Origin of the sequence: Chitinimonas prasina (assembly GCF_030160395.1) — a bacterium.
GTDB lineage: Bacteria > Pseudomonadota > Gammaproteobacteria > Burkholderiales > Chitinimonadaceae > Chitinimonas > Chitinimonas prasina.
The window spans coordinates 221,394-276,929 of sequence record NZ_BSOG01000001.1 but is presented as its reverse complement, the minus strand read 5'-3'; the positions used below and the strand labels follow the sequence as shown (position 1 = coordinate 276,929).

Below are 55,536 nucleotides of genomic sequence, written 5' to 3'. Positions count from 1 at the left end.
TGGACGTCAGCAGCTTTCTGCTGCGTACGCCGGTAGAAATCGGTTTCGTGCTTCGTTCGCTGGCGCAAAAGGGTGATCTGGTCTCGGTGTACTTCGATCACGGCCAGTTCTCCTTCTTGTCCGCCATCCTGGAGTGCGACACCAAGCAGCAGCGCTTTTGGTTCGACATCTGCGGGGTAGAGGCCATCAACCGCTCGCTGCTGCGTGCCGATCACATTGTATTTGCCGCAGCGCCCGAGGGCGTTCGCATCCAGTTTGTGCTCGATGGCGGCATCTCGCTGGTTGATTACGACGAGCGCCCGGCTTTTGAAGCCAGCTTCCCCAATGATCTGATCAAGCTGCAGCGGCGCGAGTATTTCCGGCTCGATACCCCCATAGGCAAGCCGCTGCTGTGCAAGCTGCGCCACCCCAATGGCCGAGTGCTGGATCTCCCACTGCACGATATCTCCATCGGCGGCATGGGGCTGTGGATGCAAGGTCAGGTCGAAGTGGAGCAGCTGGATGTGTTCCCCGGCTGCCGCGTCGACCTTGGCACCTTTGGCATGGTGGAACTGACCATAGAGATACGCAGCAAGCGCCAGGTCACCAAACGGGACGGCACCGTGCAGACCATGTTGGGCACTCGCTTTGTCGATCTGCCCCGGCAGACCGAAAACCTGCTCCAGCGCTATATTGCGCAACTGGAGCGCGAGCGCCATCAGCTGCTGCGCAACTGATTACTCGGCCGCCTGATCGCCCAGCCGGTTGAGCAGGGTTTGCGGCGTAGGGTAGGCCAGCCGCAATCGTAATTCCTTGCGCAGCCGTTGGTTGCTCAGCTGGCGTGATTCCCGCATGAACGACCACAACGCCGGCGAAACCTGCTGTTCTGCCTCGGCACGCGATAGCCGAGGTGGTCGGGGCAGACTATAGGTATCGGCTACCTTGTCAAACCACTCCCCCATCTTCCAGCGGCTATCGTCGCAAGCGTGGTAGACGCGGCCCTGGCGGCCACGGAACAAGGCCAGGCAGGCGGCGTGGGCCAGATCATCGGCATGGATATGGTTGCTGTAGCCATCGTCTTCCGGCCGCAGTGCGGCAGTGCCCTTTTGCAGGCGTTCCAGCGGTAGCCGGTCTGCCGCATAGATGCCAGGGGCGCGCAGTATGCTTACCCGGCAAGCACTGCGCCGGCCATAGCGCCGGAGCAAGGTCTCCGCCGCAACCCGGCGCCAGGCACGGGCGGATTCGGGCCGGCAGGGCTGGCTTTCGCTTAACAGTGCGCCGCCACAATCGCCATATACCCCGCTGGTACTGATGTAGCACAGCCCCCGTGGTAGAATCGCGCCTTGCGCGAGCATTGCGGCCAATCGCATGCTGCGCGGGTCGTTGTTGCCGGTATTGGGTGGCGGGGCACTATGCAGCACATACTCGGCCAGCCCAGCCAGGCGTTGCAGGCTGTGGCGCTGGTCCAGGTCACCGTGCACCGGCACCACGCCCTGACTGCGCAGCCGCAGGGCCTGCTCGGTACCACGGCACAAGGCATAGACACGGAAACGTGCTGTCAGCCAGGGCAAGGCCCGCTGCATCACGTCGCCGCAACCCACGATCAATAGTCTTCTTTTACGCATGGTGCGATTGTAGCCGTACCGTGTGCGCCAGCAGGAATCAACATGTCGCATCAGCTCACCATCGAACCGAGCAAGCAGCAAATTACCGTAGAAGAAGGCGAAACCCTGCTGGATGCCGCCATGCGCGTCGGCTTCAATATGCCTTACGGCTGCCGCAACGGCGCCTGCGGCGCCTGCAAGGGCCGCGTGTTGCAGGGTGAGATCAGCCATCGCGAGCACTCCGGCTCGGCACTCAACAAGACCGAAGAAGCCCAAGGCCTGGCTCTGTTCTGCTGTGCAGAACCGCAAGGCGACGTGGTGATCGAATGCCGCGAAATCCAGGCCACCAAGGATATCCAGATCCGTACCCTGCCGTGCCGGGTAGAGAAGATAGACCGGGTATCGCACGATGTGGCCGTGCTCTCGCTCAAGCTGCCTACCAATGAGCGCCTGCAGTTCCTGGCCGGCCAGTACATCGACATCCATACCAAGGACGGCAAGAAGCGCAGCTTCTCGCTGGCCAACCCACCCCACACCGAAGACTACCTGCAACTGCATGTGCGGCTGGTGCCCGGTGGCGAATTCTCCGAGTACGTCCACAACTCGATGCGCGAGCGCGAGATATTGCGTTTCACCGGCCCACTGGGTTCCTTCTTCCTGCGTGAAGAGTCGGACAAGCCCATCATCTTCCTGGCCAGCGGCACCGGCTTCGCGCCCATCAAGAGCATCGTCGAATACGCCATCAAGAAGAACATCCAGCGCGAGATGATCCTCTACTGGGGCGCCCGCACGCTGGACGACCTCTACATGCCCGAGCTGGCAGGCCAGTGGCAGGCCGAGATGCCCAACTTCACCTTTATCCCGGTGCTGTCCGAGCCCAAGCCTGAAGATGCCTGGCATGGCCGTACCGGCTTTGTGCACGAGGCCGTGCTGCACGACTTTGCCGACCTGGCGGGCTACCAGGTCTACGCCTGCGGCGCTCCAGTGATGGTGGAAGCCGCCCACGGCAGCTTCACCGGCCGTGGCCTGCCGGCCGACGAGTTCTTCTCGGATGCATTTTTTCTGTCGAAAGATCTTCGCAAAAGCTGATAGATCGGTATAATTCGCCCCCTGTGCCGACATAGCTCAGTTGGTAGAGCAGCTGCCTTGTAATCAGCAGGTCACCAGTTCGATTCCGGTTGTCGGCACCAGAAACTCAAGGGGTTACGTGAAAACGTAGCCCCTTTCTGCTTTGTGGCGTTGCGTACGGGCTGGCAAGCGGGTTTCAGCGTTGATGGACTGATTGGGACCGATAGTCATCCCGGTAGACTCGGGATAGCAAAGGCCCGCATGGTGTTTTGCTGCGCGAGCATTCTTGTTTGGAACAGCAAGCCCAACCGCTGCTTGAGCTTGCTCGGCACCCATTAAGCCAAAGAGTCAGATAGCTCATCCCAATTAGAGATAGTTTCCGCCCAAGCAGGGATGAATGCGTTCGCATGCGTAATCATGGTATTGCAAAGACCCGTGCAGTATATATTTACCGATCCCTTATATCGCCGCCCTGGCTTAGCTTCGGTGTTAATGAGATTCTTGGTAACGCTATAAAGCAACTTACCTTGTCTGCATATTGGACATTTCTTTCCTTTCAATAGGTCCAAGTTTCCAAAAAAGATGGCCCTTTCCAGGTAATCGATTTTTTCTGCAAGCATTCCGTGTGGTTGCATTTGGTCGTCCTTTCGAAGTAAGTGGAAGGTGTGCTCAATTGCATAGGATTTTGCCCTTGACCCCACAACATAATCCAAATTTGATTAAAGGCTGGTTCTCTTGTTGCAGGAAGCAGGCCAATTGTTTTCGAGTTGCAAAACTTCTCAAGGCGCAGAGTTGTAGAGACACTGTCTGGGGCTACAGGTTACTCATCCTCAGAGTATGTGAAACTCCCGATAAAAATGGGGTCTACAGCAACCGGCCTACAAACTAGAGAAGGATCATATTCGAAGTTGTATTGCGCTGTCACCCATTTGGCTTCACTCAATCCCTTCTTACTTGCAGCCTCAACCGCATGCGCAAGAAACGACCTTGAATAAGATAAATCGCCTAGCAATCTATCAATCCCAGTCGTTTCAAAATCGAAGCTATTAATTTCTTGATCATCAAGGCGGTAATGGCCGACACCACACAAGTCCTGTAAGACATCTGAGCCCGTGTCTATTTCATCACCGAGTAAACCGATCCAGATTGATACAACACCTTCACGCTCAAAACCTTGGGTGTAGTACTCATCTTCATCAGAGTAGTCTTTCCTGGCCATAATCATCCTCTCATTTATTCATGAAATCCAGATTGTAATGCTTTATGGACTATCATAAATCCACTTTTCAGGCCGCGGCTGCATATTTGTTTTAAAGTCACTCAAGGAACTTGAGGGATCACGGGGCAGGTCTCAAGTCTGTTCGATTAGATTGGTTTCAACGGATGCTGCCGTGGATGAATCAACTTGAGCTCAAACATGGCTGCAGTGCAATCCAGCCTCTGTCGTCGTGGATAGCGATTATCGCGATAGCAATCTAACCGAATAGTATTGAGGCTAGGCCACATACTCATATTTGCTGCCTCTTGAGTTGAAATTTTTGACAGGTGAGCCATGTGTTTCAGCAAGGAAGTTCACGGGCCTGAAGAACGGTTTTTTTGTGCGGCAAGGAAATGACCTATGTATTGGGGTCGGACCATCGAATAAACTCATTAAGTGATTCGCTGGTGTTTAATTTTCCAATCCAATCTATTTCGCTTTGTGTCTCTCCTCCTCTGACGGTGAAAACCACAGCAATGGGGTCGTTGCCAGTGTAAAAGTACCCCTGAATTTTCATGTTTTCCAATGCAAGCACGCAGGCTTCATAAATTTCCTCCTTAAGTCTCTTGCGTGCTTCAGTTGAATGACTGCAACGTGCTTCTTCCTGCAATATTCTACATATATCTTGGAAGTGTTCGGCACCCTCGAACTCGTGATCCCACTCGCCAGGGCTCCATCTGTAATAGACTGCATCTCCTGGGTCGCCGGCAACGAGTTTCTCTAGGTTTTCAAGAGAATTTACCGCAGGGCAAATTGTGATGGCATCCGGGTCGGAATACAGAGCGTAACCGCAGAATTTTTGGTCGGGGTAACGCAAGCGAACACCATCGAAGGCTTGTTTGGCTGCATTTTCTATCATTAATTGCAGAAGGTGAAAATCCATTGCTTTCAAGTCGCATTGATAATTAGCAAAAACAGTACGCACATAGCCAGAGCAGCCCCCAGTTATGCCAGCGGGCAATGCCCGGCGCCCGCCCAGCCATCACCGCTGCAAATGCCGATTCACCACCATTCAGTAAAAGCCGGCCTGCTTGGCCACATCGCTGATACCGTCGAAATCGACCGGCTTTACCACATAGCTGCTGGCCCCCAAGTCGTAACTGCGCAGGATATCCGACTTTGCGCGTGAGGAAGTCATGACCACCACGGGGATACGGCGGGTGCGGCTGTCGGCCTTGGCCTGTAGTTGCACTTCGGCGCCGCTTACCCTGGGCATCTTCAGGTCCAGCAATATCAAGCCGGGCATGGCTGCGTCCAGATGCTGGTGTTCGCCCTCGCGGAACAGGTAGCCCAGGACTTCCTGCCCATAATGGTATTGGCGCTGGTGCTGCGCAGCCCGTACATGGTCAGCTTGGCGTCCGGCTGGTTGTCCTCTGCCAGCAGTATGTGTATTTGCTCATCCTCTTCCATGCTGCTGCTCCTGCAAGATATTCAATGGCTGCGCGGTAGGGTGAAATAGAGCCTGGCGCCCTCACCCTGGGTGCTGTCCGCCCACATTGTGCCGTTGTGGCAATTGATGATGCGTTGTGCCAAGGCTAATCCTACGCCTGTGCCGGGGTAGTCAGCGGCGCCAGCTGCGTGGCCTGCCGCCCCAATTGGGAGAAGGCCAGCAGATCGTCTATCAGGTAGCCCATGCGGCTGGCTTAGCTGCGCACTATGCCGAGCAGGCGCTGGCGCTCTGTGTTGAGCAGGGCAGCAAAGGCGCCAATGGCCCTCACTGGGGCGCGAAAATCGTTGAAGACCGAATAGCTGAAGCTAACCAGATCCTTGGTGACGTCATGTTGGCAGATCAGCATATGCCGACGTTGAACGGCACCGAATTCCTTAACCGGGTCAACGAGTTGTATCCCGCTACCGTGCGCACTCTCCTGTCAGGCGACACTGGCCAGAGGCCAGTTACCGAGTCGATGCATCATGGTGCGATCTACAAGTCCCTGACCAAGCCTTGGAGCGATGGGCAGGTGCTGGTTGTGGTTGCTTAAGCCACCAGCGAAAACGCGTTGACCATGGTTAGTCACTGATGCGATCGAGCACTCACCGACGGGGCTGGTCACATTAGCGATGTCTGCTTCGGACATGCCTACCAAGCAAAGCAGTTTCGGGTTATAGCTGAGCTTGCGACAACGCTGCCCAGGGCGTAGACAACGCGCTGAGCATCGCCCACAGCAGTATCAAGCACAAGGCAACGGCGGGCGATGACTACGGCAGCCGGCCAGAAATCCATCCAGCGACACCTCGGACAGATCATATACCGTAGCGAAGCAGGGCACGGTACGACTATCCCCATCATATTGTCTATCCATCCAGAGCCGATGGCGGGCGACTAGCGCCGTGTGGCTTCCCTGTGGGCAAGGGGCACGATGGTAAGGCCAGAGAAGTCCTTAACGGGGTAATTGATAGGCCGGCGCGGCCTGAGCCATCAGCTGGGCTGCCTGCAGAAAGCAGGTTTCGTCCCCCAGGCTGATATCGTCGTACTGGACGCGCGAGGTGCCTAAGCTGCCGTCTTCGGATTCTTCGCCAGGGGTGACACCCCAGCGTATCAGCTGGCCGCTATGGTGAAGTGCCATGCTCTGGTAGTCAGTCGTAGCGATTTCACGGTAACCGTGGCCCATGGGCGTGGGCAGTGCCTGCTTGGCATCCACGGTATGGCCCAATTGGCCCTGGCCGTTGTGGCCCCAGGCCCAGAGCGTGCCATCGTGCTTCAGCAGCAAGGAGTGCAAGGCGCCAGCGGCAATGGCCATGCAGCCACGGGCTATCTGTACCGGCCGAGCCTGGTCGACCAAGCTACCATCACCCAACTGACCGTCGCCATTGTAGCCCCAAGCCCAAAGGCTACCGTCGCGCTTCAGACCCAAGCTATGGAAGCGCCCCGCCGCAATGGCGCAGAAGTTGCGCCCCACCAGCACCGGCCGGCGCTGATCCTGGCGGCTACCATCGCCAAGCTGGCCATAGCGGTTATCGCCCGACGCCCACAGCGTGCCATCACGGCGTAGTTGCAGCTGATGCCACAAGCCATGCGCCATCATGCTGGCCACTTGTGCCGAAGGGGTATCGCCCATCAGGCGATGCGGCAGGGTGGCTTGGGTGCTGAGATGCTGAAGGCTATCGAATTTCATGCGGTCTGGTCCTGGCGGGATAAAGCGGGCGGCATGTTGATCTTGGGGATGGCCACCCATAAGAGCGCTTTCAGCGCCCCGGTTTTGTCGCAATACGGCGCTGTTTAAGGCAGTTTCTCCTTGCATATCAAAGCTATGCTGTGTCGAAATTGGCCGTTCGAGCTTGGTTTTGCATGGAGCCTGAGGTGCTGGAAGCCACCTTAAAGCGGCGCCATTATGCCTATAGCATTAGTAGAATGCTGTGAGGGAAATCACACCTGCGCATATTTGTTGGTTTATGCCAACAGCATTGTGCGGTGCGGCTTATACTTGTTTTCCCTTTTCGCCTGACCAGCCTACCCATGCAACAGTTCAAATCCGTCACTTATGCCGGCTTGCAGCCGGGCCCTCGTCTGATCGTGCTGGGGGCGGTTCATGGCAATGAAATCTGCGGCACCCAGGGCATCACCCGCCTGATGGCAGAGCTGGACAGCGGTGCGGTGCAACTGCTGGCAGGCAAGCTGACGCTGGTGCCGATAACCAACCCGCTGGCCTATGAGCGCAAGCAGCGCATGGGCGATCGCAATCTCAACCGCAATCTGTGCCCTACCGATCAGCCGGTCGAGTTTGAAGACCATATTGCCAACTGGCTGTGCCCCCTGCTGGCAGAACACGACGTGCTGCTGGATCTGCATTCCTTCCAGGCACAGGGGCGCCCGTTTGCCATGGTGGGGCCTGAAGACAATACCGGCACGCTGGAACCCTTTGCCCATGCCGCTGCGGAAGAGGCATTGGCACTGCGGCTGGGGGTAGGGCGGTTGGTGGATGGCTGGCTGAGCACCTACGCACGAGGCGTGGAACGCCGCCGCGCAGCCATGGGGCCGGGCGCCAGCCGTAGCCAGCTATTGAATGCCGATGCACGCTATGGCGTGGGTACCACCGAATATATGCGCGCCCAGGGCGGCTATGCCCTTACCCTGGAGTGCGGCCAGCACGACGACCCGCAAGCACCTGAGGTGGCCTACCAGGCCATATACAACACCCTGGCCCATTTGGGGCTGATTGCCGCCACAGCGCCCCAGCCTGTCGCTGAGGTCGAGGCGCTACATATCTATGAAGTGATAGATCGTGCCCACCCGGACGATGCCTTTGCCCATGGCTGGTCCAGCTTTGACCGGTTGTCCGCAGGCGATTTGATTGGCACACGCCACGATGGCACGCCAGTCAAGGCCGATTGTGAGGGCTACATCCTGTTCCCGAACGCCCGGGCGCAGGCAGGGCAGGAATGGTTCTACCTGGCTCGGCCCACCCCGCGTTTTGCGGGCTGAGTCCAAGCCAGGATGCGTCGAGGGGTAGGTATCTGCTCCGTGCGTTGCCTGCCAGCTATGGCTGGCGTCCATAGCAGGCTCTAAGACAAGAGGCCGGACAACTGTCCGGCCTCTTGCTTTCTGCTACCCGCTCTGCAGGCGCGTCAGGCTCGCAGGATGCGGCCCTTGGTGCCTTGCGGGTTCATCCTGCCACAGCTTCAGGTAATACACCCCACGCTTGCAGCACGTTTCAGCCCTGTAGCCCAGTGCCCGATACTGGGCCGCAACTTCGGCAACGGTGCGCATATCAGCTCGGCAAAACAGCTGGATCAGCATGGCGGGGCTCCTGGCGGAGCAGTTGCCCCGTACCTGACTTATCGGCAGGATTGCCGCGAAGTTGAGCGGTATTCCGACCCATGGCAAAACACCCGTACCTGCAAACTGCCTGCAACAAAGCAAGGGCAGAATCCGCGCACGTTTCCGCTGCCGTTGGGCGGATGTGGCTCCTGCCCGGACGAGCCCATGGTACCGGGCACCAATCCCTGCCCCCCGCGCTATGTGCGGGGGGCATTATTCTTGCAGCTACTGCCGGTGTCTGGCTGCCCCTGACTTGCCTGAAGATATCGATCTATCTGCTTATAACAGCGACTACCAAAACCCAGCGTAGCGGTTCTGGCTGGACGTGCGAGTGCTGGTGCGCGCAGCAGACAGTACGTGGGTACGGCAAGCTTGCACAACAACGCCAGAAAGGTTTTGTTGGCGGCTCTGAAGTCCGTCGCTCACCTTGCCGGGCCACAGTCCATCCGCAGTGAGTAGTTGCCCAGGCGTGCCTACATGCCCAATCCCATCTAGGATAAGGAGACGTCGATCTGGCGGCGTTGAATTGGGGAGCTGGCATGACGGGCGCGATGCTCGATCACTGGGTGGTGGAGGCGATATGCCGTGGTGAGCATGGCGACCCCTTTGCCGTGCTGGGCCCCCATCCTGGCGAATCGGGGGTATGGCTGCGTAGCTGGCAGCCGGAGGCCTGCCGGGTTGAGGTGACCGATGCCCTTGGGGCGCCCCTGGCGGTGCTTGATCAGCTGGATGCGCGTGGATTGTTTGCCGGTTGCTTGCCCAGCCTGCCGCCGCACTACCGTTTGCGAGTTGCCTGGCAGGCAGTACAGCTGGAGCTGGACGATCCCTACCGCTTTCCGCCGCAGCTCTCGGCCGATGCCATGTGGCATATAGGGGAAGGCAGCCATCGCCAGCTCTGGCAGACCTTGGGCGCCCATCCGCAATGCCTGGATGGCATCGATGGCACCCTGTTCTCTGTCTGGGCGCCCAATGCCAAGCGGGTCAGCGTGGTGGGGGATTTCAATTTCTGGAATGGTGCGGCCCATCCCATGCGGCTGCGGCGCGAGTGTGGGGTGTGGGAGCTGTTTCTGCCTGGCGTGGCGGCAGGCGAGAAATACAAGTTCGAGGTGCTTGATTGGGACGGTGTGGCGCTGCAGAAGGCCGATCCCTTTGCGTTCGCGGCCGAACTGCGTCCGGCCAATGCCTCGGTGGTGACGAAACTGCCCCCTGCTTTGCCAGCGCGGCAGCGGCAGGGGGGGCTGGATCAGCCTGTCAGTATTTACGAGGTGCATCTGGGCTCCTGGCGTCGGCGTGCCGATGGAGGCTGGCTCAGCTACCGGGAACTGGCCGACACGCTGGTGCCCTATGTGCGCGAGATGGGTTTCAGCCATATCGAGCTGCTGCCGGTCAGCGAGCATCCCTTCGATGGCTCCTGGGGGTATCAGCCTACCGGTTTGTATGCACCCAGTGCGCGCTTTGGCACGCCTGCGGATTTCCGGCATTTTGTGGAGACCGCCCACGCCGCAGGGCTGGGCGTGCTGCTTGATTGGGTGCCGGGGCATTTTCCGGCCGATGAGCACGGTTTGGCCTGTTTCGACGGTACGCATCTGTATGAGCATGCCGATCCGCGCGAGGGCTTTCATCGCGATTGGCATACCCTGATCTACAACTATGGCCGGCGGGAAGTGGCCAACTACCTCAGTGCCAATGCCCTGTTCTGGCTCAGCCAGTACGGCCTGGATGGCCTGCGGGTCGATGCGGTGGCCTCCATGCTCTACCGAGACTACAGCCGGGCCGACGGTGAGTGGGTGCCCAATGTGCATGGCGGGCGGGAGAACCTGGAGGCCATTGCTTTCCTGCGCCAGACCAATCACTGGGTAGGCGTGGCAGAGCCGGGGGCCATTACCCTGGCCGAGGAATCCACTGCTTTCCCGCAGGTCAGCCGGCCGCCCGAGCACGGTGGCCTGGGTTTTCACTACAAATGGAATCTGGGCTGGATGCACGACACGCTGGACTATATGCGGCGCGAGCCGGTGCATCGCAGTCATCACCATGGCCAGCTGGGTCTGGTCCTGACCTACGCGTTCAGCGAAAACTATGTGCTGCCGCTGTCCCACGACGAAGTCGTCCACGGCAAGGGCTCGCTGCTGGGCAAGATGCCGGGCGATGACTGGCAGCGCTACGCCAATCTGCGTGCCTATCTGGGATATATGTGGGCGCATCCGGGCAAGAAGCTGCTGTTCATGGGGGGGGAGTTTGCCCAGCAGGCGGAGTGGAATCATGATGCCAGCCTGGACTGGCACCTGCTGGAGGATGAGCGGCATGCGGGCATGCAGCGCCTGGTCAGGGATCTCAACTGCTGCTATCGGCAGGAAACGGCGTTGCATAGGCTCGATTGCGATCCGGCTGGGTTTGAGTGGATATGCTGGGACGACCAGACCAATTCGGTGCTCAGTTTTGTCCGCCATGATGGGCAGGGCGGCATGGTTCTGGTGGTATGCAACTTTACCCCCGAGGTGCGTACCGGTTACCGGGTGGGGGTGCCGCAGGCCGGTTGCTGGGTAGAGATACTGAACACCGATTCGCGCCACTATGGCGGCAGTGATGTGGGCAATGGCGATGCCCATAGCGAGCCGCAGCCCGGCCATGGCCGTACCCATACGGTAGCGCTGACGCTGGGGCCGCTGGCGACCCAGTTCTTTCGCTGGATGCCATCATGACACTGGCGCTTGGACTGGTACCGGGAGATCCGTTCCGCCTGGGCAGCTACTGGGATGGCGCAGGGGTGAACTTTGCCGTCTATGCGCTCAACGCAGACCGTGTCGAACTCTGTCTGTTCGACCCTGCAGGGCACCGGGAATTGGCGCGCTTGCCCTTGCCCGGCCACCATGCGGGCGTCTGGCATGGTTATCTGGCCGAGGCTGAGCCTGGCCTGATCTATGGTTTTCGTGCCCATGGCCTGTGGATGCCGCAACGCGGCCATCGCTACAATCCGGCCAAACTCCTGCTGGACCCCTATGCCCGCCGCCTGCACGGGCGCTATGCGGGGCAGGGGGATTTCTGCGATCACCTGCCGGGCGACCCTAGCCGGCCCGACCCGCGTGACAACGCCACCCATGCGATCAAGGGCGTGGTTGATGCACCCGACTACGGCAGCTATGCCTTTGACTGGCAGGATGACAGACGGCCGGGGATAGCCTGGGCGGATACGGTGATCTACGAACTGCATGTCAAGGGTTTCAGCCGGCTGAACCCGGCAGTGCCGGAGGCATTGCGCGGCAGCTATGCCGGCCTGGCACACCCCGCCAGCATTGACTGGCTCAAGTGGCTGGGCGTGACCACGGTGGAACTGCTGCCTGTGGCGGCCTGCGCGGATGAGGGGCATTTGCTGGCCCGTGGCATGGTGAACTATTGGGGCTACAACCCGGTGGCACTGATGGCGGTAGAGGCGCGCTATGCCGCTGGCAGCGACCCCGTGACGGAATTCAAGTCGGCGGTGCGTGCCTTGCATGCTGCAGGCATCGAGGTATTGCTGGACGTGGTCTACAACCACACCGCTGAAGGGGGCGTCGGTGGGCCCGCATTCAACCTGCGCGGGCTGGACAACCGCAGCTATTACCGGCTGGCGCCAGACGGCCACTGTGAGAACTGGACGGGCTGCGGCAATACCCTCAACCTGGCCGAGCCACGTTGCCTGCAGTTGGTGTTGGACAGCCTGCGCTTCTGGGCGCAGGAGTGCCATGTCGATGGTTTCCGCTTTGACCTGGCGCCCATACTGGCGCGTGGCATGCATGGGCCATTCGAGGCCTGGTCCAGCTTCTTCGCTGCCATACAGGCCGATCCCCTGTTATGCCGCCTGAAACTGGTGGCCGAGCCCTGGGATATCGGCCCCGATGGCTACCGGGTAGGGGGCTTTCCGCCCGGCTGGGCGGAGTGGAATGATCGCTACCGCGACAGCATGCGCAGCTTCTGGCTGCATCATGGCCCCACCCGGGGCGAGTATGCCCGGCGGCTGACAGCCAGTAGTGACCTGTTCGAGCGACGCGGCCGGCCGCCGTGGGCCAGTGTCAACTTCCTGACCGCCCACGATGGCTTCAACCTGCGTGATCTGGTCAGCTACAGCCAGAAGCATAACGAGGCCAATGGCGAAGAAAACCGAGATGGCCATGGCAACAACCACAGCTGGAACGGCGGCGTGGAAGGGCCTTCTGATGACCCCGGCATCCTGCAGATCAGGGGGCGTTTGCAGCGGGCGCTGCTGGCCTCGCTGATCTTCAGCCAGGGTACGCCCATGTTGCTGGCAGGGGATGAGATGGGTCACACCCAGCAGGGCAATAACAACGCCTATTGCCAGGATGGCCCGATCAGCTGGCTGGACTGGCAGCATATCGACTTTGCCCAGGCAGCGTATGTGGCAAGGCTGCTGGCCTTGCGCCGCCAGTATCCGGCACTGCGCCATGGCCGCTGGTTCAGCGCCGAGGCTCACGGCGGTTACGAACGCCGCGATGTGGACTGGCGCAATGCCGAAGGCCGTGCGATGACGCCAGCCGAGTGGGACGGCCGCGAGCAGTTCAGCCTGGCGGTGGAGCTGGGGCCGGAGGGGACCCGTGACCGCTGCCTGCTGCTGATCAACGCCGAGGCAGTTGCCACCGAGTTCAATCTGCGGCCAGGCCGCTGGCTGCGTGTGCTGGATACCGCTGAGCCCGATGCCGGTGATGCGCTGTTCCAGCAGCAGGTGGTGCTGCCAGCCAATACCGTATGGCTGCTGGTGCTCGATACCGGCGGCAGGGTGACTTGGTAGCCCTGCCTGCCAGGACGCGCCGCTTCATCGCCAGGCGACCGTGATGCTGGCGGTAGTGGTGTTTATTCCGGCTCGGTAGCGTCTGCGGCCTCGGCCGGATGGCCTACACCGGTCACGAACAGGACGGACTCGCTGATTCCATCTATACCCAGGTCCTGCTCGATCAGGCTATCGCGTAGCGCGGCTGTGCCCCACGGCGCCAGGCCCATGGCAGTCGCGGTGAGGCAGAAGGTCTGGCCCAGGTGGCCGGCATCCAGCATGACCACGCGGTAGGCGCGCGGCTTGTGGTACTTCCACATGGTGCGCTCAAACACCGCCGTCATCAGGAATAGCGCCGCAGAATCGGCAAAGTATTCCTGATCGGCGCAGTACAGGCTGGCTTGCGCCGGTGTGGCGACCGGATTGACCAGGGTGAGTGTGTGGTGCAAGGGGTGGTAGTGATAGATACCTGGCGCCAGTCCTGCCACCCTAAGCACCATGACGTAGACTTCGACCGGATGGCGGGCGCCGCCCGAGGGGCTGGTCTTGAGTGGCAAGCGGCCAAAGGCTGCGCTGTCGACATGCCCCTGTACCCCCCAGACCAAGCCCAGCAAACGGCTCAGCTCATCCAGAGCCAAGGCTTGCGGCGAGAATGACCTATGGGTGCGGCGTGCCAGCAGTGCCTGGTGGAAGGCATCCTCGGGGTAGGGGGCCTGGGGCAGCTTGATGGGTTCGCCGCCCAGAGGGGAACGGTAGAGGGCAGGCGGCTCGGTCACGGGTACGACGGCAGCCAGCTCTTCTTCTGACGAGGCTGCCGAGGCGAACGGCGTGTCCTTGGTGGCGAAGTGAAATGCCCCCTCGGGCAGCCAGGGGGCCCATTGATCGGCCAGCAGGGCATCGCTGGCAGCCTGGGCAGACCCTTCCTCCAGCAGTAGCTGTTCGGCCACCAGCTGCTCCAAGGTCTTGCGCAGGCTCTGCGGGGAATACTGGGTGAAGTGGGCCAGTATCTCGTCCAGGCTGCGCCAGTCCGAAAAGTAGTCCAGTACCTGCACGGTGAGTGGATGCCCGCTGACACAGTGGTGCTGCAGGTAGTTGCTGAATGCCAGCTGCTCGTCCTGCCAGTGGATGCTCAGGGCTAGCGCGCGTTTATAGCGCATGGTGGTTAGGCTCCGGTGGCTGGACTAGGGCAGGGATAGTGCGCCGCCATCGTGTCTGGTGGCGATGTAATGCGCTGTCTTGTTAGGCACCCGTACTAACAGGCCAAATAAAAGCGGCGTTATGTACCGCAGTACGATAACGCCGCAGACGAGCCAGCAGATTGCTCGCGCCGAGATTTACTTCTTCTTGGCGGCGGGCTTTGCTGCGGGCTTGGCAGCAGGTTTTGCTGCTGCGGGTTTGGCAGCCGGCTTGGCTGCCGGTTTTGCTGCGGGCTTGGCAGCAGCAGCAGGCTTCGCGGCAGCGGGTTTGGCTGCTGGCTTGGCCGCAGCTTTGACTGGAGGATCGACATGGAAAGGAGCGAGCTTGACGCCATCCGCAACACCTTTCACATGCTTCTTGATGGTCTTGAGCTCCAGTTCCAGGGTCTCAATGTGTTTGACCGCATTTTGCAGCGCGGCGAGCACGTCATCTTTCTTGGGGGCGGCCTTTTTTTCTGCCATTGCTCTCTCCTATTTAGAGGTGGTGGTTCAGTCCGTTAGCACTCGCGCCCAAGCGCTGGTGTGCGGGCTGCTTGAGTATTGTACGCGGGCAAAAGATTAGCAATCCTGCATGTCCATATTTTGTGCGGGTTTGCGGGGTTTGTTCCGCACTTGCAACGCTGTGCATGGGTGGCGGTGATGGATATCAAGTGGCCGTTATCGAGGCCGAGGCATTTAGGCTGGCCAGTTTTGCCAGGTCGGTCAGCAGTGGCTGCAATACCCGATCCAGTTCTGCCAACACGGACAGGCAGTGATCGGTCGGTGCTTCACCGACCACGGGCAAAGTGGCTTCCAGCTCGGCCGCCACCTCCGAGACCTGGGTGGCGCCCATGCTGCCGGCCAAGCCTCTAAGAGTATGGGCCAGCCGCTTGGCTTCCTCATTCTGCCCCTGTGCCAAATGGTCGCGCAGTAGCGCGACGGTATTGCCATAGCCAGTGGCAAACCGGGTCAGCAGGCGCAAATACAGGTGCTGCTTGCCGCCCATATAGCGCAGCCCCAAGGCAACGTCGACACCGTGCAGCACTGGCAGCGGCATGTCGCCTGCCGCCTCGTCACCAGGTGCGGGTACTGCCTGGTGGCCGCGATCCAGCCAATGCCCTACCAGCTTGTACAACTGTTCGGGCTGTATGGGCTTGGTCAAGTAATCCTGCATGCCTTCTTCCATGCAGCGCTGACGCACATCGGAGATCGCATGGGCTGTCAGTGCCACGATGGGGATGGCATCCAGCTGTCTGTGCTGACGCAAGGTGAGGGTGGCGGCATGGCCGTCCATCTGCGGCATTTCCAGGTCCATCAATATCATGGCGTAGTCGCCCGGTGCAGCGGCCAGCGCCATTTCCACGGCTTGCTGGCCGTGCTCGGCCAGGTCCACCTCCAGTGCCATGGCGCTGAGCAGCTCCACCACAATCTGCTGGTTGATGGCGTTGTCCTCGGCCAGCAGTATGCGCTTGCCGGCGTAGCGGCGGGCAGGCGGTGTGTGCTCGGCAGGGGTGGTGGCCGTGGGCGCTTGGTGGAACACGCCGGTGAGGGTATTGACCAGGGTGGATGGGCTGACAGGCTTGAACAGCAGGCCGTCGATACCAGCCTGCTCGGCCGCATTGACGACGGATTCCAGCCCGAAGGCGGTCACCAGCACTAGCTTGGGTGGGTGGCTCAAGCTGGCGTCGCGCTGCAGGGTGTGGATCAGCTCCATGCCATCCATGTCGGGCATGTGCCAGTCCGTCAGCACCACGTCGTAGGGGTCGGTCTGGTCGGCTGTATGCAGATAGGCCAGTGCCTCGCGGGCCGAGCCTACTTCATCCACCCGTAGGGGGAGCGATGTGAGCATCTCCGCCATGATGGCGCGAGCGTGCTCGCTGTCGTCCACCACCAGTACCCGGGCGTCGTTGAAGCGGGCCGGCAGTACCAGGGTGGCTTGCGGCCCTGTGGGCAGGGGCAGCGTCAACTGGAAGTGGAAGGTGGAGCCCACGCCGGTGTCGCTGCGTACGCCAATCTGCCCCCCCATCAGTTCCACCAGGCGGCGCGATATCGACAGGCCCAGTCCGGTACCCCCATATTTGCGGGTGGTAGAGCCATCGGCCTGGGTAAAGGGCTGGAACAGACGCGCCTGCTGCTCGGCTGTCAGGCCTATGCCGGTATCGCGTACCTCGAAGCCCAGCTGCACCTTGCCGGCTTCTGTTCCCAGCAGGTTGACGGCCAGTTCGATCTCGCCACCGGGTTCGGTGAACTTGATGGCATTGTTGATCAGGTTGATCAGCACCTGGGTGAGTCGCAGTGCATCGCCCATCAGGTTGCGCGGCACATTGGGGGCGATGTGGAACAGGTACTCTATCTGTTTGTCTGCGGCCTTCTGGCTGGTCACGGTGGCCACATTGATGGCCACGTCGTCGAGGGTGAAGGGCTCGCTCTCTACATCCAGCTTGCCGGCCTCGATCTTGGAGAAATCCAGGATGTCGTTGATGATGGCCAGCAGGGATTTACCGGCGCGGTGAATCTTGCTGACATAGTCGCGCTGTTTGGCGCTCAGTTCGGTTTGCAAGGCCAGGTGGGCAAGGCCGATCACCGCATTCATTGGCGTGCGTATCTCGTGGCTCATATTGGCCAGGAACTCGCTCTTGAGGCGTGTCGATTCTTCTGCCTTTTGCCGCTTCAGCCTTTCGGTTTCCACATCATGCTGTATGGACATGCTTTGCAGCCGCAGGCTGTTGGCACTGTTGAGCATGGCGGCCTGGCGCCGGGCGTAATCAACATGGGCCGCCAGTGCGGCGGCGCTGTCACCAAGGGCGGCGTGGCACAGGTAGAGCTCGTGCCGTGCGTCTACCTGGATGAACATGGATTCGCAAAGGTCGTAGACCAGGTCTGCGGCATGCAGAGCGATGATGGCCTCGGCGAAACGTCCCTGCCTGCGCCGCAGGCTGCCCTTGGCCCAAGCGTAGAAGACACCGAACAAGTCCAGGCTGCCCATATCGTCGCTGGCACGGCGACGGGCAATTTCGATCTCGACCCGTTTCAGCCAGATCTCCGCTGCGGCCCATTGCGACTCTTGCAGCCCACCAAGGTAGATGGCCATCAGGTTGCCGATGAAATCGAAGTAACCGGGTGTGCGATTGCTCTCGCGCCGCATCCAGTCATCCATCAGGCTGGCTGCCGTCGTGGCGTCGCCCAGGGCGATATTGGCCATGGCCAAATAGGGCGGAACGCCCCATAGCCGGTTACGCAACTGGAATTGCTGCGCCAACGCCAGCGCCTCACGCAGGCAGTCGCGGGCCTCTCCGAAGTTGCCGTAGTTCAGGTGGACTTCGGCAATATTGTGCAGTGCCAGGGCGATACGGGGCGGGTCGTCCAACTGCCGGGCAAGCTGCAGCGAGGCGTAGTCATGGCGTAGCCGGGTGACTTCATCCTTGACGCCGCCTGCCACGCAATGCAGGGCGATATAGGCGGTATAACGGTGCAACGGCGATAGCTTTTCCAGCTGCGGCTCGACCTTGTCTCGTAGTATGGCCCAGGCCTCGTCGCTGCGGCCGGTGCTCCACAGTGTCATGCCCTGCTGTGCATACGCCAGTAGCACTGCTTCCTCATCGCCTTGCTCTCGGAAAGTCTGCAGGAGGCGCTCACAGATCTTTACGTGCGAGGCGTGGGGGTTTTCCAGCGTAGAGTGGGTCAGTATCAGGAAGCGCGCCATCGCCGCGTCACGCTGTGCCGTTGGCCCCGCGCAGCTGGCCAGCGCGGCTTCGGCCAGCCGTCGCGCCTCACCCGCGTCCTTGTAGCGGTACTGCCAATACTGTTCGATCAACTGGCTTGCTTGGGAGCGGGTGGTCATGGGCTGGTTCGGGTATCAGCAGGGTTGGGCGCTGCACCAAAACCGACCCCTGGGCCGGTGGGGCCTTAACCTACAGGGTCAGGGCACGGTGCAATCAACAGGGTACAACAAGCGGCCTGCAGGCGTGATGAACACTTTGCTGCGGCGGCGCTGACTGTTGCCTTTTCTGGCACGGATGGCGGGTGTGGACGGATAATCCCTCTGCTTACCCGGAGAGAACCATTCCATGGCCGTACTGACATTTGCCACTACCCCCTTCCTGGACCAGAAGCCCGGTACCTCGGGATTGCGCAAGAAGGTCACCACCTTCAGCCAGCCGCACTATCTGGAGAACTTCGTCCAGGCCATATTCAATGCGGTACCGGCACTCAAAGGCGGCTTGCTGGTGGTGGGGGGCGATGGCCGCTATTTCAACGATGGGGCCATACAGACCTTGTTGCGCATGGCGGCGGCCAATGGCGTAGGCAAGGTCATCGTGGGTCGGCATGGCCTGTTGTCTACCCCGGCGGCCTCGCTGTTGATACGGCGCCATGGTGCGGTGGGCGGCATCATCCTTTCGGCTTCCCACAACCCAGGCGGGCCGGAGGGGGACTTTGGCATCAAGTTCAATGCGGCCAACGGCGGACCGGCACCGGAACGGCTGACCGAGGCCATGCATGCTGCCAGTCAGGTGCTGCAGTGCTTTTACTGCTGCGACAGCCAGGATATCGACCTGGGTAGCCTGGGCCGCAGCCAGCTGGAAACCATGCAGGTCGACGTGATAGACCCGGTTGCCGACTATGCCGGCCTGATGCAGACCCTGGTGGACTTCGATGCCATACGTGACTGGCTGCGCGCAGGCCATCGCGTGCGACTGGACGCCCTGCATGCGGTAGGCGGACCCTACGCCGTCAAGCTGTTTGAAGACCTGTTGGGTGCCCCCTTGGGCAGTGTGCGCAATGCAGCGCCCCAGGCCGACTTTGCGGGCGAGCATCCCGATCCGAATCCGGTGCACTGCGCGGGCCTGGTGGCCCACATGATGGGAGCGGGCGCGGCAGACTTTGCGGCCGCCTTTGATGGCGACGCAGACCGCAACATGATACTGGGCAGGGGGTGTGTGGTAACGCCGTCAGATAGCCTAGCCATTCTGGCGGCCAATGCCCGAACCTTGCCGCAGTTTCGCGATGGACTGCCTGGCGTGGCTCGCTCCATGCCCACCTCACGCGCAGTGGATGTGGTGGCGGCCCGGTTGGGTTTCGATTGCTATGAAACCCCCACGGGATGGAAGTACTTTGGCAATCTGCTCGATGCAGGCCGGATAGCTCTGTGTGGTGAGGAGAGCTATGGCACGGGTGCCAGCCATGTTAGGGAGAAGGATGGTATCTGGGCGGCACTGGCCTGGCTCAACCTGCTGGCAGTAAGGCGGCAGCCGGTGGCCGAGATCGTGCGCGAGCACTGGGCCAGTTATGGCAGGCACTGCTATAGCCGACACGACTACGAAGGTTTGCCGCTGGCGGCAGGCGAGGCCGTGATGGCGACCTTGCGCGGCAAGCTGGCCGCGCTGCCTGGGCAGACGGTATATGGCCTGCAAGTTAGCCTGGCGGATGATTTCTCCTATACCGACCCAGTCGACGGCACGGTTAGTGGGCAGCAAGGCATACGGGTGGCCTTGGCCGATGGATCGCGCGCCGTGTTTCGCCTGTCCGGCACGGGCACTGAAGGGGCCACATTGCGGGTCTACCTGGAGCGCTATCTGGCAGATGTGGCGCAACATGCGCAGCCCGCGCAAGCGGCGTTGGCCGAAGTGGCCCGGTTTGCTGCACAACTGGGCGAGATCGAGGCGCACACCGGTAGGGTGCGGGCGGATGTAGTCACCTGATTCGGCATAACAAATTTCCCAAGGCCGGATTTTCTGCCAACAATGAACGGGTAGGCCGGCTTGCATGACAGGACGGCAACAGGCGAGGCGGCAGAGGTCCTGCCGTCCCGGCCTGGAGGCGGAACAGCGTGCCGGTAGTGCATGGGAGCCATATGGATGACCTGATCATTGCGCGGCAATTGCCGCGCCGCAGTATTGCCCTAGTGCTGGCCGGCGGGCGAGGTTCGCGGCTGATGCAGCTGACCGACAAGCGGGCCAAGCCGGCGGTGTACTTTGGCGGCAAATTCCGTATTGTCGATTTCGCCCTGTCCAACTGTCTGAATTCCGGCATACGCCGCATAGGCGTGGTAACCCAGTACAAGTCCCACTCCCTGTTGCGCCACCTGCAGCGTGGCTGGGCCATGTTCCGCTCGGAGATGGGCGAGTTCATCGACCTGCTGCCCGCCCAGCAACGGGTGGATGAAGACAGCTGGTACCGTGGCACGGCCGATGCCGTGTATCAGAACCTGGATATCGTCCGAAGCTACAGGCCCGAGTATGTGGTCATCCTGGCCGGTGACCACATCTACAAGATGGACTACGCCCGCATGCTGCTGGATCACGTCAAATCGCTGGAGGCCCTGGGCGTGAAGGGCGGTGTCTCGGTGGCCTGCATCGAGGTGCCGCTGGCCGAGGCCAAGGCCTTTGGCGTGATGGAGGTCGATGCCGACCGCAAGATCGTGGCCTTTGTCGAAAAGCCGGCTCAAGCGCCTGCCATGCCCGGCAAGCCCGATAAGGCGCTAGCCAGCATGGGCATCTATGTATTCGACGCTGACTATCTCTACCACCTGTTGGAGGAGGATATCCATGACAGCAGCAGCGAGCATGACTTCGGCAAGAACCTGATCCCGGCTGCGGTGGCGGAAGGCCGGGCCGTGGCCCATCCGTTCTCGCTTTCCAGTGTGGCCAGTTATCCCCATGCCAAGCCCTATTGGCGTGATGTGGGCACCATCGACGCCTACTGGGCCGCGAACCTGGACCTGGCCTCGATTACACCGGAATTGGACCTGTACGATCGCAACTGGCCGGTATGGACCTACCAGGAGCAATTGCCGCCGGCCAAGTTCGTGCAGGATGCAGGCGGCGAGCACCGGGTCTACAACACCATCGTGTCGGGTGGCTGCATTGTCTCGGTGGCGCAGGTGACCAACTCCGTGCTGTTCAACAAGGTGCGGGTGCATCCGCATTGTGTGATTGATCAGTCGGTGCTGCTGCCCGATGTGGATGTGGGCGAGGGAGCACGCTTGACCAAGGTGATCGTGGACCGTGGCTGCAAGATACCGGCAGGCCTGGTCGTGGGCGACGATGCCGCCAGAGATGCCAAGTCGTTCCACCGCAGCGAGGGGGGCGTGGTGTTGATTACCCGTGACATGCTGGCGGGACTGGCTGTGTCGTGAGCGTTTGCCATGGGCTCAGCTCATGGGTGGGTTGGATGGGCATCGGTGCAGCCCTGGCCCTGGGCGCTCCGCAGATTGCATTCTCCCGCGAAGCAGTACCAGCGTTTGGCTGAACCCAGGCGCACTGGTCTGGTCCGATGCCGAGATACCGTTTAACGTGCCATGCCCCTGCGCTTTTCTACCGAGTGACCACTGATGAAGGTTTTGCACGTCGCTGCTGAATGTTACCCCCTGCTCAAGACTGGCGGCCTTGCCGATGTGTTGGGGGCGCTCCCGGCGGCGCAGCGCCAGCTGGGGCTGGACGCCCGTGTCGTGTTGCCGGGCTTTCCGGCCATACGGGCAGGGCTGCAGGACGCCAAGGTACAGGCCAGCATGCCGCCGCGCTTGGGCAGTGGCCCCTTAACCCTGTGGCAAGGCTACCTGCCTGATGGCGTACCTGGCTATGTGATCGATGCACCGGGGCTGTATGACCGCGTGGGCAATCCCTATGCCGATGCCGAGCATCATCCCTATACCGATAACCATCGACGCTTCGCCTTGCTGGGGTGGGTGGCAGCACGCATGGCGCAGGGCTTGTTGCCGGATTGGCGGCCTGATGTACTGCATGGTCATGACTGGCATGCCGGCCTGGCAGCGGCCTACCTGAAACAGACTACGCCGGCACCCGATATGGCCGACGCAGCCTGTGTGTTCACCATACACAATCTGGCCTACCAGGGTCTGTTCCCAGCCAGCCTGTTTGCCGAGCTGGGCTTGCCGGCGCAGTGCTATGCCATGGATGGCATGGAGTTCCACGGTCAGCTGTCGTTTATCAAGGCCGGGCTGTACTACAGCGACCGATTGGCGACGGTAAGCCCCAGTTATGCCGCAGAGATCCAGACCGCCGAACATGGCTGCGGCCTGGAAGGCTTGCTGCGGCATAGGCGGGCTGCCTTGAGCGGCATACTCAACGGTGTGGATGAAAACCTGTGGAATCCGGCTACCGACCCCACCTTGCCGGGCCATTTCGATGCCGACAAAACCGGTGGCAAGGCCCGCTGCAAGACCGCCTTGCAGGCGGAACTGGGGCTGGCGGCAGAACCGACGGGCCTGCTGTTTTGTGTGGTGAGCCGGTTAACCGAGCAAAAGGGTTTGAACCTGGTACTGGCCGGGGCTGAGGCCTTGCTGGCCCAAGGCGGCCAACTGGCCGTGCTGGGGAGTGGTGAACCTGAACTGGAAGCGGGCTTTAGCGAGCTATTGGGCCGCTATCCAGGCCGCGTGGCGGTGAGGCTGGGCTTTGACGAGCCTTTGTCACATAGGCTGTTTGCCGGTAGCGATGTGGTGCTGCTGCCCTCGCGCTATGAACCCTGTGGACTGACCCAGATGTATGGCATGCGCTATGGTGCCCTGCCGTTGGCACGCCGCACCGGTGGACTGGCCGACAGTGTGCGGGATTGCAGCCTGGAGAACCTGCAGGACGCCAGCGCCACTGGCATGCTGTTCGAGCGATTTGAGCAGGCTGATTTCGACGCAGCGGTGCGACGGGCCTTCGCCTTGTATGCCAAGCCCCAGGCCTGGCGCGAGGTGAGGCGGCATGCCATGCAGCAGCATTTTGGTTGGACCGGCCCGGCCAAGGCTTACCAGGCTTTGTATCGCGCTGCACTGAAGCAGGTGGCGTGATCGCTGCTGCAGGGGTAGGGTCAGTGCGCCCCACCTGTGGGTGGGGCGCCTGCCTCTTTTCTCCTCCTACTCTTGCTCCGTGCTGCGTTTGATCCTGTTAGGTGCCTGCGGTATCAGGCTGCTTAGACATCGGGCGCCTGTTCAGTCCATCACCTCCTACCTTCGTGGCTAGTGTTTCAAGCCGAACAAGGCATTGTGCGTCTGATCGCCCAGTTCTATGGTCAGCGCCACTGCGTTCTCGACACCAATACGGATAGGAGGGCCGAAGCGGCTGATCTCAATACCTGCGCGGCGCAGCATGCGCTCTATGGCGGTAGTGGTGACGGTGACATAGCGACGTATGCCGTTCTCGTCAGCAAAGCGGACGATTTCGCGCATGGCATCCAGCGCCTGGTCGGCAAAACCGAAGGTGTGCGAGCCGTCCGTTTCTATGGCAAAGCGGCTTAGCTCCCACACGTCGGCTTGTTCCGGCGCCTGCTGGCCGTGCAGCAGCTCGGGGAAGGTGTCCTTGAGCATATAGGGGCCAAGCGTTGGCAGCAGGCGCCAGCAGCCATAGACATCCTGGCTGTGATTGCGCAACACCATGTAGTGGGGCTCAAGGGCGTCATAGCCGTCGATTTCCATGCCTGCGAGCACCGGAACCTCCCAACCCATCCTGTCCCTGAAGACGCGGGCGCGCAGGCAATGTATGGCGCGCAAGTCGCCGCCATTGAACTGCTGGCGCCGGCTGATCTGTATGGTTTGAGACATGGTTTGCATTTACATCCTCCCGTGATTAGGCATACCCAGGCCGCATAAAATATATGCAGTTAGGTTAATAGCGGTACTAGCTACCTTGCTAGGTGTGGCTGGATGGGGCGCATGACAGACTTTGCGCCCGTCGTTCACGGCAGAATAGCGAGGCGATATGTCCGCACAGGCAATGTACGTGCTGAATGCACGAGATAAGCGGGGCTTTGCCCTTCCTTTGGCTCATAAGGACAAACTGCGCTGCTTGCGCAAGATCCTGGGAGAGAACCAGACCGAATTCTGGCGACGCTTTGGCGTCAGCCAGTCCAGCGGCAGCCGATTCGAGCAAGGCCTGCCCTTGCCAGCATCGCTGCAGATACTGATACACCTGTACCTGGATGGTCGTGTGACCGATCATGACTTATCCTCGGCGATGGCTAAGGTAGAAGTAGCCTGCGACTGAACCTAGTCCGGCTTGCAGCCTGATCGAGCAGCAGGGTGTGCCCAGGCGCACCTTGCTGTTGAGGTGCACTGTGATCCCTACGCCTCGTGCAGGCGTCTAATACCCTTTGCGGATATCGCCTGCCGCTGAATAAGTACCGGCGTGGTCCACGCCAGCCATGCCGCACGGCCGGCTGGCAACCCTAAAGCGCAACCAGACCCATCTGCAGGGCACGGACGACCACATCGGTACGTCGGCTGACGTCAAACTTGCGTCGCAGATTGGCGATATGGAAACGTGCGCCCGCGACCGATACTCCCATAATGCGTGATATCTCCCAGTCGGTCTTCCCTGCGGTCAGCCACTTCAAGTACTCCATTTCCTTGCTGGTGAGGCTGGGCAGTATGGCTTCCGGCTGTTGTTTGGCCGGCGTCTGGGCGTGGATATGCGGACGCAATACCTCGAAAGCCAAGTCGCGCAGCAAGGCCAGATCGCTCATTGAAGATCGCAGCGACTCGTAGAACCCCTGATTGGCCACTTCATCCCGTACCAGCGTCAACATGCCGACCTCGCCCCCGGGCCCGTGAAAGGGCAGGGTAATGCCGGCCTTGAGTCCATAGCCAGACGCTTCCTCATACAGGGCGCGCTCGTCCTGCGTCTTGAAGCTATCCGGGCTCCACACCATGGGGGCTGAATGCGAGAAACAATGCGACACGGTAGGATCGATGGCGCCGAAACCTCGCTTGTCGTAGGTTTCGCGCCATGCCGTATCGTAGGTACTGCGCAGATAGGCTGTTTCGAGTGGTTGGCCGGGCGTGGGCACGGCTGCCAGCAAGATGCTGTCGTAACCGTACTGGCTGGCGACATTGCTCAGTTGCTGCAAGGCCTCTGCTTCGGTTGAAGCCGAGATCAGGCTTTGATATTTCTCTAGGTACAGCATTCTCTGTGCTCATAGATGCTTTCGTACACTACGCTTCACCAAACAGCTGTCGGCGCCCGAGTGCGCCATCAGTGTCTGATCCATTTCTCCCCTGATTGCAAACTACCGTCGGTGCAGGTTTATCCACCCGTCTACCGACGCAATCATTGCTGCTGCCACCTGGATGCCGAGTTGATTCTATCCAGGCAGATGTTGCCGGCGTTTCATGCTTCCTCCATCTAACGCGCAGTGAAACACCTTGCCAGACGATGATACTTGTCCGGCGTTGCCAGTGTATTGAAGCAGTTTGCTACTTGATATGGCCTTGCGGCAATCGATGCAAAGCCACCACAACGCAGGATACCCCCAACTACCGAGGCTGGGGTGAAGCAGGCTTTGTTGAACGTGAATCTGTGTGTTTCAGAAGACTAACCGACGCAAGCGACTACTGCCTCTATAACCGGCTCGCCTGACCGTAGCATAACCTTGTCTGCACCGGCTGCGATACGACCAGCTCTGGCAGGTTGGTTCAATCAAATGGTCGCTACGCCCCGGATGGCGACTCAATCTGGCAGCAAGCGCCAGCTGGTTCTGGCGGCACCTAGGTCTAGCGCCCGGGTGCCCCTTGGCGCTCGCTCGGCCCCATACCCATCCCATCAAGAACCAATGTGCATAACAGGCTCTTACGCTAGCACTGGACGCCGATGTGCCCATGGGTGAGCGGCTTCCAGTTGGCAAGCCAGGGACAACAGGCAGTCCTCGCGGTTGATGGCAGCGACGAACTGCACACCTATGGGTAAGCCGGCGGCGTTCCAGTGCAGCGGCACCGACATGGCCGGTTGGCCCGTCAGGTTGGCCACCTGGGTGTAGGGCATACGGGCGAAATTGATGCAGGCTTGTTCATGGATGGCCTTGCGCAGCAGGCCTATGCCACCCAGGGTGGCCATGGCCGACAGGGCTGCGCGCTGCAAAGGTGGCGTCTTGAGTTCGCCTATCCGGGTAGGAGGGGCTGCCAGTGTGGGGGTGAGCAGCAGGTCGTACTGCTGGTGAAAGTGCCCCATCGCACGTGCCAGCTGATTCCAGTCGCGCTTGGCCGTGCTGAAATCGGCGGCGCGCAGTTGCTCGCCCATGCGTCCCAGTATCCAGGTTTCCAGCTCCACATCGCCACGGCGTAATGGCCGGCCCAGGTGGCGTGCCAGCCAACGCAGATCAGTAGCGGTTTCGCCGTAGTACATGGTGAGGTAGCAATCCAGCAGCTGTGCATGGTCGTAAGGTAGGGCCACCTCTTCGACCTCGTGGCCCAATTCGTGCAGCAGTGACGCGGCGGCTTCAACGGCTGCGCGGCAGTCTGCGTGCATGGGCGTGTCAGGCGTGCTGAATACCGAACCTATGCGTAACCGGGGGGGCGGCTGGCTGGCGGCATGGGCAAAGGTAGTGGCTGGGCCGGCAATCACATAGGGGGCACCATGCTCGGGCCCGGCAATGCAATCGAGCATGGCGGCGGTGTCGCGTACGCTACGGCTGACCACGCCCTCCTGCACGGCACCGGCCCACACCTCGCCGAAATCCGGCCCCAGTGGGATGCGTCCACGGCTGGGTTTGAGCCCGAACAGGCCGCAATTGCTGGCGGGAATACGTATGGAACCACCGCCATCGCCACCGTGCGCCATGGGCACGATACCGGCTGCTACTGCCGCGGCTGCGCCGCCAGAGGAGCCACCTGGTGAGTGGCTAAGCGACCAGGGGTTGCGGGTCGGCCCCCAGGCTTCGGGTTCGGTATAGCCCAGCAGGCCGAACTCCGGCGTATTGGTCTTGCCGAAGATCACGACGCCTGCCGCCTTGAACCGCCTGACCAGTTCGCTATCGTAATCGGGTACCCAGCCTTTGAGTGCCTGGCAACCATTGGCCAGGGGCGCTCCCTGCAGGGCGGCCAGCAGATCTTTGAGCAGAAAGGGTACGCCGGCAAAGGGTGCCTGCGCTGGTGGCTGGCGCGCCAGGGTGCGGGCCTGTTCGTAGAGCGGCACGATCACGGCGTTGAGTGCCGGATTTACTGCCTCACAGCGGGCAATGGCGGCCTCCAGCAAAGCTGACGGTGTGGCTTCGCCAGTCTGTATCAGTTGGGCCAGGCCCAGGGCATCGTAGTCTTGGTATTCGCGCATGGCCTCTGTTGTAGCCTGCCTGGCGCAAAACTGGAAGTGGCCGGCGGCCAACTATTCGAAACTATTCGATATCTGCCTGTGCACTGTGCGCCACTACCTGTGCTGCCAACTCGGCCAGCTGTACTTGTCCCAGCTCCAGGGTGCTGAGGCTGGCCATGCCCAGCTTGGCCCATTCCTCGGTCTGGTTCATGCCGCTATGTTGCTGGTGTATGTATTCGGCCAGTTGCGCCAGCGCCACCAGTCGTCGGCTGGCCGGCGGCAGGCTGATGGCCCCTGACTGCATCAGTAAAAAGTCGTGATGGTGGCGGATGGCCAGGCAGATTTCCTCGGGCAGCGACCAGCTTTGGGCCAGCATGCAACCCACAATGGCATGATTGGTGGGGAAGTCTTCGTCTTCTATGGCGGTGAAGCGCTTGTCGGGGTTGGCATTGGCGCGCAGCAATGTGTCGCGATAGGCGGGGAACTTGCGCATCAGCACCGGCATGCCGCAGTCGCGAAACAGGCCGAAGGTATAGGCATCGTCGCTGCGTATGCCTTCACGCACACCCAATAGCCCCACCAGATGGCCGGAATATTCGGCAATGCGGGCGGAGGCGTCCCAGAAGCGCTCCAGTGCCGGGCTGGCCGGGAAGGCATTGCGTAGCGCTACCCCGGCGATGGCCTTGCCAGCGATATTGATGCCCAGCATGGTCAGCGCATGGGAGACCGTGCGGGCGCGGACACGGAAGCCAAAAAAAGGCGAATTGGCGGTCTTGATCAGGCCGGCCGACAGGCTGACGTCTTCGCTGACGCACTGGGCGATACGGCCGAAGTCGGGCTCGCCACTGCGCAATTCGCGCGCCAGGATGTCCAGTATTGTGGGCCGTGGCGGTATGCCGATATCCAGCACCGTTCTGGCATAGATTTCTTCCACCGAGGGCGATTGGGTGGTTTCCGTAGTCATGTGCGATCGGTCCCCATCTGACTAGGCTTTCAGCAGGGCGGCTTGATAATCCAGCCAGCCGGTGACGGCATCGGCGCTCATCGGGCGGGCGTGCAGATAACCCTGGATGGCATCGACCCCGGCGTCCTGCAGCGCGCAGGATTGCTGCTCGTTCTCTACGCCTTCTGCCACCACTGTCATGCCCAGCTCGCGTCCCAGCTGGCTGATTGCCTTGACCACGGCGTACACCCGCCTGTCCTCGGGCAGGGGCACCACGAAAGCGCGGTCGAGCTTGAGCTTGCCGGCGGGAATATCCTTGAGCGTGGCGAGGCAGGAGTAACCGGTACCAAAGTCGTCTATGGACAGGCTGACGCCCATGGCGATGGCGGCGCGCATATTGGACTGCACCAGCTCGGACACGTCCATGAACAGCGATTCGGTGATTTCCAGCTCGATCAGCCTGGGTTCCACATCGCTGCAGAGCAGGGCCGCATAGAGCGCCTGGGAGAACTTGGGGGCGGTAAGCTGGGCGCGGGAGACATTCACCGCCACCTTGGTGGGCAGGCCCAGGTCGGATAGCCGCTTGGCCTGCATGGCGCCTTGCATCAGGCTCCATTCACCCAGGCGAATGACCAGGCCGGTTTTTTCTGCCACCGGGATGAACTTCACCGGCGGCACCATCTCGCCATTGAGTTCGCAACGCATCAAAGCCTCGATGGCCTCGATACGCCCATTGAAGCTGACGATAGGTTGGTAATGCAGGTACAGCCCACCTATCTGCAGTGCAGCATGCAGCTTGTGCTCGACTTCGAGTTCTTCCCGGGCCAGCTTGATACCCAGGCGGCCTGGTAACTGCTCATCGCCCGACTGCACAACCCGGCCGCCGCCCTGGCGCTTGGCCTCGTGCATGGCGTGCTCGGCACGTTGCAGCAGGCTTTCTGCTTCCTCGGCATATTCCAGCGAGGCCACGCCCACTGAGCAGGTGGGGTAGAGGCTCATGGCGCCCACTTCCATGGGCTGCGCAATCAGTTGCAGCAATTCGCTGGCTAGGCTCGCGGCCTCCTCGCAACCGTGGGCGGGGGCAAGCAGCAGAAATTCATCGCTACCCATACGGGCAATGTGGGCACGGTGCTCGTTGCGGCTGCGCAGGCGGTCTCCCATCTTGGCGATGACGGCATCACCACCCCCCATGCCCAGTGAGCCATTGATTTTACGGAAGCGATCCAGGTTGACCCAGATGGCCGACAGCGGCTTTTGATCGCGATGGGCGTGTTCGGTCAGGCGTGCCGCATTGCGCAGGCAGCCGTGCCTGTCCAGAAAACCGGTGAGAGGGTCGATGCCAGCAGTATCCAACGTCGCGCGCCCGTTCGTTGTTGTTGATCGCCCTGGCAGTCACGTCCTGGCCGAGTCGGGATGGCACGCGTCGTGGCGGGCTGATCCTGCCCAGTGACACCGCTCAGTTACCCCTGCCTGGGCTGTTGCGCAAACCTGCCGTAGAGCTTGAGGCCATCGTTTGCACATACAAGCTGAACGGCTAGGCAGGGTTTTGTTGGCGGCGCATTATTGATGCCGGCGGACTTTTTATATCAGGCCTCTTAGCGTCGGCATAAAACCAGTAATAATCAAGTGCTTGCCTGACCGTATGTCCTGTTTTTACAGTGGTAATAATGGCGAGTGGCGTGCGTGCCTTGCTTATGCACCGCGATGGTGCGGCGGCATGGTGGATTTCATGAGAAAGCCCGCGCTGGCTGCGTTAGACTCGCCCCCCTTGCACCAGAACTATGGCACCGGCCAGACAACCATGCGTACGACCCACGACACTCCCTTTACCGCCAAACCCGATACGTTGGACCCCCAGGACTGGGAGGCGGTACGCAGCCTGGGCTACCGCATGGTGGACGATATGGTGGCGCTGCTGGCCGGTGTGGGTGATGGCCCGGTCTGGCAGGCCATGCCGGGCGAGGTGCGAGAGGCATTCAAGACACCGCTGCCGCGTGAGGCTGGTGACCTGGCGGGCAGCTATGCCGATTTCCAGGCGCTGGTGCAGCCCTATATCGGCGGCAATATCCACCCACGCTTTGTCGGCTGGGTGCATGGCGGCGGCAACCCGGTGGGCATGCTGGCCGAGTTGCTGGCCGGTGGGCTCAACGCCAATCTGGGGGGGCGGGATCACGCCCCGGTGGAGGTGGAGCGGCAGGTCATACGCTGGTCTGCCGAGATGCTGGGCTTTCCATCCACCGCCAGCGGTGTCCTGGTTACCGGTACTTCGCTGGCCAATCTGATTGCTGTGCTGGTTGCACGTACCCGCGCCCTGGGTGGGGCTGTACGCCAGCATGGCCTGCAGGCGCGTCCCCTGGTGGCCTACGCCTCGACCGAAGCACATAACTGCGTATCGCGGGCGATGGATATGGCCGGCCTGGGTACGGCCGCCCTGCGGCTGATACCGTGCGATGCACAGCATAGGATGGATATGGATGCACTGGCCGCAGCCGTGACCCATGACCAGGCTCAGGGTCTGCAGCCCTTTATGCTGGTGGGTAGTGCGGGTACGGTGGATACCGGCGCCATTGATGATCTGATGGCATTGTCACGCTTCAGCCGCCTGCATGGTTTGTGGTTCCATGTCGATGCCGCCTTTGGTGCGCTGGCCATGCTATCGGCCCAGAAGCGGCCTCTGCTGGCCGGTATCAGTGAAGCCGATTCGGTGGCGTTTGATTTCCATAAATGGGCACAGGTGCCCTATGACGCTGGTTGCATATTGGTACGGGATGCCGACCTGCATGCGGCCACCTTTGCTACCCAGCCCGCCTATCTGCGGCGGGAGGAGCGGGGCCTGGCTGCAGGCCGGCCCTGGCCAACCGATTTCGGCCCTGATCTGTCACGCGGCTTCCGGGCGCTCAAGGTATGGATGACCATCAAGGTCTATGGTGCAGACAAGCTGGGTGCCGTGATAGACCGCAGTTGTGAACTGGCGCAGCAACTGGCGCGGCGGGTGGCGGCCGAACCTGAACTGGAGATGCTGGCGCCCGTGGCGCTCAACGTGGTGTGCTTCCGTTTCCGGGCCGCCGCAGCCCACCTGGACCAGCTGAATGCCGACATCGTGGCCGATCTGCAGGAAGATGGACTGGCTGTACCCTCTACCACCATGATCAACGGCCAACTGGCTATACGGGTGGCCTTGGTGAATCATCGTACCAGCGAGGCAGACTTGGCCTTGCTGGTGGATGGCCTGTTGGCCGCAGGCCGTCGTCGCACGGCGGCTAATCTGCAAATGAACTCGCAAGGAATATGATGGCAAACCGACTCAGCAAGATCGTGACGCGTACCGGCGATGATGGCAGTACCGGTCTGGGTGATGGTAGCCGGGTATCCAAAGCCAGCCACCGCATCCATGTAATGGGTGAGATAGACGAACTCAACAGCCATCTGGGCGTGGCCCTGGCTGAGAACCTGCCTGATACCTTGCGCAACAGCCTGGTGCGGGTGCAGCACGATCTGTTCGATCTTGGCGGCGAGGTCTGCATACCGGGCCGCATTGCCCTGCAGGAGGTGCATCTGGCACGACTGGAGGCCGATGTGGAAACGTTCAACAGCGCCCTGATGCCCCTGAAGGAATTCATATTGCCTGGCGGCTGCCGTGCAGCGGCCGCGCTGCATGTAGCCCGTACAGTCTGCCGCCGCGCCGAGCGTGCGCTGGTAGCACTGGCCGTGAACGAATCGGTATCGACACTGGCGCCGCAATATCTCAATCGCCTGTCCGACCTGCTGTTCGTGCTGGCCCGCAGCGCTAACAAGGCCGCAGGCCAAGCCGATGTGTGCTGGCAACCAGGATTGAACGCAGCATGAATTACACGCTACGCGCGGCAACGCCGCAAGACACGGTATCACTTGCCGCGCTGGCCATACAGGTATGGCTCGATACCTATGCCTTTGACGGGGTCAACCCCGCCATTGCCCGCTATGTGCTGGATACCTACACGGCAGCGCACTTTGAGCAGGTGCTGGCCCACCCGCTGCGGCGGGTGTTGGTGGTCGAAGCCCAAGGCTACCTGCTGGGTTACCTGAAGCTGAGTATGGCAACGCCCTGCCCGCAAGCCGAAGGCGGGTCGGTGGAACTGGAAACGCTCTATCTCTCACGCCATTTCAAGCGGCAAGGCTTGGGCTCGGCCCTGTTGCAGGCGGCCGATAGCCTGCTGCCCGAGCTGGGTGGTGCCGGGATGTGGCTCCGGGTCTACCACGGCAATGCCGATGCGCTGAGTTTCTATGCGGCACGCGGCTTTACCGCCCTGGGCAAGACGGTTTTCGAGCTGGATGGCGAGCAGCACGAGAACATCGTGCTCTACCGCAGTCTGCAACCTAGCCGGCAGGATGGGGGCTGATTGTGGATTGGCAAGGATTGTCCGGTCTGCTGTTCGATATGGACTGGCTGTTCCTGGTCGGAACGGCGGCATTCAGTGTCTCGGGCTACCTGATAGGTGTGAAGAAACGCTTTGACCTGCTGGGCGTGCTGATCGTCGCCTTGCTCACTGCCATAGGCGGCGGGGTAATACGCGACATCCTCCTCAATCGCATACCGGTTATCTTCTTTGATGCCAGCTCCGTCTGGGTCATCACCGCCACTTTGCTGGTGAGCTGGGCCATGAGCCTGCACAAGGTCTACGGCGTGGGCATGTACCGGGTGTTTATCGTGGCCGACTCCATCGGCCTGATTGCCTTCAGTCTGGCGGGCGCCGAGCTGGGCATCCACTACGGCCTCAATTTCTTTGGCGTGCTGTTCGTGGGTTTTGTCACCGCCATAGGGGGCGGCATCGTGCGCGACATGATGGTCAACGACGTGCCCTTCATCCTGCACAAGGATGTCTACGGTACCGTGTCCATGCTAGTGGCTGGCCTGCTCTACGCCGCCAACAGCCTGGGCTGGAAGGGCGCCACCGTTATCTGGAGTCTGTTTGTCCTGGGCCTGGCCATCAGGCTGATTGCCCATTGGCGCGACTTCCGGCTGCCGCAGGTGTAGGGGTGATGGCATTTTTCATCAGCTGGCTATGGACCTGATATTGAACGGTGTTCTGCCGTAGCAGGTTGCAGGCTGGTAAAATAACCCGATGTTGATACTGCCCCCCGATTTCGACGCCGCCCGCGACTGGCTCGCGCATAGGCTCGATACCGTCAGGCTGCCGGCAGGTGGTGATGTACACACTGACGATGACACCACGCCCGCAGCGGTGCTGGTGCCCATAGTCATGCATGCGGCTGGCCCCACCGTGCTGTTCACCAAGCGAACTGAGAAGCTGGCCAAGCATGCCGGCCAGATCAGTTTTCCGGGTGGGCGCATGGAGTTGGGTGAAACGCCGGAAGCGGCGGCCCTGCGCGAGACCGAGGAAGAGGTCGGCATTGCAGCCGGGTTGATGCAACCGGTAGGGCGCCTGGCCCAGTACACCACGATTACCCGTTACCGGGTGACCCCGGTGGTGGGGCTGCTGGCACCGGGTTTTGAAATGCGCCTGCAAGCCGATGAGGTGGACGAGGCGTTTGAAGTGCCGCTGGCTTTTTTGCTGGACAAGGGCAATTACACCGAACGGGTGTTGAATTTCCCGGAGCGGCGGGCGGTGACCTACGCGCTCAACTGGGAAGGCAAGATCATCTGGGGGGCGACCGCAGGGATGCTGATGACCTTGTATCGGACCTTGCTGGATGAACCCCCTGTTACCCCCTAGCGTTATGGCTGGGGTTTCGTTTTTGTTTGTTTTATTTGAAGAGTTGAAGAGAACACCATGAGCGCAGCCAATACTGTACTTACCACCCAGCGCCTGACGCTCGAACCCCTTACTGCTGCGCATGCCGCCTTGCTGCTCGATGGCTTGAGCGATGCCAGCCTATTCAGCTTTGTGCCACAGAACCCGCCGGCCTCGCTGGAGGCGCTGACTGCACGCTATCAGCGGCTGGAAAGCCGCAGTTCGCCCGATGGCGCCGAATGGTGGCTGAACTGGGCGGTGCGCCTGACCGATGGCGAGTATGTCGGCGTGGTTGAGGCGACGGTGGATGAAGACAACGTGGCCAGCATGGGCTGGTTCATCTTCACCCCGCACCAGCGCAAGGGCTATGCGGCCGAAGCTGTGGCCAAGTTGCGCGAACACCTGATGGGCCCGTTCATGGCCGAGGAATTCAAGATATTCATTGATACCCGCAACAAGGCCTCGATTGCCCTGGTGGAAGCACTGGGCTTCAAGCGTGAGGCCTTGCTGCCCAATGCCGACAACTTCAAGGGCAGCAAGAGCGATGAATACCGCTACAGCTTCAAGCCGGCTGCGGCCAAGGCCAGCAGCGGTGCAAAAAAGGCCAAGCGATGAACGAGGATGTGGTTGTCGCCTATACCGATGGCGCCTGCAAGGGTAACCCTGGCCCCGGCGGTTGGGGGGCACTGCTGGTCTACAAGGGCCAGGAGAAAGAGGTATTTGGCGGCGAGCGCGATACGACCAACAACCGCATGGAGCTGATGGCCGTCATCATGGCGCTGGAAACCCTGAAGCGGCCGTGCAAGGTCAAGGTCTGGCTGGATTCGCAGTATGTGAAGAACGGCATCGAGACCTGGATACATGGCTGGAAGCGCAATGGCTGGAAGACTGCCGACAAGAAGCCGGTCAAGAACGCCGAGCTATGGCAGCGGCTGGATATCGCCCGCAACCAGCATCAGGTCGAGTGGGCCTGGGTGAAGGGCCATGCTGGCCATGCCGGTAACGAAAGGGCAGACAGCCTGGCCAATCGCGGGGTCGACTCCCTGCGTTGATTGCATGCCCGGCACAGCGGCGTGGCGCCCGCGCGGCGCGGATATACGGGTCTGCCAGCGCCAGTCTCGTGTCGGGCCTTTGAGCACACCTCACCAGCTAGCCTACCAACCAATACTCTTCAAGGAAGCCCCATGGCCACGCTTTGCATACAGATACAGCCTGATCGCATTGCCGACTTCGATCACCCCGCCGTGGTGGCGGCCTGCGAAGCTATGCGGGTACACAAGCCGCTGATCAGTGGTTTTCAGCGTGAAGAAGGGGACGACGACGGCCCTTACGTGAACCTGATGTTCGAGACTGAACAGCCTGGCCGTGTCTGGCCCCTGCTGGAAGCTGCGTTCTACGGTGCAGGTGCGCTGGGCGATGCCTTGCGCGCCACCTCCATGGCCATGTGCACGGGTGAAGAGGGGTGGGAGGACTACCTGCTGCTTTACCATTACGACGATAACTTGCCGCTGGATACCCTGCCGCTGGACTGAATAAAAGGAACACCCCGTGCGCCAGATAATTCTTGATACCGAAACCACCGGCCTACGGGTGGAAGACGGTAACCGCATATTGGAAATCGCCGCGGTCGAGATGGTGAACCGCAAGCTGTCGCCGCCAGATCGCCACCTGCACCGATATATCAACCCCGGCCGCGACAGCGAGGAAGGGGCGCTGAATGTGCACGGCCTGACCACCAGTTTTCTGGCTGACAAGCCCACTTTCGCGGATATCGCCCAGGAGTTCATCGAGTTCGTGCGCGATGCCGAGTTGATTATCCATAACGCCCCGTTTGACGTGGGGTTCCTCAATATGGAACTGGGCAAGCTGGGGCTGGGCAAGATTACCGATTACGTCAGTGGCATCATCGATACGCTGAAAGAGGCCAAGGAGCTGTTCCCCGGCAAGCGCAACAATCTGGATGCCTTGTGCGATCGCTACGAGGTGGACAGAAGCGCACGAACCTTGCACGGGGCACTGATAGACTGCGAGCTGCTCAGTGAGGTCTACCTGTGCATGACGCGCGGCCAGGACAGTCTGCTGATGGACTTTGCCGCTGCCGACGACACCGGCTCGGACCATGAGGCCGCCTTGGGACTGTCCAAGGTGGCCCGTGGTCCGCTCCGGGTACGTGCAGCCACTGCGGCCGAGCTGGCTGAACATGCAGCCTATCTGGACGGGCTGGACAAAGCAGTCAAGGGCAGCTGCTTATGGCGTACCCTGGAGCCCAAGCCGGAAGCGGCCGCATGAGTCGCTACGTCGCCCTGCTGCCCGCTGCGGGTGCGGGCAGCCGCATGGCATCCAGTGTGCCCAAGCAGTACCTGGCCTTATTGGGCGAACCGTTGCTGCTGCATACCTTGCGGGCCATGCTGGCGGTGACCGAGCTGGACAGGGTGGTGTTGGTGCTGTCTGCCGACGACAGCTGGTTCGAGCCGGACTGGGTGGCGGATATGCCCCGCTTGACTGTGCTGCGCTGCGGTGGCGCCAGCCGCGCCGAAACCGTGCGCAATGGCTTGCAGGCGCTGGCTGGCGAGTTGGCGGCAGACGACTGGGTGCTGGTACATGATGCAGCCCGACCCTGCATCGCCCCCGCCGATGTGGCCCGCCTGATCAACACCCTGGGGGACGACAGCGTGGGAGGCCTGCTGGCTGTACCGGTGGCCGATACCCTCAAGCGTGCCGATGCGGCCTGCCGGGTAGCCGCCACGGTGCCACGTGATGGTCTGTGGCGCGCCCAGACACCCCAGATGTTCCGCCATGGCGCGCTGTGCCGGGCCTTGGCTGAGGGCGCCTGCGAGGCGATTACCGACGAGGCCAGCGCCATTGAGGCTGCAGGCATGTCGCCCAGCCTGGTCATGGGCGACGAGCGCAATATCAAGGTGACCTATCCGCAGGATCTAGCGCTGGCCGCGCTATACCTGCAAGCAAGGACGACACGATGAGCATACGTATAGGGCAGGGCTGGGACGTGCACCGCCTGGTGGCGGGGCGGCCACTGATACTGGGTGGCGTGACCATTCCCTTCGACAAGGGGCTGCTGGGGCATTCAGATGCTGATGCCTTGCTGCACGCGATTACCGACGCCATCCTGGGTGCTGCGGGCCTGGGCGATATCGGCCGGCATTTTCCCGACACGGATGCCAGCTTCAAGGGGGCCGATAGCCGTGCCTTGCTGCGCGAGGCCTATCGCCGGGTGCAGGCTGCAGGCTGGCAGTTGGGCAATATCGATGCTTCCATCCTGGTGCAGGCACCCAAGATGGCACCGCATATCCCGGCCATGGTGGCCAATATCGCGGCCGACCTCGGGGTGGCGCAAGGACAGATCAACGTCAAGGCCAAAACCTATGAAAAGCTGGGTCCTGTGGGTGCGGGCGACAGCATAGAGGCGCAGGCTATCTGCCTGCTGCACCAGGCCTGAATCGACCACAGACTGGCGCTTGGCAGCAACGGTGCTGCCTGTTACGGCTTATATTCTGCTGCTGCGATGCCGGTCGTACCGGCGACTGATGCACAATAGGACGTCGGTACAAGTGTCGCCCATCTGAGGTGATCCCGCCCCTGGGCGGCCTGTCGTACCGGCTAGCCCGAGCCGCCCATGAATCGCACCCTCGCCTGTGCCTGTCTTGCCCTCAGCATGTCGCTGGTGGGGAGCTATGTCGCCCTCTCCAAGCCCCTGACGACCGTGTTCCCCGTCTTTCTGCTTGCCTGGCTGCGTTTTGGCATAGGTGGCCTTGCCATGCTGCATTGGCTCAGGAAACCAGCAGACGAACCTGCCATGACCTCCCACACCCGCTGGCTGCTGTTCCTGGAGTCATTTGTCGGCAACTTCCTGTTCTCTCTTTGCATGCTGTTTGGTGTCAGCATGACCAGCGCAGTCTCGGCCGGCGTTATCATGGCGGCCATCCCCGCTGTGGTGGCACTGATGAGCTGGGTTTTCCTGGGCGAGCGCATCAGCCTGCGCATCTGGCTGGCGATAGCCTGTGCAGCCCTGGGCATAGGGCTGCTGGCACTGGCCAAGCCGGCACATGCGGCGACTGCCAGCCCGCATGGCCACGCCTGGCTGGGCAACTTGCTGGTACTGGGCGCCGTGCTGTGCGAAGCAGCCTATGCCGTTATCGGCAAGAAACTGACAGGCAGCCTGGGGCCGCGCCGCATCAGCGCCTTGATCAATCTCTGGGGCTTTGTGCTGATGACGCCCATGGGCTTCTATGTCGCCCTGCAGTTTGATTTTGCCGGGGTGGCAGGCCCTACCTGGGTGCTGCTGGTGTTCTACGCCCTGGCCGCCAGTGTCTGGACCGTCTGGCTATGGATGACGGGACTCAAGGCGATTCCCGCCAGTGAGGGCGGTGTATTTGCCGTGATGCTGCCGGTTTCGGCTGCCCTGGTGGGGGTGTGGTGGCTGGGTGAGCAACTGGGCGGCATGCAGTTGCTGGCTTTTGGCTTTGCCCTGTTGGGCGTGATACTGGCAACCGTGCCGGCCCGGCTCCTGGGCCTGGGCGGTGCTGATAAGACGGAGAAGGCTGTATGTCCCCCCTGATTTCCGTAACAGAACTATTGGCGCTGCAAGGGCGCGCCAAGGTGGTGCTGGTGGATTGCCGGCACGACCTGATGAATCCGCAGGCCGGTCGTGAGGCCTATGCCCTGGGCCATCTGCCGGGCGCAGTGTTTGCCCATCTGGATGCAGACCTGTCTGGCAGCAAGACCGGTAGCAACGGCCGCCATCCGCTGCCAGATCCTGCAGCGCTTGCTACCCGGCTGGGGCAGCTGGGCATAGGTGATGATAGCCACGTGGTGGCCTACGATGCCCACGGCGGCCCCTATGCCGCCAGGTTGTGGTGGCTGCTGCGCTGGCTGGGGCATGAGACGGTGCAGGTGCTTGATGGCGGCCTGCCCGCTTGGCTTGCCGCAGGCGGCGGCATGGAAAGCAGCGTGCCTGCCGTGCCGGCACAGCAGCTCAGTGCCAGGGTGCAGGATGGCTGGATAGTTGACGTTGATACCGTGCTGGCCAATCTGGATAGGGGCGATTTCACTGTGGTCGATGCACGCGCACCAGGTCGATATGCGGGTGAAGGCGAAACCATAGACCCGGTGGCAGGCCATATCCCTGGGTCGCTGAATCGTTTCTTTCAGCTGAACCTGCAGGCTGACGGCTGTTTCAAGCCGGCAGGTGCGTTGCGCGCCGAATGGCAGGCTTTGCTGGCCGGGCAGGATGCGCACGATACGGTGCAGCAATGTGGTTCTGGCGTCACGGCCTGCCACAATCTGCTGGCGCTGGAAGTGGCGGGTTTACCTGGCGCACGGCTGTATCCGGGTTCCTGGAGCGAATGGTGCAGCAGCCCGGATAGGCCGGTTGCTGTCGGCGCTGAATAAATGCCAAAGGGCCTCAGAGCCTGTTCAAGGTCTTTTTGTCTCGCGCCTTGCCCTTCATCCGGCAGGGCTGCGACACGGTGAAAAGACTTTGAGCAAGCTCTAAGTGTGGCATCAGGGGGTAACTGGCGGTGCAAGATTACGCGAGCTTGAAAAACCTGTGGGAAGGATTCTGCTTGCGGTTCTGGGTACGGTGCTGCTGGATTCGATACACCGCGAGAGAGGGCTGGGGTGCGATTTTAAGTAATTGATTATTATCGTAAAGTGGCCAGTGGTTAGCGGCGGGAGTGGTGTGGCGAGTTAGACTGGAGCAACGGGGAGGCTAGCCAATCAAAGCCTGCAGATGAGCGATTGCATCTACCCTGGGTTAGTCTTGTGAGCGCGCTGCAATTGGCTGTTGCTTCCAGCCAGCCTGTAGTGTCGCTAGCGCCTGCAGCGGCTGGCAACTGGCGCCAGCCCGGCTATGCTGTCTGAGTCGTTACACACTAGCGAGAAAAGGGGGCGGCCATGAGCAAAACAGACAGGATAGACCCGCTGGCGGGGCTGATCGCGCAGGAGATAAGCCCGGCGCAAAAGGCAGACCGCTGGGCCGGCCGCTTGCTGAAACTAACGTTGCTGCTGGTGTTTGCGGGCATTACCTTGTTTATCCTGGTGCTGCTGGTCAATGTCGGGGTGCTGTCCGAGTCGCTGCTGGCGCCCGTGCTGCCATATTGGTCCTGGTTGGCTGGAGCGACACTGGCGACGGTGCTGGCGACCCTGATCACCGGCCTACTCAAGATGAGCTACGAGATGACAGAGTAGCGACAGCAGTCGCTTCGAGCCGGGTTACAGCCTGTGATGAATTCAGATCGTTGAATACCCGAATGCGGCCCTGGTGAGGGTTGCCGGCCTGCTCGCCTGGTGATGGCTGACTGCCGGGCAAAGCCGCCCGCACACCACGCGCCGCACCCCGTAAAACTGCTGCCAAGCCGGCAGGTGCTGGTTATAGTGGTGGCCTTGCCGCCCAGGTTTGCCGCCATGTCTATCGCACGACCGCTGGACCCCGCCGAGTCCCTGTTCTGGATGCTGGATCGGGTCTCGTCCATGAACTTCGCCGTCTACGCCGAGGGGCGGACGGTGCTGGAAGAACAGGCCTTGCGGGCGGCGCTACAGGCTGTACAGGCGGCTCATCCTCTGCTCAATGTGGCCATCCATCTTGATACGGCAGAGCAGCTGCAATTTGTACCCCAGGCAGGCGCGGTGGGGCTGGACATCAGCCATCCGGCGGATGACGGCAGGCAGGCGCTGGCGCGGTGGGTGGTGCAACCCTTCGACCTCGATAGCGCCCCCTTGTGGCGGGTGCTATGGCAGCGTTGGCCTGACGGGCGCTGGCGCTTGGCACTGCTGTTTCACCATAGCGTGGCGGATGGCCGTTCTGGCCTGGCATTGCTGCTTGAACTGCTGGCCTTGGCGGTCAAGCGGCAGACCACTGCGCCATCCAGGCTGGCCGCAATGCCGCTGCACGCATGCTATCCCGCCGCATGGCAGGATCAAGCGGGAGAGGCGGCGGCGCAGGCGATCAAGGCTGCGCGCAAGGCCGAGTTCGGGCCGCTGGGCAAACCGGCTGAACTGCCGGGTTACGATGGTCATTCAAACCAGGCGCTGCAGCCTGCTACGCATGTGCTGCAACTGGATGCGACTGAATTGGACTGCCTGCAGCACCGGGCGCAGGCGGCGGCCACCACCGTGCATGGCGCCATCTGCGCGGCACAACTGCTGGCCTTGTACGGGCGCTTTGCCGATGGAGATGCCCATACCCTGGCATTGACCAGCCCGGTGGATCTGCGCAGCCAGCTGGCCCATCCGCTGGCGGCGGATACCCCGGCCTTTGGCGTGACCTTGTTGACCAGCCGAGCCCGCGTGGCTGCGGGCCTGGATTTCTGGACCCTGGCGCGCACGTTGTCGGCCGACCTCAAGCATTGCCTGCAGCGTGGTGACGGGCATCTGCTCTACCGCTTGATGCCCGGCGCTGCGCGCCTTGGCGCGGGGGAGCAAGGACAGCTACGTTTTGCCGAATTGCTGGCGGCCAGCCCGCAGACCAGCCTGGTCAGCAATGTCGGCAGGCTGGCGCTGGCGGGGGATTACCCGCTGGTGCTCGATGATGTGGGCTTTGTGCTGTTCCCCATGCCGAATCAACCCTTGTTCACCGCCGTGACCACCCATGCCGGCAGGCTGGGCTTGAACATCAACTACGACGGCAGCCGCTGGCAGGCCGATGCCTTGGCAGCGGTCCTGCGGGATATGGAGACCTGGTTACGGCAGGCTTGTCACTAGCCCGCAGGTGCCGGGTTGCGCGCGGTGTTGTCTGTTGCCCAGCCGATGTACTGCAGCTATACGGCTGTCTCCAGTGTCTGCCTGGTGTCACCCCTTGCGGGGTTTTCTGTATGGCGTGTCTGCAACAGGAAGTCACCATGTGGCCCTGTGTGTGCCGTCTGTCACGGTCCTGTCATGCTCGGGTATTAGCGTGCCGCGTCTTCTTCCCGATCAGGACGCGCACCATGTCGCACCTCAACAAACACGACGAGCTGGTCAGCAACGGCTCCGATAATCCCAGCCTGTCGCAATTGATCGATGCCCATCTGAGCCGCCGTACTGTGCTGGCCGGCGGCGCCAGCCTGTCGGCGGCGGGCCTGTTTGCCGGACTGTTGCCCATGCAGGCACTGGCGGCCAAGCCCGTGCTGCCAGCCATGCCGCGCAAGGCCACGGCCCTGGGTTTCCAGTCCGTGCCGTTCTCGAACGCCGACAAGGTGGTGGTACCCGATGGCTACACGGCAGAAGTGCTCTATGCCTGGGGTGACCCCGTCGGCATCAAGGGCAATATGCCGGCTTTCAAGCACGATGCCAGCAACAGTGCGGCAGAGCAGGGGGTGCAGGCTGGCATGCACCATGATGGCATGCACTTCTTTCCGCTGCCCATGGGCTCGCGGGCTGCCAAGCATGGCCTGCTGTGCATGAATCACGAGTACATCGATCCGGGTTTGCTGACGACTGACGGCAACAAGCAGATGACCGAAGAGAAGTACAAGAAGGCGTTGGCGGCGGTAGGGGCATCGGTGATCGAGGTGGCCAAGCAGAAAGACGGCAGCTGGCAGGTGGTGCGTCCTTCCCGCTATGCCCGCCGCATCACGCTGGAGACGCCGATGGCGCTGCAGGGGCCGGCCGCTGGCCATCCGCTGATGCAGACCCAGGATGACCCCACAGGGCGTGAAGTGCTGGGTACCTTCAACAACTGCGCCAATGGCTGGACGCCTTGGGGTACCTATCTGACCTGCGAAGAGAACTTCGACGCTGCTTTCTGTGATTTCAGCCAGAAGCAGGATCACGATTTCAACAAGACCCGCTATGGCGTGCAGGACGAAGAAAAGCTCTACAAGTGGGCCGATATCGACCTGCGCTGGGACAGGCAGATCAATCGCAACGAGATCAACCGCTTTGGCTGGGTGGTAGAGATTGACCCCTATGATCCCGCTTCCAAGCCGGTGAAGCGTACCGCCCTGGGGCGCATCAAGCACGAAGGGGCAACGCCTGCCCTGGCCAAGGATGGCCGGGTGGTGATCTATATGGGTGATGACCAGCGCTTCGAGTACATCTACAAGTTTGTCAGCGCCAAGGCCTGGAACCCCAAGAACCGCAAGGCCAACCGCGATCTGCTGGACGAAGGCACGCTGTATGTGGCTCGCTTCAACGAGGATGGCAGCGGTAACTGGCTGGAACTGACCCAGGGCAAGAATGGCCTGACGGCCGACAAGGGCTTTGCCAGCCAGGGCGAGCTGTTGATCAAGACCCGCCTGGCGGCTGACCTGGTGGGGGCCACCAAGATGGACAGGCCGGAGTGGATATCGGTCAACCCGCACAAAGCGGGCGAGGTCTACTGCACGCTCACCAACAACAACCAGCGCGGCGCGGAGGGCAAGCCTGGGGTGGATGCCGCCAATCCCCGCAAGAACAACCTGTTCGGCCAGATCATCCGCTGGCAGGAGCGCGACGGCGATGTGGCCGCAGCGGACTTCAAGTGGGATATCTTCGCCATGGGTGGCCGGCCTGATGCGGCAGCCGAAGAGCACAAGAACCACAAGCAGTTGGGCGATCTGTTTGGTAGCCCCGACGGCCTGGCCTTCTCGGATAGCGGCATCCTCTGGATACAGACCGACATCAGCACCAGCATACTGAATCAGAAGGAATATGCGGGCATGGGCAACAACATGATGCTGGCCGCGCTGCCCGAGACAGGCGAGATTCGGCGCTTCCTGACCGGCCCGAATGGCAGTGAGATCACCGGTATCAGTTTCACTCCCGATCAAACCACGCTGTTCATCAATATACAGCATCCTGGCGAACCGGCCAGCGAAGTGTCGGATCCGGCCAAGCCGACGGCGGTTTCTGCCTGGCCCGATGCCAACCCAGCAGGCCGGCCACGCTCGGCAACCGTGGTGGTGCGTAAGCTCGATGGCGGTGTAATCGGCCTGTAGCTTGCGTAACCCGCCGACAGAACGGCACGGACAAAAAGGCCGGTGATGAGACCGGCCTTTTTGCGTCCAGTGGCCCAGCGGGGGGATCAGGAGGTCAGTGGTTCCACATGTATGGTGACCTGGCAGCGGTTCAGCTCAGCCATGATGGCCGCCTCCAGGGTGTCGCAGAGCGCATGGCTATCGGCCACGGTCATTGCGGGGGCGACCAGCAGCTTGAATTCGACAAAGCGCCGATTGCCTGCCTTGCGGGTGCGCAGGCCGGTGTAACGCAGTCCAGGGGCGAGTTGCTGCTCCAGTATCCGGCAGATACTGCCCTGCTCTTCAGCGGGCAGGGCTGCGTCCATCAGGCCGTCGGCCGATCGGCGCAGCAGGTCGGCGCCGGTGCGGACAATGTTGGCGGCCACCACGATGGCGATCAGGGGGTCCAGCCACCACCAGCTCGGCGGCAGCACCAGCAGCAGGCAAAGCGCAGCTACCACGCCGGCCGAGGTCCAGACATCAGTCAGTAGGTGCTTGGCATCGGCTTCAAGCACGATGCTGTCGTGCTTGCGTGCGTAGCCCAGCATCAGCCAAGCCAGCCCACCATTGATGGCGCTGGCCACCAGCGAAATCAGCATGCCCATGCCCAGTTGTGCCACTGGCGCGGGATGCAGCAGCCGCTGCACGGCTTCGTAAGCGATGGCCAAGGCGGCGACGAAGATCAAACCACCTTCCAGACCGCTGGCAAAGTATTCGGCTTTTTCATGCCCGAAAGGGTGGCCTGGGTCGGCCGGCTGGGCGGCGATGGTCAGCGCCACCAGCGCTGCGATAGCGGCGGCCAGGTTGACGAAAGACTCCATGGCATCGGAGTACAGGCCGACCGAGCCGGTCAGATGGTAGGCCCAGAATTTCAGCCCAAGAGTAAGGCAGGCCGCCGCGATGGAGAGCATGGCCAGGTGGCGGGGTTGCAGGCCGGATGGTGCGGGGTGCGGGCTGGACATGATCAGTGCGTGGTGTGGGGGAGTTGAACAAGGACTTGCTGCCCTGCCGCCATGACGGCCTGGCTCAGCCGCTGTGCGGCTTCGGGTTCCAGTCTCCAATGCTGCCAGTACAGCATCACCCGTTGGCGCTGCGTGGGGGTGAGTTCGACCAGCTCGGCCTCATGGGCCAGGTTTGGCAACTGCATTACCGGCACAAAGCCATAGCCCAGCCCCAGCCGTATGGCAGACAGGAAAGCCTCTGGCGAGGGTAGCAGATGGCGCGGAAACTGGGCCGCCAGTACGCCAAAATGCTGCTCGATAAAATGGGCGTGCAGGCTGTCCTTGCGATTAAAACAGATGGCGGGGGCCTGCTGCCAGCACAGGCCCTGCAAGCCGTGGGGGAACCATTGCGCGGCAAAGCTGCGGGTGGCCACGCAGGCATACTCCATCATGCCCAGGGGTTCTGCCACGCCCCCGGCCAGCGGTGTGGCCAGGGCCGTGATGCAGCCGCTGACTTCACCGCGCTGCAGCCAGCTGTGTGTGTAGTTTTCGTCATCGAGCATCACCTCCAGCAGCAGGCCTTGGCGCGCGCACGCTGGCTGTACGCCAGGCAGGAACCAGGTGGCCAGGCTGTCGGCGTTCACCGCCACGCTGAGGCTGATATTGCGGCCCGGCGCCGGACGTAGCTGATCGGCCACGGCCGCCTCCATCAGCCGTAGCTGGCGTATGTGCCGCAGCAGGGTATGGCCGGCCGCCGTGGGCTGTGGCGGCGATGTGCGTATCAGCAGGGCGCAGCCCAGAGTTTGCTCCAAGGTGCGCAGGCGCTGCGAGATGGCGCTTTGTGATAGGTGGAGGTGCTGGGCTGCGCGCTCGAAGCCGCCTTCATCGAGTATGCAAGCAAACGCTTCCAGCTGCTGTCTATCGAGGTTCATCAGTTTTTCTAATGATCTATTCAATGTCTTGATAATAAGTGATGCTGGCCGACTTGCCGCCTAGGCTGTGTCTGCCGACCCTACAGAGAGGCTGCAGGGGGCAAGACAAGGAAACAGGTATGGCTTTTCTGCCACTTGAGTTTGTGGTGCCGGCAACGCTGGTCACCGAGCGCTGGAAGATGCGCAGCATCAATATCAACGATGTGGTGAAGGATTTCGATGCGGTAATGAGCAGCCGTGACCATCTGCGCGCCCGCTTTGGCGATATCTGGGGCTGGCCCAGTGATGACTGGACGCTGGAGCAGAACCTGGTGCACCTGGGCTGGCACCAGCATGAGTTCGTGCTGCGGTCCTCATTCGACTATGCGGTGATGAGTCTGGACGACAGCCGCTTGCTGGGCTGTGTGTACGTGGATCCACCCTATGGTGGGGCGCCTGGCATAGAGGCCGAGGTCTGGTTCTGGGGCCGCCAGAGCGAGCTGGCCAGTGGCCTGGAGGGGCATATGGAGACGGTGCTGCGATCCTGGTTGGCCAGCCACTGGCCATTCAAGCGGGTGCTGTTTCAGGGACAGGCGCTGGATGTCTAGCCCGCGCCGCGCTACACCACCGTCAGATGGTTGTCCCAGTGGTGGGGGTAGCGCTGGCTGGCCTGTACCGTCAGTTTGCCCGGAACAAGCTGCCAGAGCTCGCCCTGCTCGCCACTTGCCAGCCAGCGGTCAGGTAGGGCGGCCGCGCCGAACACCCTGGGCAGGCTCAGCTGGGCCGTGGCCTGGCCTTCGCTGCTCCATTCGGTCAGCAGGTTGCCCGTGGGGCAAGGCATGAGGAAGCGATTGCCCAGGGCAGCCAGGCTGGCGGCGTAGCCGCGCATGGCCTGAGCCAGTTCGGGCGGCGTGCTGGCATAGGCAAACTGGCCATCGCGCAGGATGGCCAGCATGGGGGAGCTATTGCTGCCCTCGTTCTGCAGCGCCGTGCCCACCGTGCCATCGGCCGTTACGGCCAGGTGGCGGATCGAGAGCTTGCTGTCGGGTAGCCGGTACTCTTGCAGCAGTCCGCCATCGCGGCTGTCTATCAGCACCAGCGAGGGATCCATGCGGTCGATATTGCGCTTGTAGCGTCCCGTCTCGGGCAGGGTGAGTATGCCGCCGTTGGCTACCACCAGGGTATGTGAGTTCAGCCAGAGGATTTCATGCGGGCCGACACCATGGCTGGGCCGGTCTTCCAGGCGTTTGAAGCTGCGGGCATCCCGGATCGCCAAGCGGCCGGCGCCAGTGTTCTCGTCGGTCTCGGCGGTGATCAGATACCGCCCGTCCTGGCTGAAGACGGCATGGCCCACCAGGTTGCGTTCATCTTCCAGTGCAAACTGCTTAAGCAGCTTGCCACGGCGCCAGTCTATCCGTGCCAGGTAGTAGCCAGGCCGGCGGGCTACCACAATCGCTTCGCCATAACGCTGCGGGTCGGGCACCAGTACATGGCCGCGTGCCGGCAACGGGGCACTGGCACGCTCCAGGGTACCGGCGCACCATTGCTCATCGCCATCCCAGCCGGCGGACAGCACAATGGGCTGGCGTTGCCGGCCGGCCGCCAGCAGGGGCAGGGTGGCAAGCGTCAGGCCAGCGCCGAGTAGCTGGCGGCGGCTTATGCGCATGTTGGTTGCCTTGGGGGCATGGCAAGCGCCGGCAAGCCGGGATTGTCGCGATAGGGCTCAAGCATGGCTTGCAGGTGCGCCGCGCAGTGGGTGCAAGCGGCTAGTCACCGTCGCTGTCCTTGAAGCCTATGGTCACGCCTACCGCGTCAGCCACCTGCAATTCGATGATGCCTTGCAGTTTCTTGATGCTATCGAGAAAGGGCTGGACACTGGCTGGCTTGGCGGCTGCGCTGGCGGCCATATCGGCAGGCAGCTTGGCCAGGTGTTCGCGGGCGATAGCAAATTCTTCGCGCAGGTGCTGGGCCAGCAGGGGTTTTTCTACTGCCAGCCGGTCGACGAAGCTGGGTGCCTGGCGATTATCAAGGAACAGCTGTTCCAGCGCATTGAGCGTGGCGGCCATGCCGGCATGGGTGCCGTGACTGCGCCAGGCATCGAAAATCTGCCGGGTGGGTTTCTGGGTCAGCTTGGGGCTGCCCAGGCGGCCAACCTTCTTGTCACGCAGTGCTTCCACGCTGCCGGCGATCAGGTTGACGGCCTCCTCAAAGGCCTGGCGGCCTGCGTCGGCATCCAGCGCAGTACTGCTATAGCCTTGCCAGTCCTGCTGCAAGGACTGGGCCTCGGTTGCGACATCGGCCGCCAGTGCCTGGGCGTACTGGCAACGTTGGCGGAAATGCAGGCGGCCCAGCTGCGCGCTGGCCCGGTCATCACCCCACAGCAGGTATTCCAGCGCAGGCAGGCCCTGTGCATTAGCGCCGACACTATCGGCGATGGGGGCATCGCGTTCCACCAGCCGCACGGCTTCTTCCACCTTCTGCGGCTTTACCGGCCAGGCGTCTATCTGCCAGGCGGTACGGCGGCTCAGAGCCGGCCCCATGGGCAGCGCCTCCACGGCACGCCAGGCCACATAGGTTTGCAGCCAGGCCTGGCGGGCGGCCCGTATCTCGCTGTTGCCCAGGCGCTTGCACAGTGCATCCACGCTGTCTTTCAGCACCAGGCTGCTGGCTTGCAGCGTCTGTACCCGGCCCAACTGCTGGCTTTGCCACCCCTTCACCACTGCAGTGGCATCCAGCCCCTCGGCATGGACGTTGAGCAGCGAGCCGCAGGCGAAGGCAATCAGGGCGGGGCGTAGCAACATGCGCGGTATTCCTGGTAAGGGTGAAGCAAGGTATTGGCAGAGCAGGCGCGGGGTACGCGCCGCCCTTGAAAAGCTACAGTGACTGCAGGAAGCGGGTTAAGTTCTCGCGATCGGCGCGGCTGAGCTTGAGTACGTGCTGCTTGCTGCCTTCGGCTTCGCCACCATGCCACAGCACCGCCTCCATCAGGTTGCGGGCGCGGCCATCGTGCAGGTAGCGGCTGTGCTTGTTGACTGTCGGCACCAGTCCCAGGCCCCATAGCGGTGGTGTTTTCCAGTCGCGGCCGCCGGCGGCAAAGTCAGGTCGGCCATCGGCCAGCCCCTCGCCCATATCGTGCAGCAACAGGTCGGTATAGGGATAGATGGTCTGCTGGCCCAGCTGCGGCACCGCCTTGAAACTGCCGGTAGTGTAGCTGGGTACATGGCAGCTGGCGCATTGGGCCTGGTGGAAGACTTCACGGCCACGGCGTACCTTGGGGTCGTCCTGGTGGCGGGCAGCCGGCACGGCCAGGGTACGGCTGTAGAAGATGACAGACTCCATCAGGTGATCGGCGATCTCCAGCTTGCCGCCGCTGGGGGCCTTGCGGCAGTCGGTCTGTGCCTTGGTGCATTCCTCATGGGGGAAGCGGCGTGAGGTGATGCCGATGTCGCCCAGGAAGGCGCCTGCGCTCTGGTGCGCCACGCTGCCGGTATTGGCCTTCCAGCCGTACCGGCCTATCACCATCTTGCCAGCATAAGCGTCCCAGACCCGGTTGGGCCTGCCCTTGATATCGCCACCCATGGCGGCCTGCCGCTGGGCATTGGCCAGGATATCGCTCTCCTTGATGGCCTCCAGCAAGCCCAGGCCTATCATCTGCGGTGCAATGCGGGGGGACAGCATGGTCTGGGGGTGCATGGCGCCATAAGCCAGCTCGGTCAGCTGATAGCTGGGCTTGATCAGGCTGTAGCGTTCACCATCGGCAAACTGGCCGCTGATCTCCTGGTAGCGGATCTGTACCTGGCCCTCGGGTTTGACATCGGGGATGGCATCGTTGTTGAACTGGCCGCCGTAGACCGGTTCGCCCACGGGGCCGCCATGCGCGTCTGTGCCGGGTATGGACAGGCGTATCAGCAGGGCCAGCGGCTGTTCGGTCTGCAAGCCGTTCTCGAAGCTGGGCGGGGCGCCGCGGCCGTCCAGCGCATGGCAGGCACCGCAGGAGCGGGCAATGAAATGGGGGCCCAGGCCATCACGTGCCGTCGTGGACGCGGGCGCCTCTACCCAGTTCTTCTTAAAGAAGGAGTTGCCGATGACAAAGGTTGTCCGCTGCTGGTCATTGAGATTGGCAGCGGGCAGGGAGAAGGCATTCTGGCCGGCATCGATGGTGGTGGTCTTACCGCCAGGCAGAGCCTCGTCCGGGCTATAGGGCGGAACCAGGGCCACACCGGTGGCGAGCACAGTGCCGGTCAGTATCAGGGGAAGCAGCAGTTTCATATCGGGCCGGAAAACGACAAAGAGGGCATGGCCGCCGTGCGGTCATGCCCCCAGGGTGGGCGACCCCCAGGGTAAGGGGGACGGGAATTATACGTTGGTATTGAGGTTCTTGATGCCCAGGCTCTTGGCGGCACTGACGATGCCCTTGGCCTGCTTGCGCAGCGCGTCGATCACTGCGCGAACGCGCTGCCGACCTGGGGCGGTGTTCTTGCCGACGATCTCCTGATCGAACGGTGCCTTGATCTCGCCCGCGAGCTTGACCGAAGCCGCAATGTCGGCGCTGGTCTTGTCAGCCAGCTTGGCATCCTTGGCAGCGACCAGTGCGCGCAGCGAGGGGCCAGCTAGCACAGTACCATCGGCACGCTTGTAGCTGCCTTCCCAGACGTTCTGAATGCCTTGGGCGTTGGTCACCACATCGCGGTGGGTATTATCGGCAAAGCAGCTGTGCTCGTCTTCCTGCGCCTTGGAGGCCAGTGCCACTTCCATGCGCTCGCCAGCCAGCTCGCCGTGCGAGAGGGTGCCGATACCGGTCAGCATCTTTTGCACGGCGGTCGGGTCGGCCACGAACTTGGCGCGGAAGTTGGCGGCATTGGGTGCCCATTCGCGGCTGACGCTAGCCAGGTCGTCAACCAGCAGGTCGCTGACGATCTTCAGGTAAGCACGGCGGCGATCAGCATTGGGGGCCTTGCCGTCCACAAAGTCGGTAAAAGGACGCGCGCCTGGGCCGTCCTTGGACAGATCCTGGCCCCACAGCAGGAACTCGATGGCATGCCAGCCGGTGCTGATGTTCTCTTCGCCACCCTTCTCATTAAGGCCTATCAGTGCTTCGCGGCTCAGCTTGGCCTTGAGGTTGTTGACCACGCCAGCCTTGGGCTTACCCTTGACGTAGTCGACATAGGCTTCGTCCATGGGCCAGGCGTTGATCTGGCCTTCGGGGCCATTGTCGCCATCGATGGGGCCGCCATAGAAGCGGAAGGCCTCGGTCTGACCATACCATTCGCGGGCGGCCAACCAGCTCTGCCGAGCTTTGTTCAGGCCTTCCTCCGAAGGGGCGGCCAGAAAGGCGTCGATGCTGGCCTGCAACTGCTTGGCGCCGGCCAGGCTGTCTTCGTAACCAGCGTGCACCAGGGTGGCGTAGTGGTTGGCCACGGTAGCGGACGTAACAGGCTCGGCTGCCTGGGCAAACAAGCTGGTGGCCAGGGCGGCGGCGATCAGACAGGGGCGGAACAGCGACATGACTAGCTTCCTCTTGGAGGGGATGGCGTTATACGAAACCCTAATGCTAACGGTAATGGGAATTGTTATCAACCTTACCAGTTGACGCAGCACGCTTTGTTGGTTTTTGGTGCGGGTGGGCGCCCCCGGTAGTGCGAGGTCGGATTGGCTGGTTTTCCTACAGCATGGTGTACAGGCGGGCCATGGTGGCGCATAGCAAGCCGGCGATGAGGGTGTGGACGCCACGCCGTAGCCAGCCGGGCCGGCTGCTGCCGGCTACGTAATGCACCAGTAATGCGCCCAGGGTGGCTGGCGCCAGTTGCCAGCTGGCCTGGGTCAGCCAACAGGGCCAGGCTACGGCCGATACACCAAGCAGCCAGGCGGCTGCCGTCAGCCGCGCGGCCCGGCCTATATAGCCTTGGGCGGGCGACGCCAGCCCCAGTTGCAGCAGCTCCTCGTCACGTATGCTGTCGGGCTGGCTGACCAGGCGCTGGCAGTTGGCCTGGGCGGCCGGGTAATCCTGGCCGGCGGCAATCAGCAAGCCGGCCAGGCCCAGGGTTGCCTCGCTGGGCGTGAGTGCTGCGGCTACTTCGGCATGCTGGGCCTGTATGGCGGCGCGTAGCCGGCTGGCCTCGCGCCAGCTTTGCCAGGCAAAGGCGCTCGCACCCAGTAGTGCCAGCATGATCAGCAAAAGCTCGCGGCTGGCATTGAGACTGTCCAGCCCCCATAGCGTGCACAGCAGGCAAAGTGCCAGCAGGGCCGCGTCCTCTGCCCGCTTGGCCAGGGGGGGCTGGTAGGGCAGTCTGTACGGCGCCAGGCCGCTCATGCCGATGGCAGCCAGCCAAGGCAGCAGGCGGCGACCTTGGCCACGGGCCAGCAGCCATGCCAGCAGCCGCACCCAGCGTGGGGCCGTGGTTACAGGCAGGGTGGCGGCGATTTCCAGGTGCCACCATTGTCGCGGCGTGCCGGACGCCCAATCTGCCAGTGCAAGGTGCAAGGGGCGGGCATGCTGTGGGGGGAGGCGCATCAGACGGAACAGTGGGGTGACCGGACGCGCATGGTGGGGGCGGGCGTCCGCATCCAGGGGGTGATTCATTCGTCCAGGGGGCTGGCGTCGGGATGAGGTGGCGCATCCGTCAGCAGGCGCCAGGCGCCATCAAGCAAGCCTTCAATGGGCTTGAAGCGGGTCTTGTAGGTCATCTTGCGGCATTCTTCTATCCAGTAGCCGAGATAGACATACGGCAAGGCCAGTTCCTGCGCCAGGCTGACCTGCCACAGCACGTTATAGGTGCCGTAGCTGGCCTGTGGGTCGTCCGGCTCAAAAAAGGTGTAGACCGAGCTGAGGCCATCATTGAGCTTGTCTATCAGGCTCACCATTTTCAACTGGCCATCCAGGCGGAACTCGGCCAGGAAGCTGTCCACCTGGCTCTTCAGTATGAAGTTTTCGTACTGCTCCCGATTGTCCTCGTCCATGCCCCCGCCGCTGTGGCGGCTGAGCTGGTAGCGATGGTAGAGGGCGTAGTGCTCGTCGTGGTACTCCAGCGGTAGCATGGTGACGCTGAGATCGCCATGGCGCCGAAGTATCCGGCGTTGCGTGCGGTCGGCAATGAATTCGTTGCTGCGCAGACGTACCGGTACGCAGGCACGACACTGGTCGCACCAGGGGCGATAGGTGAACAGCCCGCTGCGCCGAAAACCGTTGCGCACCAGTTGGCTGTAGATATGGGTATCTATCAGCTCCGCCGGTATGGCCACCTGCGAGCGTGCCATCCGCTCATTCAGATAGCTGCAAGGGTAGGGAGCGGTGGCGTAGAACTGCAGGCGTATCAGTTTGCTGTCGCTGGGATGGCTCATGGCAGGCGCCCTTCGCTGGGTGACTGATGGCGATAATGCCATGCACCGGCCGTGGCCGGCAGGGCCGCCAGCCTGCGCAGTTCGGCCAGGAAATCCACCCGGCCGATCTCGCGCCCTCCAAATCGAGCCAGATGGTCGGTCCGCATCTGGCAATCGATCAGGCCATAACCCTGTTGCTGCAACCACTGCACCAGGTGCACAAAGGCCAGTTTGGAGGCGTCGGGACGCTGGGTGTACATGGATTCACCGTAGAACATTTTTCCTATGGCCACACCATAGAGCCCGCCGACCAGTTCACCGTCCATCCAGCACTCAGCCGAATGCGCCCAGCCCAGCGTATGCAGGCGGCAGTAGGCTTCGATCACTTCGGGCACGATCCAGGTACCGTCCTGGCCTGGCCGGGCACTGCCGGCGCAATGGCTGATCACGGTGCGAAAGGCAGTATCGAAGCGGATTTCGTAGGGCTTGTGGCGCAAGGTCTTGGCCAGCGAGCGGGGGATGTGCAGCTCGCTGGGCACCAGTACCATGCGCGGATCGGGACTCCACCAGAGTATGGGCTCACCAGGTGCAAACCAGGGAAATATGCCCTGATGATAGGCGAGCAAAAGGCGATCAGGGCTGAGATCGCCACCGGCGGCCAGCAGCCCGTTGGGTTCGGTCAGCGCGCTTTCCAATGGCGGAAACGCCAGCGCACGGCCCAACCAGGGAATCATCGCGCCTTCAGTTTGCCAGCCAGACGGGTCTGGCATTCGGCGCATACGCCGTACAGGTACATGGCATGATCCTGTATCAGGAAGTGATGCTGCTCGGCGATGGCGTCCTGGCGCTTTTCGATTTCAGCATCGTAGAACTCCTCCACCTTGCCACATTTGACGCAGACCAGATGGTCATGGTGCCCGCCCTGGTTCAGTTCGAACACGGCCTTGCCGGACTCGAAGTGATGGCGTACCAGCAGGCCTGCCTGCTCGAACTGGGTCAGTACACGATAGACGGTGGCCAGGCCTACGTCGTCCTGTTCATCCAGCAGCAGACGGTAGACGTCTTCGGCGCTCAAATGGCGCTGCTCGCTGGTTTCGAACAGATTGAGGATTTTCAGACGCGGGCCGGTAGCTTTCAGGCCGGCATCCTTGAGGTCACTTGCTTTGCTCATGATCACGTCCAGGATGAATGATTAGGCTATGATACGGCACTTCTTGGGCTGAACGCAGTCTCCTCCGTCTACTATCGATTCCAGTATTCCATCCATGCGTACATTGCTGATCGCCACCTTGCTAGCCTCGCTCACCGCCTGCAGCTACCTGACTCCCTACAAGCTGGACGTGCCGCAAGGCAACGCCATCACCGCAGACCAGGTGGCCAAGCTCAAGCTGGGCATGACGCGCGCGCAGGTGCGCTTTGCCTTGGGTACGCCGCTGCTGGTCGATGCTTTCCACCCCAATCGCTGGGATTACCTCTATTACGATAGCAAGGGCGGCAAGGTGGAGCAGAACAAGCGCTACCATGTGCTGTTCGATGGCGACCGGGTGATCGGCATGGGTGGCGACACCTTGCCGGCCCGTGCCAGTGTGGCCGACAAGGCCCCCAAGGATCCGCGCGCCACGGCGGCGCCGGAGGCTGCTGCGCCGGTGGCAAAATGAGCGGCCCCTTGCGCGTTGCCATCGCGGGTACCTCGGGCCGCATGGGCCGGGTATTGATCGAAACCGTACTGGCGGCCGGCGACTGCCGGTTGACGGTGGCGCTGGATCGGGCCGAGTCAGCCAGCTTGGGGCAGGATGCCGGGCACAATCTGGGGCAGCTTACCGGTGTGGCTATCCGCAGCGATGTGGCCACCGCGCTGCGTGAGGCAGATGTATTGATCGACTTCACCCGCCCCGACGGTACTTTGGCTCACCTGGCCATCTGCCGTGAGCTGGGGGTGAATCTGGTTGTTGGCACCACCGGCTTCGACGAAGCTGGCAAGGCGGCGCTGAAGGATGCCAGCCAAGACATAGGCATCGTGTTTGCCCCCAATATGAGCGTGGGGGTCAACCTGACCTTCAAGCTGCTGGAAATGGCCGCCAAGGTGCTGGCCGAAGGCTACGATATCGAGATCGTCGAGGCGCACCACCGCCACAA

The 55,536-nt window shown here is 61.8% G+C and carries 54 protein-coding genes and 1 tRNA gene (2 of these 55 running past the window's edge); 31 read left to right on the top strand and 24 right to left on the bottom strand.

Annotated elements, in window-relative coordinates; all coding sequences use genetic code 11:
• A protein-coding gene (locus QQK16_RS01415; RefSeq protein ID WP_284194640.1) for a flagellar brake protein crosses the window boundary here: on the top strand, window positions 1–716 show its 3' portion. Its footprint begins 67 nt before the window's first position; the window shows 716 of its 783 coding nt (coding positions 68–783); the start codon falls outside the window, past its left edge; it ends in the stop codon at window positions 714–716.
• Here QQK16_RS01415 and QQK16_RS01410 read toward each other — a convergent pair whose 3' ends face one another.
• Window positions 717–1,604, bottom strand: a complete 888-nt coding sequence (locus tag QQK16_RS01410) for an NAD-dependent epimerase/dehydratase family protein (RefSeq protein ID WP_284194639.1) — start codon at window positions 1,602–1,604, stop codon at window positions 717–719.
• A gap of 42 nt (window positions 1,605–1,646) precedes the next feature.
• On the opposite strand from QQK16_RS01410, the gene QQK16_RS01405 reads away from it, so the two are divergent.
• Window positions 1,647–2,672: a CDP-6-deoxy-delta-3,4-glucoseen reductase gene (locus QQK16_RS01405; protein WP_284194638.1), complete on the top strand. Its 1,026-nt coding sequence runs from the start codon at window positions 1,647–1,649 to the stop codon at window positions 2,670–2,672.
• A gap of 25 nt (window positions 2,673–2,697) precedes the next feature.
• Window positions 2,698–2,773 (top strand) — tRNA-Thr (locus QQK16_RS01400).
• 698 nt (window positions 2,774–3,471) lie between these two features.
• Here QQK16_RS01400 and QQK16_RS01395 read toward each other — a convergent pair.
• The 3 genes from QQK16_RS01395 to QQK16_RS01385 all read right to left on the bottom strand — a co-directional run bounded on the left by QQK16_RS01395 (window position 3,472) and on the right by QQK16_RS01385 (window position 5,155).
• Complete coding sequence (locus tag QQK16_RS01395; RefSeq protein WP_284194637.1) at window positions 3,472–3,870, bottom strand: immunity 22 family protein; 399 nt, start codon at window positions 3,868–3,870, stop codon at window positions 3,472–3,474.
• Between the two features lie 397 nt (window positions 3,871–4,267).
• Window positions 4,268–4,792 (bottom strand): DUF4303 domain-containing protein, encoded by a 525-nt coding sequence (locus QQK16_RS01390; RefSeq protein ID WP_284195777.1) that lies wholly within the window; start codon window positions 4,790–4,792, stop codon window positions 4,268–4,270.
• Window positions 4,793–4,921: 129 nt separating this feature from the next.
• Complete coding sequence (locus QQK16_RS01385; protein WP_284194636.1) at window positions 4,922–5,155, bottom strand: response regulator; 234 nt, start codon at window positions 5,153–5,155, stop codon at window positions 4,922–4,924.
• A gap of 12 nt (window positions 5,156–5,167) precedes the next feature.
• Between QQK16_RS01385 and QQK16_RS01380 the strand changes: the two genes are divergently transcribed.
• Window positions 5,168–5,368, top strand: coding sequence for a hypothetical protein (locus tag QQK16_RS01380; protein ID WP_284195796.1), 201 nt, complete (start codon window positions 5,168–5,170; stop codon window positions 5,366–5,368).
• Here the strand turns inward: QQK16_RS01380 and QQK16_RS21270 are convergent.
• A complete protein-coding gene (locus QQK16_RS21270; RefSeq protein WP_284194635.1) occupies window positions 5,341–5,442 on the bottom strand; it encodes a hypothetical protein in 102 nt (33 codons plus the stop codon). The genes QQK16_RS01380 and QQK16_RS21270 overlap by 28 nt on opposite strands.
• Window positions 5,443–5,504: 62 nt before the next feature.
• On the opposite strand from QQK16_RS21270, the gene QQK16_RS01370 reads away from it, so the two are divergent.
• Window positions 5,505–5,891: a hypothetical protein gene (locus QQK16_RS01370; protein ID WP_284194634.1), complete on the top strand. Its 387-nt coding sequence runs from the start codon at window positions 5,505–5,507 to the stop codon at window positions 5,889–5,891.
• A 399-nt stretch (window positions 5,892–6,290) separates the two neighbouring features.
• Here the strand turns inward: QQK16_RS01370 and QQK16_RS01365 are convergent, their stop codons facing one another.
• A complete protein-coding gene (locus QQK16_RS01365) occupies window positions 6,291–7,025 on the bottom strand; it encodes an RCC1 domain-containing protein (protein WP_284194633.1) in 735 nt (244 codons plus the stop codon).
• A gap of 341 nt (window positions 7,026–7,366) precedes the next feature.
• Here QQK16_RS01365 and QQK16_RS01360 point away from each other — a divergent pair, with 341 nt between their 5' ends.
• The 3 genes from QQK16_RS01360 (at window position 7,367) to glgX (ending at window position 13,448) form a co-directional block, all read left to right on the top strand.
• The gene (locus QQK16_RS01360; protein ID WP_284194632.1) at window positions 7,367–8,332 is read left to right on the top strand and encodes a succinylglutamate desuccinylase/aspartoacylase domain-containing protein; all 966 of its coding nucleotides are present in this window, start codon (window positions 7,367–7,369) and stop codon (window positions 8,330–8,332) included.
• Between the two features lie 875 nt (window positions 8,333–9,207).
• The gene (gene glgB / locus QQK16_RS01355) at window positions 9,208–11,367 is read left to right on the top strand and encodes a 1,4-alpha-glucan branching protein GlgB (RefSeq protein WP_284194631.1); all 2,160 of its coding nucleotides are present in this window, start codon (window positions 9,208–9,210) and stop codon (window positions 11,365–11,367) included.
• Complete coding sequence (gene glgX / locus QQK16_RS01350; RefSeq protein WP_284194630.1) at window positions 11,364–13,448, top strand: glycogen debranching protein GlgX; 2,085 nt, start codon at window positions 11,364–11,366, stop codon at window positions 13,446–13,448. The genes glgB and glgX overlap by 4 nt, the downstream gene beginning before the upstream one ends.
• A gap of 62 nt (window positions 13,449–13,510) precedes the next feature.
• Here the strand turns inward: glgX and QQK16_RS01345 are convergent, their stop codons facing one another.
• The 3 genes from QQK16_RS01345 to QQK16_RS01335 form a co-directional block, all read right to left on the bottom strand.
• Window positions 13,511–14,584, bottom strand: a complete 1,074-nt coding sequence (locus QQK16_RS01345; RefSeq protein WP_284194629.1) for a SagB family peptide dehydrogenase — start codon at window positions 14,582–14,584, stop codon at window positions 13,511–13,513.
• Window positions 14,585–14,761: 177 nt separating this feature from the next.
• On the bottom strand, window positions 14,762–15,049 hold the full coding sequence (locus tag QQK16_RS01340) for a hypothetical protein (protein ID WP_284194628.1): 288 nt from the start codon (window positions 15,047–15,049) through the stop codon (window positions 14,762–14,764).
• Window positions 15,050–15,269: 220 nt separating this feature from the next.
• Window positions 15,270–18,443 (bottom strand): response regulator, encoded by a 3,174-nt coding sequence (locus QQK16_RS01335; RefSeq protein WP_284194627.1) that lies wholly within the window; start codon window positions 18,441–18,443, stop codon window positions 15,270–15,272.
• 226 nt (window positions 18,444–18,669) lie between these two features.
• Here QQK16_RS01335 and QQK16_RS01330 point away from each other — a divergent pair, with 226 nt between their 5' ends.
• From QQK16_RS01330 to glgA, 3 genes are all read left to right on the top strand, one after another.
• The gene (locus tag QQK16_RS01330; RefSeq protein ID WP_284194626.1) at window positions 18,670–20,301 is read left to right on the top strand and encodes an alpha-D-glucose phosphate-specific phosphoglucomutase; all 1,632 of its coding nucleotides are present in this window, start codon (window positions 18,670–18,672) and stop codon (window positions 20,299–20,301) included.
• Window positions 20,302–20,453: 152 nt separating this feature from the next.
• Window positions 20,454–21,737 (top strand): glucose-1-phosphate adenylyltransferase, encoded by a 1,284-nt coding sequence (gene glgC, locus QQK16_RS01325; protein WP_284194625.1) that lies wholly within the window; start codon window positions 20,454–20,456, stop codon window positions 21,735–21,737.
• A gap of 195 nt (window positions 21,738–21,932) precedes the next feature.
• Window positions 21,933–23,396 (top strand): glycogen synthase GlgA, encoded by a 1,464-nt coding sequence (gene glgA, locus QQK16_RS01320; RefSeq protein ID WP_284194624.1) that lies wholly within the window; start codon window positions 21,933–21,935, stop codon window positions 23,394–23,396.
• 168 nt (window positions 23,397–23,564) lie between these two features.
• On the opposite strand, the gene QQK16_RS01315 is transcribed toward glgA, so the two are convergent.
• Window positions 23,565–24,155 (bottom strand): acyl-homoserine-lactone synthase, encoded by a 591-nt coding sequence (locus QQK16_RS01315; RefSeq protein ID WP_308446972.1) that lies wholly within the window; start codon window positions 24,153–24,155, stop codon window positions 23,565–23,567.
• Between the two features lie 148 nt (window positions 24,156–24,303).
• Here QQK16_RS01315 and QQK16_RS01310 point away from each other — a divergent pair, with 148 nt between their 5' ends.
• Window positions 24,304–24,588, top strand: coding sequence for a helix-turn-helix transcriptional regulator (locus QQK16_RS01310; protein ID WP_284194623.1), 285 nt, complete (start codon window positions 24,304–24,306; stop codon window positions 24,586–24,588).
• Window positions 24,589–24,769: 181 nt separating this feature from the next.
• Here the strand turns inward: QQK16_RS01310 and QQK16_RS01305 are convergent, their stop codons facing one another.
• The 4 genes from QQK16_RS01305 to QQK16_RS01290 form a co-directional block, all read right to left on the bottom strand.
• Entirely contained in the window at window positions 24,770–25,507 is a 738-nt protein-coding gene (locus tag QQK16_RS01305) for a helix-turn-helix transcriptional regulator (protein ID WP_284194622.1), read from the bottom strand.
• A 662-nt stretch (window positions 25,508–26,169) separates the two neighbouring features.
• Window positions 26,170–27,645 (bottom strand): amidase, encoded by a 1,476-nt coding sequence (locus tag QQK16_RS01300; RefSeq protein WP_284194621.1) that lies wholly within the window; start codon window positions 27,643–27,645, stop codon window positions 26,170–26,172.
• 61 nt (window positions 27,646–27,706) lie between these two features.
• Window positions 27,707–28,588, bottom strand: coding sequence for an HDOD domain-containing protein (locus QQK16_RS01295; RefSeq protein ID WP_284194620.1), 882 nt, complete (start codon window positions 28,586–28,588; stop codon window positions 27,707–27,709).
• A gap of 21 nt (window positions 28,589–28,609) precedes the next feature.
• On the bottom strand, window positions 28,610–29,920 hold the full coding sequence (locus QQK16_RS01290; RefSeq protein ID WP_284194619.1) for a putative bifunctional diguanylate cyclase/phosphodiesterase: 1,311 nt from the start codon (window positions 29,918–29,920) through the stop codon (window positions 28,610–28,612).
• Between the two features lie 376 nt (window positions 29,921–30,296).
• Between QQK16_RS01290 and QQK16_RS01285 the strand changes: the two genes are divergently transcribed.
• The 16 genes from QQK16_RS01285 to QQK16_RS01210 all read left to right on the top strand — a co-directional run bounded on the left by QQK16_RS01285 (window position 30,297) and on the right by QQK16_RS01210 (window position 44,213).
• Window positions 30,297–31,859 carry a pyridoxal phosphate-dependent decarboxylase family protein gene (locus QQK16_RS01285; RefSeq protein ID WP_284194618.1) on the top strand — a complete coding sequence of 521 codons (1,563 nt, stop codon included), beginning with the start codon at window positions 30,297–30,299 and terminating at the stop codon, window positions 31,857–31,859.
• A complete protein-coding gene (locus QQK16_RS01280; protein WP_284194617.1) occupies window positions 31,856–32,413 on the top strand; it encodes a cob(I)yrinic acid a,c-diamide adenosyltransferase in 558 nt (185 codons plus the stop codon). The genes QQK16_RS01285 and QQK16_RS01280 overlap by 4 nt, the downstream gene beginning before the upstream one ends.
• Window positions 32,410–32,946: a GNAT family N-acetyltransferase gene (locus QQK16_RS01275; protein WP_284194616.1), complete on the top strand. Its 537-nt coding sequence runs from the start codon at window positions 32,410–32,412 to the stop codon at window positions 32,944–32,946. The genes QQK16_RS01280 and QQK16_RS01275 overlap by 4 nt, the downstream gene beginning before the upstream one ends.
• 17 nt (window positions 32,947–32,963) lie before the next feature.
• Window positions 32,964–33,581 carry a trimeric intracellular cation channel family protein gene (locus tag QQK16_RS01270; protein ID WP_284194615.1) on the top strand — a complete coding sequence of 206 codons (618 nt, stop codon included), beginning with the start codon at window positions 32,964–32,966 and terminating at the stop codon, window positions 33,579–33,581.
• Between the two features lie 88 nt (window positions 33,582–33,669).
• Entirely contained in the window at window positions 33,670–34,281 is a 612-nt protein-coding gene (locus QQK16_RS01265; protein ID WP_284194614.1) for an NUDIX hydrolase, read from the top strand.
• A gap of 57 nt (window positions 34,282–34,338) precedes the next feature.
• Window positions 34,339–34,914, top strand: a complete 576-nt coding sequence (locus QQK16_RS01260) for a GNAT family N-acetyltransferase (protein ID WP_284194613.1) — start codon at window positions 34,339–34,341, stop codon at window positions 34,912–34,914.
• Window positions 34,911–35,351 (top strand): ribonuclease HI, encoded by a 441-nt coding sequence (gene rnhA / locus QQK16_RS01255; protein ID WP_284194612.1) that lies wholly within the window; start codon window positions 34,911–34,913, stop codon window positions 35,349–35,351. Before QQK16_RS01260 ends, rnhA begins: the two co-directional genes overlap by 4 nt.
• A gap of 132 nt (window positions 35,352–35,483) precedes the next feature.
• A complete protein-coding gene (locus tag QQK16_RS01250) occupies window positions 35,484–35,831 on the top strand; it encodes a hypothetical protein (RefSeq protein WP_284194611.1) in 348 nt (115 codons plus the stop codon).
• A 16-nt stretch (window positions 35,832–35,847) separates the two neighbouring features.
• Window positions 35,848–36,588: a DNA polymerase III subunit epsilon gene (gene dnaQ / locus QQK16_RS01245; protein WP_284194610.1), complete on the top strand. Its 741-nt coding sequence runs from the start codon at window positions 35,848–35,850 to the stop codon at window positions 36,586–36,588.
• A complete protein-coding gene (gene ispD / locus QQK16_RS01240; protein WP_284194609.1) occupies window positions 36,585–37,280 on the top strand; it encodes a 2-C-methyl-D-erythritol 4-phosphate cytidylyltransferase in 696 nt (231 codons plus the stop codon). Before dnaQ ends, ispD begins: the two co-directional genes overlap by 4 nt.
• The gene (ispF, locus tag QQK16_RS01235; RefSeq protein WP_284194608.1) at window positions 37,277–37,756 is read left to right on the top strand and encodes a 2-C-methyl-D-erythritol 2,4-cyclodiphosphate synthase; all 480 of its coding nucleotides are present in this window, start codon (window positions 37,277–37,279) and stop codon (window positions 37,754–37,756) included. The genes ispD and ispF overlap by 4 nt, the downstream gene beginning before the upstream one ends.
• Before the next feature lie 177 nt (window positions 37,757–37,933).
• On the top strand, window positions 37,934–38,875 hold the full coding sequence (locus tag QQK16_RS01230) for a DMT family transporter (RefSeq protein ID WP_284194607.1): 942 nt from the start codon (window positions 37,934–37,936) through the stop codon (window positions 38,873–38,875).
• Window positions 38,863–39,708, top strand: a complete 846-nt coding sequence (locus tag QQK16_RS01225; protein ID WP_284194606.1) for a sulfurtransferase — start codon at window positions 38,863–38,865, stop codon at window positions 39,706–39,708. Before QQK16_RS01230 ends, QQK16_RS01225 begins: the two co-directional genes overlap by 13 nt.
• 504 nt (window positions 39,709–40,212) lie before the next feature.
• Window positions 40,213–40,506 (top strand): hypothetical protein, encoded by a 294-nt coding sequence (locus QQK16_RS01220; RefSeq protein ID WP_284194605.1) that lies wholly within the window; start codon window positions 40,213–40,215, stop codon window positions 40,504–40,506.
• Window positions 40,507–40,722: 216 nt separating this feature from the next.
• Window positions 40,723–42,018 (top strand): condensation domain-containing protein, encoded by a 1,296-nt coding sequence (locus tag QQK16_RS01215; protein ID WP_284194604.1) that lies wholly within the window; start codon window positions 40,723–40,725, stop codon window positions 42,016–42,018.
• 224 nt (window positions 42,019–42,242) lie between these two features.
• Complete coding sequence (locus QQK16_RS01210; RefSeq protein ID WP_284194603.1) at window positions 42,243–44,213, top strand: PhoX family protein; 1,971 nt, start codon at window positions 42,243–42,245, stop codon at window positions 44,211–44,213.
• Window positions 44,214–44,299: 86 nt separating this feature from the next.
• Here QQK16_RS01210 and QQK16_RS01205 read toward each other — a convergent pair whose 3' ends face one another.
• Window positions 44,300–45,193 (bottom strand): cation diffusion facilitator family transporter, encoded by an 894-nt coding sequence (locus tag QQK16_RS01205; RefSeq protein ID WP_284194602.1) that lies wholly within the window; start codon window positions 45,191–45,193, stop codon window positions 44,300–44,302.
• 2 nt (window positions 45,194–45,195) lie between these two features.
• A complete protein-coding gene (locus QQK16_RS01200; protein ID WP_284194601.1) occupies window positions 45,196–46,104 on the bottom strand; it encodes a LysR family transcriptional regulator ArgP in 909 nt (302 codons plus the stop codon).
• Between the two features lie 119 nt (window positions 46,105–46,223).
• Here QQK16_RS01200 and QQK16_RS01195 point away from each other — a divergent pair, with 119 nt between their 5' ends.
• Window positions 46,224–46,691: a GNAT family N-acetyltransferase gene (locus QQK16_RS01195; protein ID WP_284194600.1), complete on the top strand. Its 468-nt coding sequence runs from the start codon at window positions 46,224–46,226 to the stop codon at window positions 46,689–46,691.
• An 11-nt stretch (window positions 46,692–46,702) separates the two neighbouring features.
• On the opposite strand, the gene QQK16_RS01190 is transcribed toward QQK16_RS01195, so the two are convergent.
• The 8 genes from QQK16_RS01190 to fur form a co-directional block, all read right to left on the bottom strand.
• Window positions 46,703–47,749, bottom strand: coding sequence for a DUF1513 domain-containing protein (locus tag QQK16_RS01190; RefSeq protein WP_284194599.1), 1,047 nt, complete (start codon window positions 47,747–47,749; stop codon window positions 46,703–46,705).
• 100 nt (window positions 47,750–47,849) lie between these two features.
• Entirely contained in the window at window positions 47,850–48,884 is a 1,035-nt protein-coding gene (locus QQK16_RS01185) for an imelysin family protein (RefSeq protein WP_284194598.1), read from the bottom strand.
• Window positions 48,885–48,957: 73 nt separating this feature from the next.
• Entirely contained in the window at window positions 48,958–50,352 is a 1,395-nt protein-coding gene (locus QQK16_RS01180; protein WP_284194597.1) for a di-heme oxidoreductase family protein, read from the bottom strand.
• 87 nt (window positions 50,353–50,439) lie between these two features.
• Window positions 50,440–51,588, bottom strand: coding sequence for an imelysin family protein (locus QQK16_RS01175; protein WP_284194596.1), 1,149 nt, complete (start codon window positions 51,586–51,588; stop codon window positions 50,440–50,442).
• Window positions 51,589–51,745: 157 nt separating this feature from the next.
• A complete protein-coding gene (locus QQK16_RS01170) occupies window positions 51,746–52,663 on the bottom strand; it encodes a hypothetical protein (protein WP_284194595.1) in 918 nt (305 codons plus the stop codon).
• Entirely contained in the window at window positions 52,660–53,421 is a 762-nt protein-coding gene (locus tag QQK16_RS01165; RefSeq protein WP_284194594.1) for an arginyltransferase, read from the bottom strand. The genes QQK16_RS01170 and QQK16_RS01165 overlap by 4 nt, the downstream gene beginning before the upstream one ends.
• On the bottom strand, window positions 53,418–54,134 hold the full coding sequence (gene aat / locus QQK16_RS01160) for a leucyl/phenylalanyl-tRNA--protein transferase (RefSeq protein WP_284194593.1): 717 nt from the start codon (window positions 54,132–54,134) through the stop codon (window positions 53,418–53,420). The genes QQK16_RS01165 and aat overlap by 4 nt, the downstream gene beginning before the upstream one ends.
• Window positions 54,131–54,571, bottom strand: coding sequence for a ferric iron uptake transcriptional regulator (gene fur, locus QQK16_RS01155; RefSeq protein ID WP_284194592.1), 441 nt, complete (start codon window positions 54,569–54,571; stop codon window positions 54,131–54,133). Before fur ends, aat begins: the two co-directional genes overlap by 4 nt.
• A gap of 94 nt (window positions 54,572–54,665) precedes the next feature.
• Between fur and QQK16_RS01150 the strand changes: the two genes are divergently transcribed.
• Window positions 54,666–55,058: an outer membrane protein assembly factor BamE gene (locus tag QQK16_RS01150; RefSeq protein WP_284194591.1), complete on the top strand. Its 393-nt coding sequence runs from the start codon at window positions 54,666–54,668 to the stop codon at window positions 55,056–55,058.
• Window positions 55,055–55,536, top strand: partial view of a 4-hydroxy-tetrahydrodipicolinate reductase gene (dapB, locus tag QQK16_RS01145; RefSeq protein ID WP_284194590.1) — the 5' portion only. Its footprint extends 328 nt past the window's final position; only the first 482 of its 810 coding nucleotides appear in the window; it begins with the start codon at window positions 55,055–55,057; its stop codon lies beyond the right edge, outside the window. The genes QQK16_RS01150 and dapB overlap by 4 nt, the downstream gene beginning before the upstream one ends.

What these genes read in the sequence shown, in the direction of transcription:
- QQK16_RS01225 (WP_284194606.1), top strand. Translation starts at nt 38,863, where the DNA reads ATGTCCCCCCTGATTTCCGTAACAGAACTATTGGCGCTGCAAGGGCGC.
- glgC (WP_284194625.1), top strand. Translation starts at nt 20,454, where the DNA reads ATGGATGACCTGATCATTGCGCGGCAATTGCCGCGCCGCAGTATTGCC.
- QQK16_RS01285 (WP_284194618.1), top strand. Translation starts at nt 30,297, where the DNA reads ATGAGAAAGCCCGCGCTGGCTGCGTTAGACTCGCCCCCCTTGCACCAG.
- ispF (WP_284194608.1), top strand. Translation starts at nt 37,277, where the DNA reads ATGAGCATACGTATAGGGCAGGGCTGGGACGTGCACCGCCTGGTGGCG.
- QQK16_RS01310 (WP_284194623.1), top strand. Translation starts at nt 24,304, where the DNA reads ATGTCCGCACAGGCAATGTACGTGCTGAATGCACGAGATAAGCGGGGC.
- QQK16_RS01395 (WP_284194637.1), bottom strand. Translation starts at nt 3,870, where the DNA reads ATGGCCAGGAAAGACTACTCTGATGAAGATGAGTACTACACCCAAGGT.
- QQK16_RS01260 (WP_284194613.1), top strand. Translation starts at nt 34,339, where the DNA reads ATGAGCGCAGCCAATACTGTACTTACCACCCAGCGCCTGACGCTCGAA.
- QQK16_RS01230 (WP_284194607.1), top strand. Translation starts at nt 37,934, where the DNA reads ATGAATCGCACCCTCGCCTGTGCCTGTCTTGCCCTCAGCATGTCGCTG.
- QQK16_RS01295 (WP_284194620.1), bottom strand. Translation starts at nt 28,588, where the DNA reads ATGACTACGGAAACCACCCAATCGCCCTCGGTGGAAGAAATCTATGCC.
- QQK16_RS01150 (WP_284194591.1), top strand. Translation starts at nt 54,666, where the DNA reads ATGCGTACATTGCTGATCGCCACCTTGCTAGCCTCGCTCACCGCCTGC.
- QQK16_RS01265 (WP_284194614.1), top strand. Translation starts at nt 33,670, where the DNA reads ATGTTGATACTGCCCCCCGATTTCGACGCCGCCCGCGACTGGCTCGCG.
- QQK16_RS01175 (WP_284194596.1), bottom strand. Translation starts at nt 51,588, where the DNA reads ATGTCGCTGTTCCGCCCCTGTCTGATCGCCGCCGCCCTGGCCACCAGC.
- QQK16_RS01315 (WP_308446972.1), bottom strand. Translation starts at nt 24,155, where the DNA reads ATGCAAACCATGTCTCAAACCATACAGATCAGCCGGCGCCAGCAGTTC.
- QQK16_RS01250 (WP_284194611.1), top strand. Translation starts at nt 35,484, where the DNA reads ATGGCCACGCTTTGCATACAGATACAGCCTGATCGCATTGCCGACTTC.
- QQK16_RS01345 (WP_284194629.1), bottom strand. Translation starts at nt 14,584, where the DNA reads ATGCGCTATAAACGCGCGCTAGCCCTGAGCATCCACTGGCAGGACGAG.
- QQK16_RS01365 (WP_284194633.1), bottom strand. Translation starts at nt 7,025, where the DNA reads ATGAAATTCGATAGCCTTCAGCATCTCAGCACCCAAGCCACCCTGCCG.
- QQK16_RS01300 (WP_284194621.1), bottom strand. Translation starts at nt 27,645, where the DNA reads ATGCGCGAATACCAAGACTACGATGCCCTGGGCCTGGCCCAACTGATA.
- QQK16_RS01410 (WP_284194639.1), bottom strand. Translation starts at nt 1,604, where the DNA reads ATGCGTAAAAGAAGACTATTGATCGTGGGTTGCGGCGACGTGATGCAG.
- QQK16_RS01190 (WP_284194599.1), bottom strand. Translation starts at nt 47,749, where the DNA reads ATGCGCATAAGCCGCCGCCAGCTACTCGGCGCTGGCCTGACGCTTGCC.
- QQK16_RS01220 (WP_284194605.1), top strand. Translation starts at nt 40,213, where the DNA reads ATGAGCAAAACAGACAGGATAGACCCGCTGGCGGGGCTGATCGCGCAG.
- QQK16_RS01205 (WP_284194602.1), bottom strand. Translation starts at nt 45,193, where the DNA reads ATGTCCAGCCCGCACCCCGCACCATCCGGCCTGCAACCCCGCCACCTG.
- QQK16_RS01185 (WP_284194598.1), bottom strand. Translation starts at nt 48,884, where the DNA reads ATGTTGCTACGCCCCGCCCTGATTGCCTTCGCCTGCGGCTCGCTGCTC.
- glgX (WP_284194630.1), top strand. Translation starts at nt 11,364, where the DNA reads ATGACACTGGCGCTTGGACTGGTACCGGGAGATCCGTTCCGCCTGGGC.
- QQK16_RS01385 (WP_284194636.1), bottom strand. Translation starts at nt 5,155, where the DNA reads ATGCCCGGCTTGATATTGCTGGACCTGAAGATGCCCAGGGTAAGCGGC.
- glgB (WP_284194631.1), top strand. Translation starts at nt 9,208, where the DNA reads ATGACGGGCGCGATGCTCGATCACTGGGTGGTGGAGGCGATATGCCGT.
- QQK16_RS01275 (WP_284194616.1), top strand. Translation starts at nt 32,410, where the DNA reads ATGAATTACACGCTACGCGCGGCAACGCCGCAAGACACGGTATCACTT.
- QQK16_RS01210 (WP_284194603.1), top strand. Translation starts at nt 42,243, where the DNA reads ATGTCGCACCTCAACAAACACGACGAGCTGGTCAGCAACGGCTCCGAT.
- QQK16_RS01280 (WP_284194617.1), top strand. Translation starts at nt 31,856, where the DNA reads ATGATGGCAAACCGACTCAGCAAGATCGTGACGCGTACCGGCGATGAT.
- fur (WP_284194592.1), bottom strand. Translation starts at nt 54,571, where the DNA reads ATGAGCAAAGCAAGTGACCTCAAGGATGCCGGCCTGAAAGCTACCGGC.
- QQK16_RS01380 (WP_284195796.1), top strand. Translation starts at nt 5,168, where the DNA reads ATGCTGGTGTTCGCCCTCGCGGAACAGGTAGCCCAGGACTTCCTGCCC.
- QQK16_RS01180 (WP_284194597.1), bottom strand. Translation starts at nt 50,352, where the DNA reads ATGAAACTGCTGCTTCCCCTGATACTGACCGGCACTGTGCTCGCCACC.
- glgA (WP_284194624.1), top strand. Translation starts at nt 21,933, where the DNA reads ATGAAGGTTTTGCACGTCGCTGCTGAATGTTACCCCCTGCTCAAGACT.
- QQK16_RS01215 (WP_284194604.1), top strand. Translation starts at nt 40,723, where the DNA reads ATGTCTATCGCACGACCGCTGGACCCCGCCGAGTCCCTGTTCTGGATG.
- QQK16_RS01305 (WP_284194622.1), bottom strand. Translation starts at nt 25,507, where the DNA reads ATGCTGTACCTAGAGAAATATCAAAGCCTGATCTCGGCTTCAACCGAA.
- QQK16_RS01330 (WP_284194626.1), top strand. Translation starts at nt 18,670, where the DNA reads ATGGCCGTACTGACATTTGCCACTACCCCCTTCCTGGACCAGAAGCCC.
- rnhA (WP_284194612.1), top strand. Translation starts at nt 34,911, where the DNA reads ATGAACGAGGATGTGGTTGTCGCCTATACCGATGGCGCCTGCAAGGGT.
- aat (WP_284194593.1), bottom strand. Translation starts at nt 54,134, where the DNA reads ATGATTCCCTGGTTGGGCCGTGCGCTGGCGTTTCCGCCATTGGAAAGC.
- QQK16_RS01405 (WP_284194638.1), top strand. Translation starts at nt 1,647, where the DNA reads ATGTCGCATCAGCTCACCATCGAACCGAGCAAGCAGCAAATTACCGTA.
- QQK16_RS01335 (WP_284194627.1), bottom strand. Translation starts at nt 18,443, where the DNA reads ATGACCACCCGCTCCCAAGCAAGCCAGTTGATCGAACAGTATTGGCAG.
- QQK16_RS01165 (WP_284194594.1), bottom strand. Translation starts at nt 53,421, where the DNA reads ATGAGCCATCCCAGCGACAGCAAACTGATACGCCTGCAGTTCTACGCC.
- QQK16_RS01170 (WP_284194595.1), bottom strand. Translation starts at nt 52,663, where the DNA reads ATGAATCACCCCCTGGATGCGGACGCCCGCCCCCACCATGCGCGTCCG.
- QQK16_RS01390 (WP_284195777.1), bottom strand. Translation starts at nt 4,792, where the DNA reads ATGGATTTTCACCTTCTGCAATTAATGATAGAAAATGCAGCCAAACAA.
- QQK16_RS01360 (WP_284194632.1), top strand. Translation starts at nt 7,367, where the DNA reads ATGCAACAGTTCAAATCCGTCACTTATGCCGGCTTGCAGCCGGGCCCT.
- QQK16_RS01200 (WP_284194601.1), bottom strand. Translation starts at nt 46,104, where the DNA reads ATGAACCTCGATAGACAGCAGCTGGAAGCGTTTGCTTGCATACTCGAT.
- QQK16_RS01195 (WP_284194600.1), top strand. Translation starts at nt 46,224, where the DNA reads ATGGCTTTTCTGCCACTTGAGTTTGTGGTGCCGGCAACGCTGGTCACC.
- ispD (WP_284194609.1), top strand. Translation starts at nt 36,585, where the DNA reads ATGAGTCGCTACGTCGCCCTGCTGCCCGCTGCGGGTGCGGGCAGCCGC.